Below are 53,493 nucleotides of genomic sequence, written 5' to 3' on the forward strand. Positions count from 1 at the left end.
TTCATCCATGCTGGCCTCCCTACCAGTGGACAGCTTGAATCACAGATCAGCGCGCCTGGGAATCCCCATCGATTCATTCAACTACAGAAAGACTCTAGAAGGTGATGACGTGGGATTGGATCAACCCATACCCCGCTCGCCCTGAGCGAAATCGAAGGGCATGCGTAGCGCGTGGGCTTCGACTTCGCTCAGCCCGAACGGGGGGCGAGGTTCAAGCAGCCTAACGTCGCCACGCGCTAAAATAACCGCCCGCCATTGGGCACGGGCGTGGTCGGCCGCACGAGCACCACCTTGCCTTCGGTATCGGGGAAACCCAGCGTCAGCACCTCGGACATGACCGGCCCAATTTGCCGGGGCGGGAAATTCACTACGGCGGCCACTTGCATGCCCGGCAAATCCGCCAGCGCATAATGGTCGGTAATCTGCGCTGAGGAGCGCTTGATCCCGATCACCGGGCCGAAATCGATGATGAGCTTATAGGCTGGCTTGCGTGCTTCCGGGAAAGGTAGCGCCTCGATGATCGTGCCGATCCGGACGTCGACCTTCAAAAAATCGCCAAAGCCAATCACTGGCGACGCTTCAGCGGCCAGATCGTGGTTGGCGTGCATCAGAAATCGAAATCCACATCGTCATAATGGGCGGGCGGGGCGATGCCCTCCATCCGTTCCGACAGCATCGGGCGAAAGCTTGGTCGGCTTTTGAAACCACGATACCAGCGCGCGGTCTGTTCGTGCCCCTTCCAGTCAATCCCGCCGAGATAATCGGCGACTGAAATCTGTGCCGCCGCTGCCAGATCGGCGAGCCCCATCGTCGCGCCGCCCAGCCAGGTGCGATGATCGAGCAGGAAATCGGTATAATCGAGATGACCGACCGCCGCCTTCATCGCTTCGCGCAGTGCCTTGGCATCGGGGGCGGCGCGGTGGACGATCCGCTTTTCCATCCGCTCCTGAAGCAAGGGCGCGGTGATATCACGGTAAAATTGCGTATCGAACCAGGCGACCAGCCGCCGCGTTTCGGCGCGGTTGGTCGCGGTGCCATTGATCATTGCTGCCTTATCGACGGTTTCCTCAAGATATTCGCAAATCGCCATCGAATCGATCAGCACCAGCGACCGGTTGGGCTCGACCATGACCGGGGTCTGCCCGGCCGGGTTCATGTCGAGAAATTCATCGCGGCGGGTCCAGGGCGATTCGCGCACCAGATCATAGCCCACCCCCTTCTCGCCGAGCAGGAGCCGGACCTTGCGCGAAAACGGGCAGAGCGGGAATTGATAGAGTTGCCACATAGCCAGCGACTCTTAACGCCCGTGCCCGCCGCGTAAAGCGCTTGCGCGGTGAACCGCGCCGCTAGTCCGCTGCCACGGCTTCCATGCTGTCATCAAGCGGATAGCTTAGCCGCATCAGCATTTCCTTCGGCACGACCTGCCAGAAATGGCCGACCACGCGGTCCCAATCGTCAAGCAAGGCCGCTGACCATTTGCTGTCGGTCTTGTCCTGATGGGCCCGGATCAGCCCCAGCAAAACCGATTCCCAATGCCGTGAGGCAATGGGCTGCCAGACGATGCTTTCGGGGTTGGCGCGCGCTGGGAAATGGCGATCGGGATCATAGACAAACGCCATCCCGCCCGACATGCCTGCGCCAAAATTGGTGCCCACCTCACCCAGCACGACAGCGATGCCGCCGGTCATATATTCGCAGCCATTGGCGCCGCAGCCCTCGACCACGACAGTCGCCCCCGAATTGCGCACCGCAAAGCGCTCGCCGGCCTGGCCCGCTGCGTAGAGCTGGCCCGATGTCGCGCCATAAAGCACGGTATTGCCGATGATGGTGTTATGCTGGCTGATCAGCGTGGAACTCACCACCGGGCGCACCGCGATGATCCCGCCCGACAGCCCTTTGCCGACATAATCATTGGCGTCGCCGAACACCTCCAGTGTGATCCCCTTGCACAAAAAGGCGCCAAGCGATTGCCCCGCCGACCCGCGCAGCCGGACATGGACATGGCCGTCAGCAAGTTTCGACATGCCAAAGGTACGGGTGATCTCGCTCGACAACCTTGTGCCAACGGCGCGGTGGGTGTTGCGCACCGAATAGGTCAGCTGCATCTTTTCCCCGCGAGAGAATACCGCTGCTGCATCGCGGATCATCTGCGCGTCCAGGCTGTCGGGCACTTCGTTGCGCCAGGTCTTCAGGCTGAAGCGGCGCTGATCGTCATCGGCATCGACCTTGGCGAGAATCGGGTTCAGGTCGAGATCGTCGAGATGCTCGGCACCGCGGCTGACTTGGCGGAGCAATTCGGTGCGACCGATCACTTCATCCAGGCTGCGCAGGCCAAGCTTGGCGAGGATGTCGCGCACTTCCTCCGCAATGAAGGTCATCAGGTTGATGACCTTTTCCGGCGACCCGCCAAACTTTTCGCGCAAGCGTTCGTCTTGCGTGCAAACACCGACTGGACAGGTGTTTGAATGGCATTGGCGCACCATGATGCAGCCCATCGCGACCAGGCTGAGCGTACCGATGCCGAATTCCTCGGCGCCAAGGATGGCGGCGATCACAATGTCGCGCCCCGTGCGCAGGCCGCCATCGGTGCGCAGCTTGATGCGGTGGCGCAGGCCATTCAGGGTCAGCACTTGATTGACCTCGGACAAGCCCATTTCCCAGGGCGTCCCGGCATATTTGATGCTGGTTTGCGGCGACGCTCCCGTGCCGCCGACATTGCCGGAAACCAAAATCACATCGGCATGCGCCTTGGCGACGCCTGCCGCGACGGTGCCAATGCCTGCCGAGGAGACCAGCTTGACGCACACTCGTGCGCGCGGATTAATCTGTTTCAGATCATAGATCAGCTGCGCCAGATCCTCGATCGAGTAGATGTCATGATGTGGTGGCGGGCTGATCAGCGACACGCCTGGTGTGGCGTGGCGCAATTTGGCGATGAATTCAGTGACCTTGAAGCCGGGCAGTTGCCCGCCCTCGCCGGGCTTTGCCCCTTGCGCCACCTTGATCTCGATCTCGTCGCAGGCGTTCAGATATTCCGCCGTCACGCCGAACCGCCCACTGGCAATCTGCTTGATCACCGAATTGGCGTTATCGCCATTGTCATAGGGGGTGTAGCGCGACGAATCCTCGCCACCTTCGCCCGATACCGCCTTGGCGCCGATCCGGTTCATTGCGATGGCGAGCGTTTCATGGGCTTCGGGGCTGAGCGCGCCCAGGGACATGCCGGGCGTGACGAAGCGTTTGCGGATTTCGGTGATCGCTTCCACCTGGTCGACCGGAATGCCCTCGGCCGGATAGTTGAACTGCAGCAGATCGCGCAGATAAACTGGCGGCAGATCAGCCACACCGCGCGAAAACTGCAGATAGGTCGAATAGCTGTCGGTGGCGACCGCAGTTTGCAGCAAATGCATCAGCGGTGCCGAATAAGCGTGCGTCTCGCTGCCCAGCCGCTGGCGGTAAAAGCCGCCGATCGGCAAGGTGGAAACAGGGCTGTCATAGGCCGCATCATGCCGCAGCATCGCGCTGAGATGCAGCGACGCATAGCCTTCGCCCGATATCTTGGCGGGCATGCCGGGGAACAGGTCATTGACCAGGCTGCGCGACAGCCCGACTGCCTCAAAATTATAGCCGCCACGATAGCTGGAGATCACCGCGATCCCCATTTTCGACATGATCTTCAGAATGCCTTCCTCGATCGCGGTCTGATGCCGCATCAGGCAGTCCTCGATCGTGCGATCGCCGAACAGCCCGCGCGCATGGCGATCCGCGATTGCGGCCTCGGCCAGATAGGCGTTCACTGTCGTTGCGCCGACGCCGATCAGCACGGCGTAATAATGCGTGTCGAGGCATTCCGAGGTACGGATGTTGACGCTGGCATAGGAGCGCAACCCCCGGCGGACGAGATGCGTATGCACCGCCGCTGCGGCAAGGACGCCAGCGATGGCGACACGGTCCGGCCCGGCATTTTCGTCAGACAGAAACAGATCGCTGCGCCCTTCACGCACGGCCTGTTCGGCCTGGGTGCGGATTCGCTGGATCGCCGCGCGCAGCGATTCCGGGCCGCCATTTGGTTCAAAGGTGCAATCAATCTCGGCGGCCTGCGTGCCAAAATGCGCCTTTAATCGGTCCCAATTGGCGCAGGTCAGCACGGGCGAATCGAGCACCAGCACCGGGCTTTTTGCACCGGCCAGATCAAGGATATTGGCAAGATTGCCGAAGCGCGTCTTCAGCGTCATCACCTGGCGTTCGCGCAGGGGATCGATCGGCGGGTTGGTCACCTGGCTGAAATTCTGGCGGAAAAACTGGCTGATCAGGCGCGGCTTGTCCGAAATCACCGCCAGCGGCGTATCGTCGCCCATGGAGCCGATGGCTTCCTTGGCCCCATCGACCATCGGCGACAGGATCAGTTCCATATCCTCGATCGTCTGCCCCGCGGCGATCTGGCGACGGATCAGCTCGGCGCGATCATAGCGGCGCACCGGTTCGCCCGGAGGCAGCGGCAAATCGTCAAGCCCGATAAATTCGCCGATCATGCCGGCATAATCGGCCTCGCCGGCAATCCGATCCTTGATCTCGCGATCCTTGAATACCGCGCCGGATTCCAAATCGATGGCGATCATCTGGCCGGGGCCAAGCCGACCCTTTTCGATAATCGTCGTCTCCGGCACCACCACCATGCCGCTTTCCGAACCGACAATCAGCAGCCCGTCATTGGTGCGGGTATAGCGCAGCGGACGCAGCGCGTTGCGGTCCATACCCGCCACTGCCCAACGGCCATCGGTCATGGCCAGCGCAGCCGGGCCATCCCAGGGCTCCATCACGCTGGCCAGATATTCATACATGGCGAGGTGGGCGGGCGGCATACCACTATCGGCTTGCCACGCTTCGGGCACCAGCATCAGCTTGGCGGTCGGCGCATCGCGCCCCGATCGGCAGATCGCCTCAAAAGTCGCATCGAGTGCAGCGGTATCGCTCGCCCCCGCCGGGATCACCGGCTTGATGTCCTCTGAATGCTCGCCGAACGCCAGGCTCGCCATCTTGATCTCGTGGCTCAGCATCCAGTTCTTGTTGCCACGGATGGTGTTGATTTCGCCATTATGCGCCAGGCAGCGGAACGGTTGCGCCAGCCACCATTGCGGGAAAGTGTTGGTCGAATAGCGTTGGTGGAAGATCGCCACCCGGCTTTCAAAGCGCAGATCGCGCAGATCGGGATAGAAGACCGACAGGCTCTCTGCCAAGAACAGCCCCTTATAGATGATTGAGCGGCAGCTGAGCGAGCAGATGTAAAAGCCCTGTATCTGCGCAGCGATCACCCGCTTTTCGATCCGGCGGCGGATCAGATAAAGATTCTTCTCAAATTCCTCGATGCTGGCCGTGTCGGGCATTGGCCCGGCGATCATGATCTGTTCGATTTCGGGCCGCGTCGCCTGCGCCTTTTGCCCGATCACCGACACATCGACCGGCACCTGCCGCCAGCCATAAATGGTATAGCCTTCATCGATGATCGCGCTTTCGACGATCGTCCGGCAGGCTTCCTGCGCCGACAAATCGGTGCGTGGCAGAAAGATCATCCCCACCGCCAGCCGATTGGGCATGGGCCGGTGGCCCGACATCGCGACCGCATCGTCAAAAAATGCGGTTGGCAGGTCGATATGCAGACCCGCGCCATCGCCGGTCTTGCCATCGGCATCGACAGCGCCACGGTGCCACACCGCCTTCAGCGCATCGATTGCCGATTGCACGACGCGGCGATTAGGCTTGCCATCGGTGGCAGCAACCAGACCAACACCGCAGGCATCGGATTCCATATCGGGGCGATACATGCCCTCTGCGGCAAGGCGCGCGCGTTCCTGTTCGGTTGCCATCACGCTGCCTTCCTTTCTGCTGCGGCCTTTGCCTTCAGCCATGCATGCATCCGCTCGCTCACGTCGCGGGCATCACGGATCGCCCAGACGACCAGGCTCGCCCCGCGGACAATGTCGCCGGCGGCGAACACGCCATCCAAATTGGTCATCATCGACTTGGCTTCGGTGCGGACCGTGCCCCAGCGCGTGACGCCAAGCTGCGGCGCACCGAACAGCATGGGCAGCGCTTCGGGATCAAAGCCCAGCGCCTTGATCACCAGATCAGCCGCCAGCACTAATTCGCTGCCCGGTTCGGGCTCGGGCGAGCGTCGGCCACCAGCGTCGGGGGCGCCCAGCCGCATCCGGCTCGCCCGGACCTCCGTCACCTCAGCATCGCCTCCAAAGGCCAGAGGCGCGGACAGCCAGACAAACTCGACGCCTTCTTCCTCGGCATTGCCGACTTCGCGTTGCGACCCCGGCATATTGGCGCGGTCGCGGCGATAAAGGCATTTGACTGACGCAGCACCCTGGCGGACGGCCGTGCGCACGCAATCCATTGCGGTATCGCCACCGCCGATGACGACAACATGCTTGCCCGCAGCGTTGAGTTGGCCATCGTCAAAGGTCGGAACAGCATCGCCAAAGCCTTTGCGGTTCGACGCGATCAGATAATCAAGTGCTTCGACCACCCCGTCGCGTTCAACGCCCGCCGCCGTGATCGCCCGCGCTTTGTAGACGCCGGTCGCGATCAGCACTGCATCATGGCGCGCACGCAGATCGTCGAGGCTGGCATCGCGGCCAACCTCAAAACCCTGATGAAAGACGATGCCCGCCGCCGCCAGTCGCTCCACCCGGCGCATCACAACGGGCTTTTCCAGTTTGAATCCAGGGATGCCATAGGTCAGCAGCCCGCCGGCGCGATCATGCCGATCATAGATATGCACGTCATAGCCCAGCACGCGCAGATATTCGGCCGCGCTCAGCCCCGCCGGCCCCGCGCCGATGATCCCCACCGATTGGCCGCGTGCTTTGCCAATGGCGATCGGCTCGACCCAGCCATTGTCCCACGCCGTATCGGTAATGTATTTTTCGACCGAGCCGATCGTGACCGCGCCGTGGCCGGAAAATTCGATGACGCAATTGCCCTCGCACAGCCGGTCCTGCGGGCAAATCCGGCCACATATCTCGGGCATGGTCGATGTCGCATTGCTCAGCTCATAGGCTTCCCGCAGCCGTCCTTCAGCCGTCAGCCGCAGCCAATCGGGGATGTGATTGTTGAGCGGGCAATGCACCGCGCAATAGGGCACACCGCATTGCGAGCAACGCCCGGCCTGTTCTTCGCCCTGGCTGGTAGCATAGCGATCAGCGATTTCGGCGAAGTCTTCGGCCCGCAACGCGGCTGCGCGCTTGGCCGGATAGGCCTGCCCGGTCCCCACAAATTGCAGCATCGTCTCGTCAGCCATCGTCAATCCCCAGTGAGGGCAATCTTTTACGGCAGAAAAACGGACGAGTCACGCATCTTTGTAGATTTAGGACAGTTTATATTACCTAAATGGTCATGAAACAAGGCGGGTTGATATAAGGGCCAGTCGGGCTGAGGCAATATACGCCCGTATCGGCCCTACTTTACCAGCAGCCAGATCAGCGCAGCGCTACCCGCCACGATCCGGTACCAGGCGAAGGGCGCAAAGCCATGGGTGCTGACAATCCCGACAAACCAGCGCACCACCAGCAACGCGACGATAAACGCAACGACAAAGCCGATCGCAATGCCAGTGATGCCGATGCTGTTGGCGGCCGTCAGCTCCTCATGATGCTTGATCAGCTCCAGCGTGGTCGCCCCCAGCATCGTCGGGATGGCGAGAAAGAAGCTGAACTCAGCGGCCGTGCGCCGATCAACGCCCAGCGCGCGCGCGCCCATGATCGTCGCGCCTGATCGGCTGACCCCCGGGATCATCGCCAGGCATTGCACCAGGCCAACGCCAATCGAAGTGCGTATCGGCAGATCAGCGATGCCTGTTACGGCGCCTGCCTTCACGACCCGCTCAATCACCAAAATCGCCACCCCGCCCAGAATCAACGCCACCGCCACGACGACAGGTTGCAATAACAAGGCTTCGATCTGCTTGAGGAACAGCAGCCCGATCACCACGGCGGGCACGAAAGCGATCAGCAGATTGCGGACAAAGCGGATCGATACGGGGTTGAGTTTCACCAGCCCGAGCATCACCGCCCAGAACGTCCGCCAATACAGCACCACCACCGCCAGAATTGCGCCGAGCTGGATGACGATATTGAACAATTGCCAGCGCTGATCATCATAACCCAGCAACGCGCCGGCCAGAATCAGGTGCCCGGTTGAGGATACCGGCAGGAATTCAGTGATCCCCTCGACAATGCCGAGCAGGATGATGGTGATGAGATCGGTCACGAGGCTCCCTTGCGCTGATGTCGGCTTGGCCTCGCGGCCAATTCACCTCTTTGCCCGGATCAGGCGGCGGCGTCGCTTGAAAAGCGTCCATTGCGGCGATAGCGGACCAGCCAAGTCGGCGCGACGCTGGCCAGCGGCGTCGGCACGATCCCAAAGCCGCTGAACTGCTCAGCGTCCGGTGCGACGACATTGTCGCTCTGCAGCATCCGCCATTGGTCCTGGGTGATCGGCGCGCCAGGCAGAAACCCCAACATCGCGATTAGCCCACCAATCGAATCGGGCAGCTCGATGATCGCCGGATGCCGGCCGATCGCGTCGGCAATCCAGCGGATCAGCGCGCCCATCGAGAGGACGTCCGGGCCGCCCAGTTCGATCATCTTGCCGCCAAAGCGCGCTGGATCGGCCAGGCTCGCGGCAATCGCGCGCGCCACATCATCGACATAGACCGGCTGAAATCGGGTGGCGGCGCGAAGCACCGGCACAACAGGCGCGCTAGCAATCATCCCGGCAAAGCGATTGACGAACTGGTCTTCGCGCCCGAACACAATCGAAGGGCGCAGGATCGTCGCCGCGGGAAACGCCGCCCGAACGGCATCATCGCCTTCGCCCTTGGTGCGGCCGTATTGCGATGCCGATCGGGAATCAGCGCCAATGGCAGAAACATGCACCAAGGAAGTGGCGCCCACCGTGGCGGCGGCGACGGCGACATTGCGCGCGCCCTCAGCCTGAATGGCCTGGAAATCGCCCTTCAGGATGCCGACCAGATTGACGACGGCATCGCTGCCCTGCAGCGCGCGCGCCAGCGATTCAGGTTTGCGGATATCCGTCGCGACGAACTGCGTCTGGCCAAGGCCACCAAGCGGCCGCAGAAATTCAGCGCCGCGTGGATCGCGCTGGGCAATCCGCACCCGCGCGCCCTGCTGAAGCAAATGCTGTGCGGCATATCGGCCAAGAAAGCCGCCGCCGCCAATCAGCGTGACAAGTTTATCCTGCATTGCCGTTTCATTCCTTGCCTGGCTTGGGCGCGCTTGCTCCATGCCGCCCGGACACCGAAACGGCAAGACCGTCCGAAAGTCTGTACCGCATGATTGACAAGCTCCTCCCCCCTCCCTAGAGCCCCGCGCCTACCTGATAGATAAGTCTCTGGGGCCCAGATGGCGGAATTGGTAGACGCACCAGCTTCAGGTGCTGGCGCTCGCAAGGGCGTGGAGGTTCGAGTCCTCTTCTGGGCACCACCTATTTTTCGACCAGACTCCCCGGCAAAAGGGCATGGCAGCGCCCGATCTGGTTAGAGCCCCATCTCGGTCAGCCCGGGATGATCCGCCGGGCGCGGGCCGAGCGGCCATCGGAACAGCCGGTCTCCTACTGCAATCGCGACATCGTTGACCGATGCTTCGCGCCGGACCATCAGCCCGGTTGCATCAAATGCCCATTGCTCATTGCCATGGCTGCGCCACCACTGGTTGTTGGTGTCATGCCATTCATAGACAAAGCGCACCGCGATCCGGTTATCGGTAAACGCCCACACTTCCTTGACCAGCCGGTAATCGACCTCAACGGCCCATTTGCGCGTCAGGAAATCGATGATCGCGTCGCGGCCAGTGAAAAAATCGGATCGCGTCCGCCAGCGGCTGTCTTCGCTATAGGCGAGCGCGACGCGTGCAGGATCGCGGCTGTTCCACGCATCTTCGGCAAGGCGCGCCTTTTGCGCGGCGGTTTGCGCGGTGAAGGGCGGCAGGGGCGGACGGGACATAGCGATTCTCCAAAGCAATGGCAGCGTGGTAATCAGTTCGGCTGCGCGATAGAATGGCGACAATTCGCAAGATATTATTGCCGAAAGAGGAATGAATGGACCGGCTGCAAGCCATGAAAATCTTCGTCACGGCGGCCGATGTCGGTGGATTCGCTGGCGCTGCGCGTCAGCTCCATATGAGCCCGCCAGCGGTGACGCGTGCGATCGCGATGCTTGAGGATCATGTTGGCGCCCGGCTCTTTGTCCGCACCACCCGGATGATCAAGCTAACCGAGGCGGGCCAGCGCTATCTTGCCGATTGTCGGCGCATCTTGGCCGAAATCGCTGATGCTGAAGCCGCGGCGGCGGGGCGCTATGCAACGCCCAGCGGATCATTGGTAGTGACGGCGTCGATGCTGTTCGGGGAGATGTATGTACTCCCGATTCTGCTCGACTATCTCGATTTCTATCCCGCCGTCATTGGCCACGCGCTGTTCGTCGATCGCGTGACTAATATTGTCGAGGAGGGGATCGATGTCGCGGTCCGGATCGGCAATTTGCCCGATTCAAGCCTGAGTGCGATCCGGGTGGGATCGGTTCGGCGCGTGATTTGCGGGACCCCGGCCTATTTCGACAGCCATGGGCGCCCCACCCAGCCGGGCGACCTGGCCAGTCACCGGATCGTCGCGGCCACGGCGTCGGCATCCGCGCTGGAATGGCGCTTTGGCGGCCCGGGCGGCCGGTCAGTCAAGGTCGAGCCACGCTTGCGCTGCCAGACCAACGAAGGGGCGATCGCCGCCGTGCAGGCGGGATGGGGTCTGTCGCGCTTGCTCAGTTATCAAATCGCCCCCGCGCTGGCGGCGGGCACGCTGCAAACCGTGCTTGCGGCGGATGAGGAACCGCCGCTGCCGATCCATATCGTCCATCATCAAGGCCGCCGCGCGTCAGCGACGGTGCGCAGCTTTGTCGATCTTGCCGTCGATCGGCTCCGCGCCAATCCGTTGATCAACTAATCTCATTATTCCGCCACGGTGAATGGTTCTGGCCAGATTCCGTAATTCTCCGCACTGAACGGAACGATTAGAACGGCTCCGATACGGTCAGGAGCCAGCCCATGCATGTTGAGACCCCAAGCGACATTTTCTTCAGCCCAGCGGTGAAGGCGATCCAGACCGAGCGCGGATCGCGCGACGGCTATGCCAAGATGGCGGCGCGCGGCGGCTTCCGCACCGAAATCGACGCCGATCTTGCCGCCTGGCTGGAGTCGCGCGACAGTGCCTATCTCGGCACCGCCAGTGCCGATGGCCAGCCTTATATCCAGCATCGCGGTGGGCCGCCGGGTTTCCTGGCGGTGCTTGATCGCCACCGTTTTGCCTTTGCCGACTATAAGGGCAATCAGCAGTTCATCTCGACGGGTAACCTGGCTGAGAATGACCGGGCGACGATGTTCTTGATGGATTATGCCAATCAGCGTCGGATCAAGATCTGGGGGAGCGCGACGACCACCCGCGATCCGGCGATCATCGCGCAGCTGATGCCCGAAGGCTATAAGGCGCGCCCTGAACAGGCCATCATCTTTACGGTCGAGGTGTGGGATGTGAATTGCCCACAGCATATCCCGCGCAAGCTGGCGGTTGCCGATGTCGCGACCCTGGTGAGCGAATTGCAGGCGCGGATTGCCGACCTCGAAGCCGCCCTGGCCGCCAAAAACAGCTAGAATTCGTGACCCGTGCGGTCGCGTTTGGTGGCCAGATAGCGTTCATTATGCGGATTGGCGGGCAGCTTGTGCGGGACGCGTTCGATGACAGTAATGCCGGCCGCTTCGAGTTGGGCGACCTTTTGTGGATTATTCGTCAGCAGGCGCACTGATCGCTGGCCGAGCAGCGCCAGCATGCGCGCCGCCACCGCGAAATCGCGGGAATCCACCGCAAAGCCCAACCGCGTATTGGCGTCTACCGTATCAAACCCCTGATCCTGCAGCGCATAAGCGCGCAGCTTGTTGATCAAGCCAATCCCCCGGCCTTCCTGGCGCAGATACAGTAATATCCCCCAGCCGCTGGCGGCAATCGCAGCGATTGCCGCGTCAAGTTGCGGCCCGCAATCACATTTCAGGCTGCCCAGGACATCGCCGGTCAGGCATTCGCTATGCAGTCGTACCAGCGGCAGCGCGCCATTGGGGGCGCCGATCAGCAATGCGATATGCTCGCCGGGCATTTCCGGGGTGCGAAAGGCGACAATCTCTGCCGATTCGGCACCAGCAACGGGCAAGTGCGCGCGCGCGGCGATCGTCAGTCGGACGGCATCTTCATGGTCGTTGATATCAGCCGGGGAGATTTCCTGATCGGCACTGCCGCCGGCAATCGCAAAAAACGCGGGCAGCACGCCGGCCAAGGTCGCCAACCGCAGCGCCGCCGCCGCCGCCGGCCGGTTATCGATTGATAGGGCGCGATAGGGGCCCTTAAGCGGGGTCAGCAGATCAAATTGCGGATCGGCAAGCGCGGTGGCGGCATCAAAATCCAGCCAAGGAACGCGTTCGACCATTACCGGGCATTCCGGTGCCGCAGCCGGTGCCTGGTTGGCGAGTTTGAGCGTCGCGGCACGCCCTGACGAGATCAGCACCGGGGCGATGCCCCGCGGATCGAATGCCGCCAGTCGCGCAGCATCGCCGGTCTCGATCGCCAGCAGGGCGAGAACACCGCTGTCGGACCGGATCGCAATCGGCCAGCCGCGACGCAGCGAATCGATCGCCTGCGCCACGCTCCGTGCGCTCACAGCGCGAATTCCGTCATGATCGGGATATGGTCCGATGGTTTCAGCCAGCTGCGCGCTTCTTCGAAAACATGGTGCCCCGTGGCGGCGCTCGCCACATCCTTGCTCGCCCACATATGATCAAGCCGCCGACCACGATCAGATGCCGCCCAATCCTTCGCGCGGTAACTCCACCAGGTATAAAGCCGCGCCGGTGGCGGCACGAATTGCCGCCCCAGATCAATCCAGTCGCCCGCCGCCTGCAGATCAGCCAGTGCCGTGACTTCGATTGGCGTGTGGCTGACGACGTCGAGCAATTGTTTGTGGCTCCACACATCGGACTCGAGCGGCGCAATATTGAAATCGCCTACCAGCAAGGTCGGCCCCGTGCACGATTCCGACCAGCGCGTCATCCGCTCCAGAAAATCCAGCTTCTGGCCGAATTTCGGGTTGAGATCGCGGTCAGGCACGTCACCACCGGCGGGCACATAGACATTTTCCAGCCGAAGCCCGTTGGCCAGCCGCACACCGATATGACGCGCTTCACGATTCGCCTGCCAGTCAAACCGTTCGTCCGCCGCCAACGGGTGTTTGCTGATGATCGCCACGCCGTGGTGCATGCGCTGACCATGCAGCGCGATATGGCGATAGCCGAGCGCGTGAAACACGCTTTCGGGAAAGTCACCATCCATCACCTTGGTTTCCTGCAGGCACAGGATGTCGGGCATCGCCTCACGCAGGAATCGGGTGACGATGTCGATTCGGAATCGCACCGAATTGATGTTCCAGGAAGCTATCTTGATCGTGTCGGCCATGCGGCGATGTAGCCTCGCATTATTGGCTTCGCTAGCCCGCTCTGGTGTTGGCCTTGAAGTGTTTCCGCCGGACAAGGAAAGGCCCTCGCTCCGGGGGCATGGAACGAGGGCCGACCTAGCGTTCGTCACGCAGGCAGAATGAGATAGGGAGCCGGGTAACAGGGGGGAAATCCCGGCTTGATCTCATTCGCCATTCCCCTCTAGCGTGGCAAAGCTGTCGCCAATATGAATGAAAATCGGGCTGTCAGAAATTCAGTTGCGGCCCCCTATGGCGGTCGGATCGCGCCAGCGAAAGGCGTTGTCGGCGACAGCGCCGTTGAACACTTGGCGCGACAGCCGGATCGTGGTGCGGTTATTCTGCGCATCCAATGCTATCCAGCCTTGCAACATCAGCCCGCCTGGCGCGGCGGGGTTGCGCTGAAAAAACAGGGTGATCTGGCCATATTCGGGATGGCGCGGATCGCGCGCCTCGACTGAAATCGTGCGCGGATCGCCGCCTCGCAGCACTTTGGCAAAGCGCGTTGCGTCCTTGCTCGGATCAAGCAACACGCCCAGCGGCGAATTTCCAATCGGCCAACGCTGCTTCTGTCGGACGGAATAATCCAGAAACCACAGGGCCTTGCCGTCGCCCACGATCAGGATTGGCACACCCTTTTCATATTGGAAACGGATCTTGCCGGGCTTTTTCAAGGTCAGCACGCCCCCCAGGGTTTTGCCGTTGCGATCGGTCTGGGCGAAATCCGCGGTCATGCTGTCGACGGCGCGCAAATGATCCTGCACCTGCGCCAGCTCCCCGGTTGCAGGCGCGGCAATGGCAGCCGGGACCGCCAGCAGCAAGGGCAGCGCAAAAAGGGGCTTTAGGGTCACGTCATCAATCTCCGGCAATCAGCCTGGCGGCAATCTGTGGCTGCCATCGGCCATCAGCGTTGAACTGGTCGTGAACCATCTGGGTTCCGCATTGGCAGATCGGCATTGGCCAGCGTCCTATAGTGGACGCCCTTCCTGATCCATCAGCACTTCGCGCCGCCCGACATGATCGGGCCTGGAAACCAGCCCGTCCTTCTCCATCCGCTCGATCAGCCGTGCCGCACTGTTATAGCCGATGCGCAGCTGGCGCTGCAGCCAGGAGGTGGATGCCTTCTGGCTCTCGGCGACCAGCTGGCGGGCGTTGCGATACTGCTGATCCTCAGCCGAATCCTCGCCATCGGGCGCCCCATCAAGCGCGAAACCGTCTTCGGGCTCTTCGGTCACCGATTGGATATAATCGGGCTGGCCCTGGCCGCGCCAATGATTGGCGACCGCCTGGACTTCGTCATCGGTCACGAACGGGCCGTGGACGCGCGCAATTTGTTTACCGCCGGGCATATACAACATGTCGCCGCGCCCCAGCAGCTGCTCGGCGCCCTGTTCGCCCAGGATGGTCCGCGAATCGATCTTTGAGGTGACATGGAAGCTGATTCGCGTCGGCAGATTGGCCTTGATCACGCCGGTGATGACATCGACCGAGGGGCGCTGCGTCGCCATGATCAGGTGAATGCCTGCCGCGCGTGCCTTTTGTGCGAGCCGCTGGATCAGGAACTCGACTTCCTTGCCCGCGGTCATCATCAGATCGGCGAGTTCGTCGACGATGATCACGATCTGCGGCAGCGGCTGGAAATCGAGCTGCTCTTCCTCATAAATGGGCTGGCCGGTCGCTGGGTCATAACCGGTCTGGACCTTGCGACCGAGCGGTTGCCCCTTGGCCTTGGCGGCGCGCACCTTGTCATTGAACGAGGCGAGGCTGCGGACATTGACCGAGGCGAGCATCCGGTAGCGATCCTCCATCTGCTCGACCGCCCATTTCAGCGCGCGCACCGCCTTGCCCGGTTCGGTGACGACGGGGGCGAGCAGGTGCGGAATATCGGCATACATTGATAGTTCGAGCATCTTGGGATCGATCATGATCATCCGGCACTGATCGGGGGTCAGCCGATACAGCAGCGACAGGATCATGCAGTTAAGCCCGACCGATTTGCCCGATCCGGTCGTTCCCGCCACCAGCAAATGGGGCATCGGCGCGAGATCGGCGATGACGGGATCGCCGGCGATATTCTTGCCCAGAATGATCGGCAGCTGCGCTGATTGATCCTCAAAACTCTGGCTGCCGACCAGCTCGTGGAGATTGACCGTTTCGCGCTTGGCATTGGGCAGTTCGATGCCGATCACGCTGCGCCCGGGGATCGTCGCGACGCGCGCCGAAATGGCCGACATGTTGCGGGCGATATCGTCGGCAAGCTGGATCACGCGGCTGGCCTTGATGCCGCTCGCCGGTTCAAGCTCATACATGGTAACGACCGGGCCGGGGCGCACCTCGACGATGTTACCCTTCACATGGAAATCATCGAGCACCGATTCGAGTAGCCGGGCATTGCGCTCCAGCGCGGCCTTGTCGATCACGGTGTTGCCGGTCTTGGGCGCAGGTTTGAGCAGATCGAGCGGTGGCAGCCGGTAATTGTCGCGCAGATCAAGCGAGGCCTGTTTGGCGCGCGGCTTGGCGGTTGACGGGGCAACGGCGCGATCGGCGATCACCGGGCCGGGCCGGGTTTCCGGTGCCGCCACCGCGCGCGGCATCGGCTTGCGGACGGGCATGACCGGTTCATCGACGCGCAAATCGGCAACGGGTGCATCGTCGCGGGGCGAAGGCAGACGGAACTGCCATTGGCGATCGCGCAAATCGACATCATAGCTGAGCGCATAAACAACAATCCCGCCAAGCCCCGCCAGCAGGCCAACGCCGCGTCCGGTCCACAAGACGGCGGTCGGATCGCCAATCTGCGCGATTCCCCAGCGCAGCAGATTGGCAAGCCCCAGCCCGATCGCACCGCCATAACCAGCCGGCAGCGCATTCACGGCGCTGGCCGACACAAAGGAGAGCGCGGTGGCCATCAATGAAGCGCCAGCCGCGCCTTTCAGCAGCGTCCAGCCCCAGCGCCCGAGCGGAATATCGCGCCACAGTCGCGCTGCAAATACCAACCCAAAGGGCAGCATCAGCAGCACGGGCCAGCCGAGCAGTGCCAACAGCGCATCCGCCAGCATCGCGCCAGCCGCGCCCAGCAGATTACGCGCCGGTCCCGCCGCCGCGGTGCTCAGCGACGGATCGCCCGGATGATAGCTGATCAGGCTGCCGGCGATCATCACCACCATCACCAGAATCAGTATCGCGCCAATCAACGTCCCGCTGCGCCGGGCACCATGTCGCACGGTTTCGCGCCAAAGGGGCGATTGCGCCTGGCTCGCCATTTGCGTTTTCCTCAACCAATGTACGCTTGATGTTCCACAATCGCGCGCCGCGAGTCCGGCGTCAAGCGTATCCCACTGATACCGCTATAGGGCGGGGTGGCGCGCCGGGGAATTGGCAGCATGGATTGTCGCCGCTAGGAGGGGGGCCATGGATCAAGCAGATGTGATTATTTTGGGCGGGGGCCTGGTCGGCTGCAGCCTTGGGCTGGCGCTGGCGGCGCACGGCATCACCACGATCATTGTCGATCCGGCGGATCCAGCGGTGACGCTGGCCGCCAGTTTTGACGGCCGCGCCTCGGCAATTGCCAGTGCCAGCCACCGGATGCTTGATGCGATTGGTGTGGGCGCATTGCTCGCTGGCAAGGGCTGCCCGATCGAATCGATCCGGGTCAGCGACGGGCTTGCCCCCGGCGCGCTCGATTTCGCCCCGGCTGAAGCGGATGGCGCGCTCGGCACCATGTATGAAAACCGGCTGCTCCGCTTGGCCCTGCACCAGGCGGCAACGGCGCACCCGGCGATTGATCTGCGGATGCGCACCCGCGCCGTCACCGTCGATCGCGATTCGACGGGCGTGCGAATGACGCTTGAGTCGGGTGCCGAGATCGCCGCGCCGCTGATGATCGCCGCTGAGGGGCGCAATTCGCCGACCCGAACCGCAGCGGGCATCAAGATCGCACACTGGCAATATCACCACAACGCGATCATCACCGCCTTTGATCACGCCCGCCCGCATGACAATTGCGCGTTCGAGATTTTCTATCCCGCGGGGCCCTTTGCGATCCTGCCATTGCTGCCGGTCGATGGGCGCAACCGCTCGGCGCTGGTGTGGACGGTCAGCGAGCGCGACGCGCCGGGCATGCTCAAGCTTGGCGATCGTGGTTTTCTGGCTGAAGCGGAAAAGCGCATGGGCGGGTTTCTCGGGCCCCTCAGCAATCTCGCCCCGCGGTCCACCTATCCGCTCGGTTTTCACCACGCCGCCCAGATCACCGCCGAACGGCTCGCGCTGGTCGGGGATGCAGCGCACGGCATCCATCCAATCGCCGGGCAGGGGCTCAACCTCGGCTTTCGCGATGTCGCGACGCTGACCGAGGTGCTGGTTGACGGCAAACGGCTGGGGATGGACCTTGGCGATCCGCAATTGCTCGCGCGCTATGAACGTTGGCGCGGGCTCGACACGTTGATGGTGGCGATGGCGACCGACACGCTCAACCGGCTGTTCGGCGTGCCCGGCAAGGCCGCCAGCGCGGTCCGCCGATTTGGCCTGAGCGCGGTGCAAGCGATCCCGCCCCTGAAAGCACGCTTCATGGCCGAAGCGCGGGGCGAAAGCGGCGATTTGCCCAAGCTCCTGCAGGGCGAGATGGTTTAGGAAACGAGTCGCAACTGTCGCCGATCGCGAGCGTGAACAAACCCATGATCCGTCAGCGATGGATTAGCGCTCAAGATTGCCATCCGATCAGCCACCGCAACATGGGTCATATAGACGACCCGAGTCAGGGAACGAGCAGGGTCACACTGGAATTTAATTATGTATTTATCGTAAAGACAAACAACTAAGGTGCCATGGTCTGGATGCGTTTCCCGACTAATCTCGGTAATTCCAATGGCACTGCGGCATCCAGACTGACCATGGCGAGCCAAAATGTCATATATTTGGCGCTTAGTGCCTGCATTGATAGAGCAGTCTCGCCATCTATTGGTCACGAGCGCAAAAGATACGGCCATTATTTAGTTCTCCCTACCACTATTTGATCAACTAACGTGATCAATTGATCAACGAGGTCAGACAACGCTTCTGCAGCATAGCTCGCGTTATCGACTGCTGGCTCAGCAGATACCTTTCGTTCATCCGGCCAAAATCCCAATTCAGGACTTCTATGTTCAGTAACTGTCTTGCCAAGCGCAATCAATAGCCGCCTCATATCTTCTTCAGCGCTATTAGCCTGTTCGATCAGGCGTGAGAGTAGGAGATACAACTCCGGTGGAACAGCCTTCGTAGTGAGCTGAGCGAGAATCAAAGAGAAGACGGTTGTCACTTTAATCGGTCTCGGCAGATCGACGTCAATTTCACCACGATCAAGTGCCTGGGCAACATCAAGTACAGCCACCTGATATTGTCGCAGTGACTCAAGCAGGTCTATCGACAGGGCTCGAAGCCGAAGCAGCAGGGCATCAATCTCGTTAGTTTCCTTTTGCTTCTCTGAAAGGCGCTCGCGTGCGCGTTCCTCGCGATCGAATCGGCCTTGAATCAAAACAAACGCGCCGCCACCCACGGCCAATAAGCCGCTGACTAAGCTCTGCCAGTGATCCAATAAGGCAATGAAAGATGCACCCATCGCTCGAGCTTATCGACCGAACCTCTATCCGCCTAGCTCCCAATCTTAGGCAATGCTCGCGCTTCCTCGACCAGCATAACTGGCACGCCATTTCGCACGGGATAGGCAAGGCCCGCTGCATCCGAAATCAGCTCCTGCGCGGCCTGATCATACCGCAGCGCCGTGCGTGTCATCGGGCAGACGAGGATCGACAACAGCCACGGATCGATAGCGGCCAAATCGCTCATCGGATCGCTCATTGCAGCGTCACCGAATCCTCGCCGTCATGCCGACCGAAAAACTGCATCAGCTGAACGATCAGCTCGGCGCGGTCCTCCAGGCTGGCTGATTCGAGCAGCGCCTGTTTGGCCGCGACATCGAACGGGGCGATCTGGGCAACGCCATTGACGAGCGATTCGTCGTCCAGTCGGCCAACGGCCTCCCAATCGACTGCATAGCCCTGCAAATCGGCAAAGCGCCGCGCTTCCATCTCCAACGCGGCCCGGCCCGACAGCGACAGGATTTCCTGCGCATCGGGCATCGGCATCAATGCCGCCTCAACCTGGCGAAACGGCGTGGCGACATCGAGCTCGCGGACGATGCGGAACAGCGACAGCCCTTCGAGCACCAGATTATAGCGCCCGTCATCGAGCATCTCGAACTGCCCGATCTTGCCGACACAGCCAATCTCGAACAGGGGCGGCGGATTGCCCTCTGCCCGCGGCTGCACCATGCCGATCCGCCGATCACGGGCCATGGCGTCGCTCATCAACGCTTTGTAGCGTTCCTCAAAGATATGCAGCGGCAAATGCATGCGCGGGAACAGCAGCGCGCCGGGCAGCGGAAACACCGACAAGCGGGTGGTGGTGCGGGCGATCGTCATCCGAACAAAATCGCCGACAGCCGGCGCCGCTGCGCTGACACCCAGGGATCCTCCAGCCCAACCACTTCGAACAGTTTGAGCAGCCGTTGCCGGGCTGCCCCCTCCTGCCAGTCGCGATCGTCTGCGATCATCGCCAGCAGGCTATCGGCGGCGGCATCGCGGTCCCCAATCGCCATCTGCCCACCGGCCAGTTCATAGCGCGCCGCCATATCGGCGGGATTGGCAGCAACCTTTGCCGCCAGCCCGACCAGATCATCAACCGGCTTGGCTTCGCGCGCTAACGCAATCGCCGCCTTGGCGCGCGATATCTCGGGCAGCTTGGCAACATCGTCCGGCAAGGCCGCAATCGCTTCCTCGGCCGCATCAGTCTGGCCGATGGCAACCAGCGCCCGAATCCGCCCGGCCAGAACCGCGGCATGATCGGGCGCGAGCTCGATCAGTTGATCGAAGATCGATAGCGCGCGCTCGCCATCGCCCTCGGCCAGCACCTGTTCGGCCATGGCGATCAGCGGTTCAATCTCCGCCTCGGCCGCTGCCTCTTCATTTGTGATCGGCAATTGCCGCAGCAATTGATCGATCATGGTGCGCAGCGCTGATTCGGTCCGCGCCGGGGTCATGTCGGCGACCAGCTGTCCTTGGAACATCGCATAGACCGTCGGGATCGACCGGATCTGGAACTGGGCGGCGATGAACTGGTTCTTGTCGGTATCGATCTTGGCCAGCACCACGCCCTTGTCGGCATAAGCGGCGGCGACCTTGTCGAGCAGCGGCGTCAGCGCTTTACAGGGCCCGCACCATTCCGCCCAGAAATCGATGATGACCAATTTGGTCATCGACGGCTCGACAACATCGCGGCGGAATGCCTCGATTGCCTCGCGCTCGGCGGTGCTCATGCCCAGAGTAGCCACGTCTTGCTCCTGTGCCGTATCGGCTGAAAAGATGATCAGGCCTTATGTGGGGGGTTGGCGGTTGAAGCCAAGCCTTTTTGATGGGCGCAACCAATTGCGATCTGCGGGCTTGCCATCCCCGTAGACCGATGCTAGCAGCCCGCCCTCACCCGGTCCGCGTACGTAGCGGACCTAGGCGCCAGAGCGGGCGTAGCTCAGGGGTAGAGCACGACCTTGCCAAGGTCGGGGTCGAGGGTTCGAATCCCTTCGCCCGCTCCAGCGTGCCTCCCAGCTAAGGCTGGGCGGAGCCATCATCGACGATATTGCAGCGCTAAAGCTTTGCAATCCCCAACGCCGCCGCTTCGCTCTGCAACCGTGCCGCCGCCGCTGGGTTCGCCGCGATGGCGTCGGCCAGGGCGCGCGATGCCTTGGCTTCTTCGCCCAAGGTCTTGCGGCTGCGCATCAGCATCACCCAGCCATCAAGATTGCCGGGATTGGCGCGCAGCTTGCCCTCCAGTTGGCTGACCATCTGCTGCGCCATTGAATCCTGCTGGCTTGGCGTCAGGGCGGCAGCAGCGCGAATCTGCTCGGCTGACGGTCCCGGAATGGCCGCCCCGCCAATCAGGCCGCTGGGCATGGCGGGATGGTTGCTCGTCGGTGCCAATGCCGCCAGTTTTTCGGTCACGTCGATCTTGTTGATCTTGGCCACCTGCGTGATCGTCCGGCGGAGATCATTTTCCCATGTCGCACCGGGCGGCGTATCCTTCAGCAGCGCCAGCCAATCGTCGATTGCCCCTTGATGCTCGCCGCGAAGATCGCGCGCAACGGCGGTGAAATAGCGGCTGCGCGGATCCTTGGGATCGATCGTCAGCGCTTTGCGAAACGCCGTCAATGCCGCTGAGGGCATTGGATCACGCGGACTCGCCATCACGCGTGCCTCGCCCAGCGCTGACCAGATATCGGCGCGATCGGGCGCTGCGACGCTGCCTTTTTCCAGCGCGACAATGGCTTCATCAAACCGGCCTTTGGCGAACAGCGCATCACCAAGGGTAGCCCAGTTATTGGCGTCACCAGGCGATGCCTGGGCGCGCGCCTGCAGCAATTCTATGTCATTGCCCTGAGTCGGAATCGAGCCGGCTTTGGCGATTGGGGGCGCTGCTGATTCGGTACTTTTTTGCCGCATTACCGAATAACCGACGGCCAAAATCAGGGCCAAACCGGCCGCGAGAAGCACCCATTGTCCTCTTACTACGGGATTATTTTTCGTAACCATCACTCACCCATTGCGCGTGCCCATCAGGGGTGACGCGACGTAGCTTGCATGGTAGTGAATGGCCAGTTGCGGTAAAGCGCATTTCTGCTGTGGCCTGGGAGCGGGGGCTCCACTGGGTCGCTAAATGGGGGACATAGACAATGGCGGATCGCGTTAGAGTCGCGATAATTGGCTCGGGTCCCGCCGGGTTAAGTGCTGCTGCGCGTGCCGCACAGCTCGGCCTGTCGCACGTGCTGATCGAAAAGACCGATCACCTTTCTGATACGATTTATAAGTATCAGAAGGGCAAACATGTGATGGCCACGCCTGCCAAGCTGGTGCTGCGGTCTGATCTCGATTTTGATGCTGGTAAGCGCGAAGTCATCCTGAAAACCTGGGACGAACAGGCCGTCAGCAATAAGGTCAACGTCCGCTATCGCAGCGAAGTAAAGGCAATCACCGGCGACCGGGGCGATTTCGCGCTGGCGCTCACCGATGGCACGGTGATCAACGCCGAATGCGTGGTGCTAGCGATTGGCACCCAGGGCAATCCCAATTTGATGCGCTGCCCGGGCGCGGCATTGCCGCATGTCCAATATCAGCTCGATGACCCCGGCGAATATGTCGATGAACATATCACCGTGATTGGCTCGGGCGATGCGGGGATCGAAAACGCGCTGGGTCTGGCCGCGGACAAGGCCCAGGGCAATGTCGTCACCATCCTCAATCGGTCGGCTGATTTTGCCCGCGCCAAAAGCGCCAATGTCAAATTGCTCAACGAGGCGTCTGATCAGGGGCGGGTGATCGTCCGGCTGAACACGACGCCGGGCGAAGTGCGCGAAGGCGAATTGCTGCTGGAAACGCGCGACGGCACCGAAACGATTCAGTGCGACCGGATCATCGCGCGCATGGGATCAGCCGCGCCGCGCGCCTTTATCGAATCCTGCGGCATCGAATTCACCAGCGCTGATCGCGAAGCCTTCCCGAAATTGTCGCCTGAATTCGAATCGACCAAGGCTGGCATCTTCGTGATTGGCGCGCTGGCTGGGTATCCGCTGATCAAGCACTGCATGAATCAGGGCTATGACGTCATCGAGTTCATCAACGGCAATACGACGTTGAAGCCCGCCGATGAGCCCTTGCTGGAAGCCAAGTTCGAAGCGTTCAAGAAATCACGCCGGTCAGTCGATGAATGGCTTGAACTGCTGCGTACCAACATCACGATTTTGAACGACCTGTCGCCGCTGCAGATGCGCGAATTCGTGCTTGATTCCGAAGTGCGGCCCTACAAGGCCGGGGAAATCATCATCAAGCGCAACGAGCCGGGATCGTCGCTGCTGTGTATCGCGCAGGGATCAGTGCTGGTTGAGGTCAACCCAGCCGATCCGTCGATCACCATTCCGATCCCGCAAGGATCGATTTTTGGGGAAGTCGGCCTGATTTCGGGCCGTCGCCGGGGTGCCACGGTGCGCGCGGGCACGGATTGTACGATCGTCGAAGTGTCGCGCACCGCGGCGCTGAAGCTGATGGCGTCGGTGCCCGCGGCCAAGCGCGCGGTTACCCGCATCTCGGTTGAGCGGCAATTGTTGCAGATGTTCAAATCGGGGCTGCTGGCCAGCGATCTGGTCGAGGTGCTCGACACGCATGAGATCGTCAATGTCCGCGCCGGTGAAGCGATTATCACTGAAGGCGACACCAGCGACGATGTGTTCGTGATCCGGATCGGCAGCATGATCGTCGAGAAGAATGTCGCGGGCAAACCGGTATTTCTGTCCTATCAGCCGGCCAGCACCTATGTCGGTGCCTTGTCGTTGATTCATGGCGGGCGGCGTACCAAGACAGTGCGCGCGGCGGTCAAATCCGAAGTCATCAAGCTGCAAGGGGCGGCGTTTGCGCGGCTGCTTGCGGCCAAACCCGCGCTCATGGACAAGGTCCGCACCGACATGGCCGGGACGGAAAATGTCCACGCCTTTGTCGAAAGCCGCAAAGACAGCCATTCGGCGGTGTTCAACGTCCATTCCGAAACCGCGCGTTTTTTGGTCGACAATGGCATCGGCGAGGCGACCGACGTTTTGCTCATCGATGAGAAGCTGTGCGTTGGCTGCGACAATTGCGAAAAAGCCTGTGCGGATAGCCATGAAGGTCTGTCGCGACTCGATCGTGAAGCCGGCAAAACCTATGCCCACCTCCATGTGCCGACCAGCTGTCGGCACTGCGAGCACCCCCATTGCATGGCCGATTGCCCCCCCAATGCGATTCAGCGTGGTTCGAACGGCGAGGTCTTTATCGAAGACAGCTGTATCGGCTGCGGTAATTGCCAGCGCAATTGCCCCTATGGCGTGATCCGTATGGAGGCACGGCCGCCCGTCAAGCCGGGCCTGCTGAGCTGGATGATGTTTGGCAAAGGCCCTGGACCAGGCGAGCCATCGAAAAAATGGCGCTACAAACATGCCACGCCTGGCGTCGACGTGCCAAAAAAAGCCGTAAAATGTGACATGTGCTCGTCAATCAAGGGCGGACCAGCCTGTGTGCGCGCCTGCCCGACGGGCGCGGCGATCCGGATTGCGCCGGAAAGCTTCCTGACCATTGCCGGGTTGCAAGAGGAGGACCGGTCATAGCTAGTCGCGCTGCCGCCCGCGGTCCGCGGCACCAACAGGGCACTACTGAGCATGAAGGATTCCTGCGCTATGCAGGCTTCCGATGGCTCAAATTGTCGCTGGTGCTGTCGGCTACCGCGCTGCTCACTTATCTGTTCATCGACATTCGGCCGCGGCCCAATGGCGGTAGCTGGTATGGCTATACGCTTGGCACGATCGGGCTGTTGCTGATCCTGTGGCTGACGATGCTTGGCATTCGCAAACGCGCGATGACGAGTGGCCGCTGGTCGCTTAAGGCGTGGACCAGCGCGCATGTCTATCTTGGGCTTAGTCTGATCGTCATCGCGACGCTACACACGGGTTTTCAGCTGGGTTGGAACGTTCACACGCTGGCCTATGCGCTGATGATGGTGGTGATCCTGTCGGGTATCTGGGGGGTGAGTGCCTATGCGACCATCCCGTCAGCGCTGAGCAACAATCGCCAGTCGATGACCGAGGGGCAGATGCTGGAATCGATCCGCGCGGTCGATCGGCAGCTCCATGATGCCGCCCAGCCGCTCGATGCCCAGCTGTCGCGCGTGGTACTCGGCTCGCTTGAGCAGGATCCGTTTGGCGGCGGGCTGTGGGTGCGCCTGACCGGTCATGACCGGCGCTGCGCCACCCAGCGCGCCTATCGCACGGTACGCAAAATTTCGGCCGATCAGAGTGATGGCAGAGACCCAGCGATCAAGCGAGTCGATGAGCTGCTCGATCGCAAACAGGCGGCGCTTGGCCAAATGCGGCGGCATTTGCGGCTGAAAGCGCTGCTCGAACTGTGGCTCTATATCCATGTGCCCGTGACCTTCATCCTGATCGCCGCGCTCACTGCGCATGTCGTCAGCGTCTTTTTCTACTGGTGATTTCGGCATGAAACCTTTCCTGATCCGGCGCATCAGCACGACCGCCGATGGCCGTGAAATCATTCGCGATGCCCAGGCGGCCCGCGATGTCGTAACGGTCGGTCGCGCGGCAACCAATGACATCGCCCTGCCTGATCTGGGCGTCGATCCCGAACATCTGTATATCCAGCACAGCAGCGACGGGCGGGTGCAGGTGACGGCGACAGGATCGTCGGGATTCCTGGTTGGCCGCCGGCGCAGCAAAGAGGCGGTGGTTGACCCCGATCAGGGCGGCGATATCGCGGTGGGCGGCCACCGTATCGCGATGTCACGCGACATTGGCGGTGCCATTGTCCTGACCGTCCAGCGCGTGGCAGCAATTTCCAAGGCCGCCGAAGAACGCGACGAGACCAAGGCATTTTCGTTGCGCGGGCTGGTACCGGCCAAGCGCAGCACCGCCTGGGTGCTCGCTTTGTCGGTCCTGTTCGCCTTTCTGGCTATCCCGGTTTGGGCGGCGTTTCAGAAACAGCATCAACCAGCGCGCACCATCTATGCAGCTGCCAGCGACACCACCTGGACAAGCGGCCCGCTCAGCCAGGCGCATCACGCGTTGGAGGGCAATTGCGAGGCCTGCCACAAAAAGGCGTTCGTGTCGGTTCGCGATGAAACCTGCCAGTCCTGTCACAAGGACGTTCATGACCATGCCCTGCCAGGCAGACTGGCGAAGGCACGCGAGAATCCCGGTTTCGGGGGCAGGATTCTGGCCAGTGTCGCCAAGACATTTGGCAAGGAAGGCCCCGGTTCGTGCGTTGCCTGCCACACCGAACATGAAGGCGCCGGGCCAATGCCCGCCACGGCCCAGGCATTTTGCAGCGATTGCCACAGCACGCTTAACCAGCGGCTGACCGACACCAAATTGCCCAATGCCGGTGATTTCGGCACCCAGCATCCGCAGTTCCGGCCGTTGATCGCGATGGTGCCCGGCGAGAAGCCAGTGATGGCGCGCGCCTCGCTGGATAGCATGCCGATGGACGATAGCGGGCTGAAATTCACGCATAAGCTGCATCTCGACACCCGCGGCGGGGTGGCGGCGATGGCGCGCAGCCTGAAGTCGAGCAAGGGCTATGGCGACTCGCTGGTCTGTGCTGATTGTCACACCCCCACTGCCGATCGGGTGCGGTTTCAGCCGGTCGACATGGAGAAGAATTGCGAGGCCTGCCACAGCCTGGCCTTTGACAATATCGGCGGGACGGTGCGGACGCTGCGGCACGGTGACACGGCCCAGATGACGGCCGATTTGCGCGCCTTTTATCGATCGACCAGCCCGGCGCGGCCGATCAACCTGGGCGGAATGGAACGGCGGCGTCCCGGCACCTATGCGCAGGGCCAAGTGTATAATGCCTATTTCGGCGCGGTTGGCGCGCGGGGATCGACGGGAGACAAGGCAGTTCGGGCGGTCTTCTCGCCGGGCGGTGCATGTTATGACTGCCATTTGGTCAAGCCACCGGGGGCGGGATCGCCCGATTGGTCAGTCGTGCCGGTCAACCAGCCCCTTCGCTATATGATGCACGGCTGGTTCGATCATAACGCCCATTCGACCGAAACCTGCGCGAGCTGCCATACCAAGGCGGCAAGCTCTGCCAAGGCGACCGACTTGCTGGTCCCGGATTTGAAATCCTGCCGGAGTTGCCATGGCGGCGAAGCATCGGCAGCCAAGGTGCCGTCAAGCTGCGCGATGTGCCATGGCTATCACGGCAAAGAGGATGCGCCGTGGAAACCGAAACAAGGCGGCGCGGCGGCAAGCCCGATGCTGATCCGACCGCGACCGGGTGATACCGCGTCGCTCAATTAGGGATTGCCCGAAGTGTTGATCGCCCAGATTACCGATCTGCACATCGGCTTTGTGCCGAACACGCCAGATGAACCCAATCGCCAGCGGCTGGATCAGGTGTTGACGACGCTGATCGATGGGCCCAACCGACCCGATTTGCTGATGGTCACGGGCGACATTACCGATCGCGGTGATGAGGAAAGCTATGCGCGGTTGGCCGCGATTCTGGCGCGCTGCCCGTTCCCGGTCTATCCCTGCATGGGCAATCATGATGACCGGCGGCATTTCAGCCGGTATTTCCCCCAGGTGGCGTTTCGCGATGGCTTTGTGCACTATTGCATTAAGCTGAACGGCCTGCGGCTGATCGTGCTCGATACGCTTGAGCCTGGCCGCCATGGCGGCGCGTTTTGCCCGACGCGGGCGCGCTGGTTGCGGACCCAGCTTGACGCAGATCGCACCACGCCGACGGTGATTGTGATGCATCATCCCCCGATAGACGCGGGCATCGCCTGGATGTCTGGCGGCGCGGATGAGCCCTGGGTCAGCCGTTTCCGTGCGGCGATTGCCGGGCACGATCAGATTCGGGCGATCTGGTGCGGCCATCTCCACCGGCCGATCGCCGCCTCCTGGCACGGGATGACGGTGACGGTCTGCCCGGCCAGCGCGGCGCAACTCGCGCTTGATCTGCGTCCGATCGATCCGGAGACGCCCGATGACCGGCCGATGATCGTTGCCGATCCGCCCGGCTATGCGCTGCACCGCTGGCATGACGGCCAATTGGTCAGCCTGTTCGACACCGCCGAGCCGCATGGCACATTGGCGCGGTTCGACGCCAATTTGCAGCCGCTGGTCCGCCATCTGGCCGAGGAACGCGGCGGGTAATTGGGCTCGCGCGGGGAGATTTTACGTTGCTCCGTTTGTGCAAAGGAGCCCCTGGGCCTGATCACGGTATCGAAAGTTAGAATTTCGGCAGCTTCCCGAACGGGTGTGCTTTTATCCTCTGCTTTCGACTGTCGGCCTGTGATAGGTAGTGTGTCGTCGAACGGGGGATTTCATGGCCACAGCCGCTGCAGCATTGATCGCCCGGGCGAGGCGCGACATTCAGCATCATTTCTTTTCAGAAGATGCGGTTCGTGCAGATCGAGCCGTGGCGTTCACGCCCTCCAATTCCATTGAGGCCCGGCAATTTAAAAGGATGCTGGAGCGCGGGACCATTAGGCGAGAAGGCGCTGATCGGTATTGGATTGACGTCGTTGCTTATGACGTTGACCTGCAGCAGCGCCATCGTCGGGTCAGGATTGTCCTCATCCTCTTGGTCATTGTGCTGGCGGGGGCGCTGATCGCCCTCGAAGTTAGCGGTGGCCACGCCATCACGCGGTAGCAACGCGAGCCACTATATAGGTCGATCCTAAACTCCAGGACGCTAGCACGATCCGGTTCTGGGGTCGCAGCGCCGCATCTAAACGTTCAACTCAGGGGCGCATGCCGCCCGGCGGATAGCGCCCCACTCCCGGCCATTCGGCATGCGTAGTCCCGAGCATCGTTCTGAAAATATGATCCGTTTGCCCTGAGTAGCCATTGAGCTTGTCGAAGTGATCAGGTGAAACATGCCCCGCATGTTTCAGGATCGTCCGGGGGACGATCCGACCTGCTGCTCCTCGACAAGCTCAGCCCTACTCAGGACAAACGGGGTGGCGATTCAAACTTCAAGCACGTTGCTCTATCAGTGGCCCGGAGAACCCGCCGTGGAAGGCGGACGTTCAAAGTCATCCCGCCCCCGCCGTCACCGCACTGGGGGCTTGCCTGGTTGGAGAATGCCGCCGGCCATCCTGCCTTCGGGGTCGAGCGCCGCTGACATCAAAACCTCGCCGTTGGCGAACACCAGATTATAGGCGTCATCGCCCCTGGGGCCGCGCCCGCGAAACGTCACCGACTTCAGCTCGCCCAGTGATTTGAACAAGGGATGGGTCAGGGGTAAGTCGCCTCGGACGACGTCGGCGAACTGTGGAGAGAGCTTGCCATAGTCGGGCGAGCCGCTCGCCAGACCGGCGACAAGACGCCGCAAGGCAGTTTCGGTGCCAGCGGTCGGCACCATGCCAGCAGCGACTTTAAACCCCGGCTGGAGAATGCCGCCGACCATCCTGCCATCGGCGTCGAGTGCCGCCGACATGAATACCTCGCCATTGGCGAACACCAGATTATAGGCGTCGTCGCCCAACGGGCCACGCTCGCGGAAGGTGATCGACTTCAGCTCGCCCAGCGATTTGAACAGGGGGTGCGTCACGGGCAGGTCCTTACGGACAACGTCGGCGAACCGCGGCGCGAGCTTATCATAGTCGGGCGAGCCGCTTGCCAGACCGGCGACAAGACGCCGCAAGGCCGCCTCCGTGCCGGCAGTCGGCACCGAGCTTTGGGCCGTTGGTGATACAGATGTGACTCTTGCTGACGGGGTTGCCTGGCCCTCAATGGCGCCAGATGATTGAACCACTATGAGTAGGGCTGCTGCTGCAACGAAGATCATTAGCATTGCTCCTGAGACCACAAAAACAAGGTGCCGCCGGGTCATCCACGCGGTCTCGTTTCGCGGGGCGGCAATGGCGCCACCTTCATCGGGCCCAGCATGAGCTGGCGAAAGGTCCGACGAGCTGGGTCCCAGCCGACCGCACTGGTCCACCGACTCGACCAGTTTGGCCGCTTCTAGCGAAGAAGACAGGCCCAGCTTGGCGCGGGCCATTTTTAACCGCTTCTCCACAGCGTGCGGCGAGATACCAAGATCGATGGCCATTTGCTTCGCCGTCTGATGGTTCAGGCAGCGCTTGAGGCATTCCCGCTCGGCTATCGTCAGGCGCAGAATCGCTGCGCGCGTGCTCTCGTCTATTGCGTCCATCCTCATGGCAGCTAAGGTAATGGTTTAAGAGCCGATACCAACTCCCGCTGTCTGGTACCCTATCCCTCGATCCTATTCGGGGGTGCCCGTAAGGCCAGGATTAGCTGATGGTACGACCTGAGGCCGGCAAGCCTCAGGTTGCAGCCTCGCATGGCTGCAATGGGCGGGGCGGCCGTCCAACGTGGCGCACATCAGCCTACGCAGGAAAGGCAGCGCGGTTTAACGGGCTATCCCGGCGGGTGATGCGGCGGGGGACAGCGCGCGCCGACCCCCCTTATTTCCCCGGCAGTTTTAGCGGTGGCCGCCAGGCGGACATATCGACATCGTCGCTAACCTTATACGGCGTGCCCCGGCTGGTAAGGAACAGCTTTTCCATTTCGCTGCGGGTGAAGGGGCGCGCGCCCAATCGTCCGAAGACGGCGATCTGACCGCCGGTTTCATCAACAGCGCGATCCCGTTCCAGGCCCTTTGACAGCGCCAGCGCGGGCGTTGGCGTCTTTGCCCAGGCGATCAGCTCGGGCTTGGGCTGGGGCGAGAAGCCGTAGAAATTGGGCTGGCTTGCCGGCGACGTCAGTTGCAGCACCTTCAGTCCGTTACGGCCATCAGCGACATAGGCAAACATCGATGCATTGGTGTTGCCCACGGTTACGTCCTGCGCATCGTTCAGCGCGCCGTCCAAGGTAACCCTTTGGTAGATGACCGGGCGGGTCGGCGCGGTGACATTGGCAATCACCAATCCGTCGCTGCCAGCAGCGATATAGGCATAGGTCCGTGCGACGAAGACCCGGCGTGCATTGGCCAGCGGGATCGTGCCGGACGGTACTGGTACTGGATTACGCAGCTGGGTGACATCGAACAGTTTCACCCCCTCTGCATCGGTTACCCAAAGATAACGGAACTGGATTGTGCTTGCCCGCGCGTCAGTCATCGGCCGCACCGCTGCCAGCTTCGGGTGGAGCGGATCGCTGAGATCGACCACCACCAGCCCAACATCCGCCGTGATATAGGCTATTTCGCCGGCCAGGATGATATGCCGCGCACCCTTTAGGACACCATTGTCGTTCCAGGTGACCGCCCGCTTCAGGAAGTTGTTGCGGAACTCGCCATCCGCCATCGTATCGACATTGACGAGGATCAGGCCCTCTTCGGAATCGGTGACGGCGGCATAGCTGTAAATCGGCAGGAACGGTTGCTCCTGATTGATCTTGCGCAGTTCAGGCGTGCTGCGCAGCGGGTTGATCGCCTGGCCCGTTGGCAAGGCCATACACGTCGCGTTCTTTGAGGTGACCTGCGTGTCATGGCCAAGCGGGGAGAAGGGCCCGGTCATGATGCGTTCGGAAAAGCCCTTATTGGCAACCGACGCCACGTCATACACCCGGAACCCGCCGCGCCCTTCGGCAACATACATATATTCGCCGCGCAATTGCAGGCAGTTCACGGCCCCGGCCGTTCCCTGCACAATGTTCCGGAATTCCTCCATCGGCCGCGTTTCGCCGGACAATTTCTTGTCGAACGTCTTGCCGCGCACCCAGTTCTTCAGTTCGCGCTTGTTGCGATTGACGTGCATATCCCAATAATCCGGATAGGCATATTGCTGCAGATAGGACCCGATCACTGCCTGGGGCTCGTCCCATTCAGTCACGCGCACCGCTTCGAAACCGCCCTGCAGCCCCGTCCAGGCATTCAAGCCAACAAGGTTGGCAGCATTGGCGCCAAGCAGCATCACCTGCGCCATGATCGCGTTGTTATCATCGCTCTTCGAGATGTGGCAGTCGCTGCAGGTCTTGGTTTCGGTCGTCCGAACCGTGTGCGGGAAATGCGGCGCAAAGGCTTGCGAAGAGAAGCCAATGCCGCTGATCGGCGGCTGCTGGATATAAATCCGTTCGCGGCTGACATTGGTGGACGACAGCACGAGCGCAGAAGTGCTCCGGATCGGCGTGGTTACACCGCCCCGGTTCGACATCCCCTTGCCGAGATGGAACAGATCATCGCGGGCAACTTGCGGGTTATAGGTCGCAAAGTTGCGCGTTTCCTCACCTTCGAAATGGTGGCTGTTGGATTTCCAATTGGCCTCAATCGGCAAATGGCAGCCGCCACAGCTGGTCGTCCAGCTCAGATGGCAGGTGAAGCAGGTAACCGAATCCTCGCCATGCGCGCGATCGGCGGGCAGAATGCCAGGGCCAAAGGCGAAATTGCCGTCTTCGCCGCCCAGCTTGCTCATCAGCTTGGCGCGCGCTGCCTTGGCATTGAAATAGGGGCTGGCGGGATCGACGCTGTCCTTGACCAGATGCACGTCCCATTCGAGCTTGGGGTCGACCAGCGAGCGCTGAATCAGCTTGCGGCGTCCGCCTTCGGTTGGGACCCATTCGAACCGGCGCTGGCCATCAGGATTGCGCAATAGCGACAAATCACTGCCGCTCGGCCGCGCCGCAGGGCCCGAGGTGCGCAGCGTTGGATAGGCGTCTGCCGTGCCGTGGCAATCCTTGCAGCCGATCTCCACCGCATTGGCGACTTCGCCATAGATCAGGCCATTGCCATGGCTGTCCTGGGCGAAGTGGCAATCGGCGCATTGCAGGCCCTTTTCGGCATGGATATCCATGAGATGGACGGCCTTGCCGGGGTTGGTGCCGGGGGGCACGAATTTTGGTTCCCCCTTTTTGCGCCATTTCTCAGGATCGTCATTGGCGACGATCTTGCCATCGGCATCGAGCAGATTGCCCTCGCGGTCGCGCTTGAAGATGCCGCGGAAATTCCAGCCATGGCTGTGATAATCAGCGAACTGCGTGTCCTTCAGCGTCGGGTTGAGATCATAGACATTGCGCAGGAAATCAGGGTCGCCCCATTTGCCGCGCGTGGCCGCAGCCTCCGGATTGCGATCGTTGATCTCGCGGACTTCGGCGGCGGTCGGGTATTTCTGCTGCTTGGGCCACATCGACGGCGCGTCGGATTCATAATCCCACATCGTGTAGCCGAGATAGCTGTTCAGGAAGATATTGGGCTGGTGCATGTGGCAGCTCATGCACTGCGATGTCGGGATCGAGCGCGTAAAGCTGTGGCGGATCGGATGCCCGCTTTCCTTGGTGCCCGCCCGGCCGCCAGCGTGATCGCCCCCAGGGGCGCTGGCATGGTCGCCCGGCTGGACCAACCCGCCATGGCCGCCAGTATCATGGCCGCCAGCGTCATGGCCGTCGCTCTTTGCCCCAGCGCCCTTGGTAGCGCCATGGCCCTTGGCCTCGCCATGGCCGGGGGTCGCGCCATGGTCGCCGCTTCCCGCCATTTTGGCAGCGATGGTCGGGTCTACGCTCGCGCTTTGTCCGTCACGGCCAAATTGTGCATAGATCAGGCTGTGGCGCGGTTCGCGATCATTGGCATAGATGACATGGCACCCCGTGCAGCCCGATCCGCGATAATCGCCGGGCTGTTCATTGGTGCCCATGAACCACATCAGCGGATCGTTGAGGCGAGTCTTGTGGATATTGAGCACCGGGATGGCGACGCGCAAGCCGGTTGCCGGCCCCCGGTTCGACTGCTTCAGATCGGGCCGGCCGGGTTCCTCCAGCCGCTGAATCTGGCCAAGCGAATTCGGCAGGCCGACTTCGGCGAAATTGGTGTTGATGTTGCGCCCGCCGCGTTCGAAGACGCGGAACACGTCACCCGGCGGCGTCACCTGCCAGCTGGGCAGGGGATACAGCGCCGCCAGCGCGCCGCGCTTGGCTTCAGCATCGGACACGGTGCCTGGGGGCGATCCCGGCGAGACAATCTTGGCCGGCTCGCCCTCCTCGGTATAGGCTTCGCCGAAGATGTAGTTTTTGAACGGGACAACACCGTTATTATAGGCCGCCCCGCCCCAGAGCATGGCGCCTGAGGCCATGAGCGAGCGCTCGGCGGCTTCGATCGTTTCGATATGGCAAGCGCCACAGGCTTCGCGCGCGACGCGGTAGTCGCCGGGATTGACGAAGCGGATATATTCGGGCGCTTCCTTGTTGAGCAGCGTATAGCTGCGCTTGGGGTTGGCTGAGCTGGGATAATTCCAGCTATGCGGCAAGCGCGGCAAGACATGGGCCTGATCGCGCGCGGTGACATAGGACGCATCGCTAAAACCATGGCTGGGATCGCCGATGATCGTCGCATTGCCGCCATGGCAATCGGTACAACCCAATTGCACGGCCGGGCTGGCGTGCATTGAGGGTTCGTCCGTGCGAGTGTGGCAGGAATAGCAGCCTTCGGATTTACTGGCGACCATTGCCGCCGTCTGGCTCATCGGCGCAGGCGGGGTATCAAGATAAACGCGTGCCACCGGCTTTTCGGCATCATTGGCGTAAAGAATTGCGGCCGGCAGCATCAGCGCTGCCATCACTAGCGACAGCCAGCCTGCGGTCCGGGCGGATAGAGCAGCGCGTATTGGCATCAATAGCTCACGATGATGTTGGCCAGAATCGAGAAATACGCTCGATTCCGATTGTTATTGGTGAACAGGTCGCGAAAGCCGCTGCCCGGCAGGAGGACAGCACCGGACAAGCGACCGACGATATTTTGGTTTGCCTTGGGCCGCCAGATGATCGCTGATGACAGGTCATAGCCGATCGACTTGGGGATGCTGCCTTCAACGCGCAGCGTTTGCAGCACCTCAGTGGTGGCGAACCACAGATGATTGGCGTTGACCGACACGCGCAGCGTTGGCTTCAGATCGAAATCAATCCCGACGCCCACCAGCGCAGTGCCCGGATTGTTGAAATTGGACTGGCCCTGTTCCTTGGACGACCGCAGCGAATTGAGAATGCCGTTGCGACCATTAATCGCCACCGCGCGGCCGCCACCGGCGAAGGGAATCGTCTGCCTGATCCAGTAGCTGGTATCGGCGCCGGCAAAAATCGGGTTTTCAAAGATCGCGTCAAAGCCGGTTTCGACATTGTCAAAGGGCTTGTTGTCCCCGCTGGCGTACAGGCCCGACGCGCGGATACGGATCCAGTCGCGGTCATAGCTGAGTTCGGCGGCACCGAAATAGCTTCTGATCTGGGCTGGTTTGCCGGTGAAGAAATTGTTCCGGTCCTGGCCGAGCGCACCATAGACCGATGTCGTCAGATTGAGCCGCCCGATCCGGCCATCGGCATTATAGCCAAGATAGACCACATCATAATCGCGCCCGCGCAAATTGCCGAGCAGCGCAGGCCGCACCGGGAAGCCATTGGTATCCACTTCAATCCGGCCGCCTTCGCGGTTAAGATTGTAGACGGCCGTGATCTGGCTGGTCAGCCCCGGCAGCAGGAAATCCTGGCGATAGACATTGGCGACGAAGACAAAATCATCGCGCGGGCGTTTGACGACGCTGTTCAGCCCTGAATTGGTATCTTTTTCCAGCCGCCAGAACGCCGCCAGATTGAACTGAAATCGGTTATTGTCCCGATTGCCGAAAAACCGGACGCCGAGCTGCTGATCGTTGAACAAAAAGCCGCGGAAGTCGGTTTGAAAGGGCTGGATGCCGACACGGATCGATTCAAAATCATAGCGATCCGACGTGTTGCGCAGGTGATAATCAACGAAAAGTTCCTGCACCCCGACAAAGGCATCGGTGCGGACCGTGCCCTTGCTCGGTTCGACGAACAGCACGCGCCGTTCAGGCACCGTGACATGATTGAGGTTGAACGCCAGCGCGACTCGATATTCGATTTCGGGCGGCTTGAACGCGGTCGATCCCTTGACCAGTGATGCCCCGACAATGAAGGTTTGCGAGAACACATAGCTGGTGTCCCCGCCGAAAATGTCGAGGCTGCCAGGCCGCGCGGTCGTCTGCACGCCAACCGGAATCGGGAAGGTGCGCGGTTCGATCACTGAATCACTGACCGCGCTGAGCGTGAAAAACCAGTCATCGCCGTGCAGCGGGAGCCATTTATTCTTCTCAAGGTTGATCGGGCGATCACCCTTTAGCGTGTTCTGATGATAGGGATCGAACCAGCGCTCCTTCACGACGCCCAGTGATTCAATCAGCCGCCAGCGATCGGGCAGCGGAATCTGGTCGGTCGGAAAAGCTTCTGGGCGGGGCGCGCGGACGGCACCGGGATTATTCTGGGTAATCGGGTAGGGCAGCGCCTTTTCAAAGCCGGGCCGTTTGCGGCCGTCGATCAATTCGGCGGGGTCGCGTTCCGAATCATGCTTTGCTTCTTGCGCCTTCTCTTCGGGCACCACCCGCACTGCCGTCACCGATTGTTCGGCCTGCAGCTCCAGCGGGATGTTGATCGTCACCGCCGCTCCCTGAGGAGCGGTAGCGGTGATCATTGGGAAGAAGAGCATGACTGCCATTTACAGCCCCTGACACACATTTTGTTCAGCGGTATCGAGGAACGGGGCAAACGGGCAGCCGACATAGCGCAGCCGAACTTGCCGGTTGCCAACGGGAATCAAGATCTGATCAGCGCGCATGGAAATCGGGGCATTGCCGAACCCACCAAGGCGAACGCCCGCATTGTGCAGGCCAAGGAACGAAATCATGTCGTCCTGATCGATGCCGTCACCCGAAATACCGATCGCGCCGATCATCCGTGTCCCGCGATAGATGGGCATTGCCCCGGGGAAAATCTGAAGACCGTTTTGAAGCCGGTTCTGGCCCGGCGCCGCATCGGGAATGAAGGTGCAACGCGCTGGTGTGTCGGTGGAGAGCGCCCCGGTGACAAAACCGAGATGCTGCCCCAGATTGGTCAGCACCAGGGCTGATTGCAGCCCGGTCGACAAGGGGTTGAACTGGGCAATATCGCGCGACAGCGGCCCTTTTGGGCGACCGACTTCGCCATCGGGGAAATAGGGCCGGGCGAGGACGCCGATTGTGCGGTCACCATAGGCGATCTGCCCCGAAAGCGCGTTCTGATTGCCGAGAAAGCTGAGGAACGCTGGCGCATATTGACGCACATCGGCGCTTGGATCAGCCGATAGTTCGGTCCCGGCGCGCGGATGCGAGAAAAAGGCAACGGTGCGGGCCTTTTGCAAGGACACATCAGTGCCGAACACGGGCGCATCGGGCCCGCGCACCACGCCAAGAATCTGGCCGCGGCTATCGACCAGCGAGATCGTTACCTGCGCCCGGCTGTCGAGTGGCATGCGGATCTGCGCGCGGGCACGGGTCATGATCCGGAAAGCTTCTTCCAGGATCGCATTCGATTCAGCCAATGTCAGTGCCTGGCCAACATCCGCTGCATCCGTTCCAGCGCGCACCGGGAAGCGACTTGTCCCCGATCCATTGGTGAGGATGAACGCATCGCGATTGGCAAATTCGGCCGGGGTGGCGGCGCGAATGCCTGATGCTTCGGTGCCATAGGCCGTGCCGGCAATGATCGCCGGGGTTGGAACGCCGAAATAGCCGATGACGCTAACGAGATTACCGAGCGCCGGTGCTGTCGCGGCAAAGCTTGGCGTCTGGCTGGCGGTCATCAAGGCGGGGTAATCGATATCGGTATAGCGCAGCTGTGTGCCGTCGACCGAAATCCGGTTGGCCCGGATGGTTTCGGGGGCTTCGAAGCCAACCGTGCCCGCCAGAGCAATCGCTTCCTCGGGATCATTGTCGATATCAGTGATGTTGGCGTCAAAGCCATAGACGCCGTCCGCCATCACCCCGATTGCGCCAACGACGACCCCGTTCTTGTAGAGCGGGAAGCCACCTGGATCGGCCGACAGGCCGAGCGGCGACCGTTTCGGGCCGATCAACGCGCTGGTGCCCGGCGTGCCGAAGCGGGCGACCAAATCAGAACAGGGCAACGAACTGAACTGCACGCCGAACAGCGGCCCGCTTTCAAGTCCAACGGCTCCTGGGGCCGGCGGGAAATGCTCCTGGACGATCTGGCTTGCGGTGCGCGTGGAAAATGCGTTGCCCCCGCTCGATAGATAAGCGCCCGTCACCGCCTTGGCGATGGCGCCGCCTTCGGCCGGCACTGTCAGATTCTGTGCGTCCTTGCTGTCGCCATTGCCGGCCGGGCTGGTCAAGGCGGTTGCGCGCGCGCCGGTCATCCGAAACACCGCCAAGATGTTGCCCACCCGGTCGCTGACGGCGATCACGGCGGGCAGGTTGCGCGCGCGTGCTTCAGCAGCAGCGCGGGCGATGACGGTCTGGACGTCGGCGATACTCAGTGCTTCGGCTGCAGGCACGGCATAAAAGGTCGATGGCGTCGGGGATGCCGATGGCGACGGGGTCGGCGGCAGTACGGCAGTGCTGGATCCGCCGCCCCCGCTGCATGACCCGATGATCAGGGCGGTGCTTGCAATCAGGCTAGTGGCAAAGCGGGCACGCATCAGCGCAGGCTCCTGATGCTGCGAACGGCGCTGGCCAGCGCGGTGCGGAAGGCGGGTGGGCGATAGCCATTGGGTTCGCGCACGGCAGCATAAGCCTGGTTGATATCGGCGCGGATGCCTGCGGCGGCGCCAATCGTAATCCGGCCCTGTTTGACGAGCGCGCTGAGCAGCGAATCAATCGCCATCACTGCCTGCACTGATCCTTCATAGTCAGTGAAACGCGGCGCTGATGCTGGCCCGGCAATCGAATCAACGATCGCAAAGGCCGTGTCGCTGGAGCCGGTTTGTGCCGACAAGGCGTTGGCAAGCGCGGTTGCCGTTGCGGCCAGCCGGGTGGCAGCGGTTGCCGATTGGCTGCGGTTGGTTGCCATGGCGAGGTGGAAGGCGCGGACATCGGTATCAAATCGCTTCGCCAATACAGGCGAGGTCACCCGCGCGGCGGCAGACAACAGAATCATGTTTTCGTCGTTAAAGGGCGGCATGCCCGCCGGTATTGGTCGACCGGGATTGGCCTCCCAGGTCTTTACACGGTCTTCCTGATCAAAGATGCGCCGGTGGCAGCTATGGCAATCCAGGAAGTAGAATTCAGGGAACGCGCCCTCATTGCCCAGACCCGGATCGGCATAGAGCGTCAGCGCCCGGTTGACGGCCATTGCCTGGCCAACCATCCAAAGCCGAAGATTGTCGGTGCGGCCCTTGCGCGCGGCATAATCGGCATCTTCGCTATGATGCTGTTGCAGCGTGGAAAACAGGTCGAGTTCGAAGCTGATCCGGGGGTGGCCGGCCGCCATAATCCGGTGGGTGACAAACTGGCCGGGGCGCTTGCTGCCATAATGGCAATCCAGACACAGACCGGCGCGGACACTGGCTTTTTCAAGCGGGATCATGCCGCGCGCGACATTGTCGGCATGGTTCGCGCCAACTGCATAATGCGATGCAATCCAGCCAAGGGCAGGGCCGTGACAAGCTTCGCAGCTCACGCCATCCTTGGTGAGGAAGCGCGCGCCGGTGGCGCCATTGGTGGGCGTGGCGTGGCAGCCGAGACAGGCCGGTGCGCTGGTCGGTTCGCCCATCCCCAGCGTCGCGGTGATCTGGCGCGCCCGGTCGCCCAGCAGCACCGAAAACGCACGGCTATGCGCGCCGCCCTGGCTGGCGGGGTTCTGCCATTGCATCAATTCGTCCTGGCGGACCACGGCGCCATCGGCTTCCATCCGGCCGTGGCAGGTCGATCCGGCACAGCTGGCGACCCCTTCAAAGCTCGCGCCCTGCCCGGCCGAGGCGGCGCCAGCGCGCGACCCGGTGGCGTCGATCGACAGCGCGAGAATCGCACATACCAGCACAAGCACTGGCGCAAGCTGCCTGGCCAAGCGCCTGGCGCCGATGGGTTCCCCCGAAATCATGCAGCGTTCCCCCCTTCATCGCCGGACTGAATGTCTCGACGCCGTCCCTCGGACGCGTGCAACCGAGCGCCTAATGTTGCCCCAATATTGCCCGGTCGAACAGTAAATTTTATCCCGTCTCTTCGATGATTTAGCGGTTTTCCGCCAATTTCATCGCCGTCGGATGACCAGATTCCTGATCTCGGTCATATCCTCCATCGCGAATCTGATTCCCTCACGACCCAGCCCTGAATCCTTCACCCCCCCATAGGGCATGTTGTCGACGCGGTAGCTGGGTACGTCGCCAATCACAACGCCGCCGACATCCAGCCTGTCCCATGCCTGCAAGGCTTTGAACAGGTCGCGGGTGAAAATGCCAGCTTGCAGCCCGAATTTGCTGTCGTTGACCTCGTCGAGCGCGGCATCGAAATCAGTGAAGCTGCTGAGCATCGCGACCGGGCCAAACGCTTCCTCTCGGTAGACCGTGGCATCGCGGCTGACATTTTCAAGCAACGTCGCCTCCAGCATCGCGCCGGTCCGCTTGCCGCCGCACAACAGCCGCGCGCCGCCCGCTACGGCGTCCTGCACCCAGCCATCCAGCCGGCTTGCCTCGCCTTCTGAAATCATCGGGCCGATAAAGGTCGTGCGGTCCTTTGGATCGCCCGCCACCAGCGTTGCCGCCCGCGCCACCAGCATGTCGCGCAACCGATCATAGATATCGGCATGGATGATAATCCGCTGCACGCCGATGCAGCTTTGCCCCGATTGGTAAAAGGCGCCGAAGATGATCCGTTCAACCGTATCGTCGAGATCGGCATCATGATCGACGATCACCGCCGCGTTGCCGCCGAGTTCGAGCACGACCTTTTTCTTGCCGGCCTTGGCTTTCAGATCCCAGCCGACACCGGGCGATCCGGTAAAGCTTAAGAGCTTCAGCCGATCATCCTCGGTAAACAGGTCAGCGCCATCGCGGTGGGCTGGCAAGATCGAAAAGGCGCCCTCGGGCAAATCAGTCTCGGCCAAAATCTCGCCCATGATGATCGCGCCCAAAGGTGTGCGACTCGCCGGTTTCATCACGAACGGGCAGCCAACCGCGATGGCGGGCGCAATCTTGTGCGCAGCCAGGTTGAGCGGGAAGTTGAACGGCGAAATAAAGCTGCACGGGCCGATCGGCACGCGCTTCCACATCCCCTGATAGCCGCGTGCGCGCGGCGAGATATCTAGCGGCTGCACCTCGCCTGTCATCCTGACCGATTCTTCAGCGGCAATGCGGAAAGTGTCGATCAAGCGGGTGACTTCGCCCTCGGCATCCTTGATCGGCTTGCCGGCCTCGACACACAGCGCATAGGCCAGCTCGTCGAAGCGCTGCTTGAAGCGATCGACGCAGTGCTGGAGCACCGCCTGGCGTTCATAGGCCGCGAGCCGTGCCATTGGCTCGGCCGCACGCACCGTCCCGGCGATGCCTTCGTTGATCGTCGCCGCATCGGCTTGCGCCACCCGAAACGCGACCTCGCCGGTGAACTTGTCGGTCACCGCGAGATCGGTGTTGGGCTGCGCCGCCTTGTTGTTCAAATAGAGCGGATAGACAGACTGGAGCTGAGTCATCGGGTAAGCCTCTCCCCCGCCCGGTGCCGGGCGGGGATTATGGGATCAGACGGCGGCACTGAGCTGCTTGATGTCCTTGTTCAAGATTTGGTCGTTTTCCGAATAGTCGACCGGGCAATCAATCAGATGCACCCCCGGCGTGTCGAGGCAATGCGCGAGCAAAGCGGGCAGTCCTTCGGCATTGTCGACCCGGTGACCGATCGCGCCATAGCTTTCGGCATATTTGACGAAATCGGGGTTGCCATAGGTAAGCCCGAAATCCTCAAAGCCCATATTGGCCTGTTTCCAGCGGATCATGCCATAGCTGTTGTCGTTGAGGATCAGCACGGTGATGTTAAGCTTCAGGCGGACGGCGGTTTCCATCTCCTGGCTGTTCATCATGAAGCCGCCATCGCCGCAAATCGCCATCACCTTGCGATCCGGATAGACCATTGCCGATGCCATGGCAGAGGGCAGCCCCGCGCCCATTGTCGCCAGTGCATTGTCGAGCAGCACGGTGTTCGCCTGGCGCGCGGCGTAGTTGCGCGCGAACCAGATTTTATAGACGCCATTATCGAGGCAGATAATGCCATTGGCGGGCATTGCTTCGCGGATCTTGCGGACCAGATAGGGCGGGAAGATCGGGAAGCGGGCATCGCCATCGAGCGAGGCGGTATGCGCCACTTCGGCCGCGCGCGCCTTGGTCATGAAATCGAAATTCCATGCGCCTTGCGGCATGATGTCTTCCTTGATCTGCCAGACCGCATTGGCGATGTCGCCGATCACCTCGATTGAGGGGAAATAGACCGGATCGACCGAGGCGGTGTTGGTGCTGATATGAATCACCTCAGTGCCGCCCTGGCGCATGAAGAAAGGCGGCTTTTCGATCACGTCATGGCCGACATTGATGATCAGGTCGCTATGCTCGATCGAGCGGTGGACGAAATCGCCCGATGACAGTGCCGCGCAGCCCAGGAATTTGGGGTGGGTTTCGTCGATCACGCCCTTGCCGAGCTGCGTTGTCACAAACGGGATGCCGGTCTTTTCGATGAACTGCATCAGCATCCGGCTGGTCATCGTCCGGTTTGCGCCGGCACCAATCACCAGCACAGGCGATTTCGCCGCCTCGATCCGCGCGACGGCGGCGCGGACGGATTTGGGATCAGCGGTCGGGCGGCGGACAAGGCTGCGCTTCAGCGGCAGGCTCTCGGTCTTTTCGTCGGCGATATCTTCAGGAAATTCGATATGCGTCGCGCCGGGCTTTTCTTCCTCAGCCAGGCGGAACGCCTCGCGCACGCGGCTCGGGATGTTGTCGGACGAGGCGAGCTGATGGGTATATTTGGTGATCGGGCGCATCATGTCGACCACGTCGAGGATCTGGAAGCGGCCCTGCTTGCTCGATTTGATCGGCTTTTGGCCGGTGACCATCAGGATCGGCATCCCACCCAGATTGGCATAAGCAGCGGCGGTGACGAGGTTGGTTGCCCCCGGCCCAAGCGTCGCCAGGCAGACGCCGGTTTTACCGGTATGGCGGCCATAGGTCGCGGCCATGAAGCCAGCGCCCTGTTCATGGCGGGTGAGGATGAGCTTGACCGAGGTTGATCGCGACAAGCTGTCTAGAAAATCGAGATTTTCCTCGCCGGGCACGCCGAACACATATTCAACGCCTTCTTCTTCCAGGCATTTGACGAACAGATCGGACGCTTTCATGTGTTCTTCCCCCCTTCAAACTCTGCCCGGGCCCCCAGCTTGATCGTGGCTTGCAGGCGCCCGGCGCGCCCCCGTTGCCACAAATTCAGCCGTCCCGCACCCCGATTTGACGCCGTTTTTGGCCAATGGGCGACCAAGGCGTTGCGTAAACGGAATAACTTATTTGTTTTTAGTAGGTTAGTTAAAGGTTGCTGACCAAGATACCCAAAAGAGCGTTCCCCCCTAGCCAAGACCGGAAATCTAAGGAAATAAGCCGCCCAGGCCAAGGCAATATAGAGCGACTCGGCAGCAGCAACGTTGCGCCAAAGTTCGTGCAAGTATTTGTCTTTGTTTGGATTAGGGGAGTGATAATGGCTACAACGGATCATGTTGATCTTTCCGTCTTCATGGAAGGCGTAAAGAAACGTAATGTAGGACAGCCAGAATTTATCCAGGCCGTGCAGGAAGTCGCACAGGACATTTACGAATTTATCGCCGACAAAGAAGCCTATCACCATTATCAGATTCTTCGCCGGATCGCAGAACCGGATCGGATCATTTCGTTCCGCGTATGCTGGGAAGATGACAATAATAACATCCGAGTACAGCGCGGCTGGCGCGTACAGAATAACAATTCAATCGGCCCCTATAAGGGCGGTATTCGCTTTCATCCGTCTGTCACGGAAAGCGTTCTCAAGTTTCTTGCCTTTGAACAGACCTTTAAGAATGCATTGACTGGTCTGCCAATGGGCGGCGGCAAGGGCGGGTCCAACTTCAACCCCAAAGGCAAGAGCGATCATGAAGTGATGCGCTTTTGCCAGAGCTTCATGACCGAGCTCTATCGCCATGTCGGCGCTGATGTCGACGTGCCAGCGGGCGATATCGGCGTTGGTGCGCGCGAAATCGGGTATATGTTTGGCCAGTATAAGCGGATCACCAACCAGTTTACCGGGGTGTTGACCGGTAAGGGGCTGGAATTTGGCGGTTCGCTGATCCGTACTGAGGCAACCGGCTATGGTGCGGTGTATTTCCTGCAATCCATGCTGAAGGCCAAGGGCAAGGACCTGGAGGGGATGACCGCGGTCATTTCCGGATCGGGCAATGTCGCAACCCATGCGGCGGAAAAGGTCACCCAGTTGGGCGGCAAGGTGCTGACGCTGAGCGACAGCGAAGGCTTTATCCATGATCCCGATGGCATCAGCCAGGACCGGATTGACTGGGTAAAGGCGCACAAGACCAAACGGCGCGGGCGGATTTCCGATTATGTGAAGGAATATCCCGGCGCGACCTTCCACGCCGGCAAGACCCCCTGGGGTGTGGTCTGCAATGTGGCCTTGCCCTGCGCCACGCAGAATGAGCTGCTGGGCGATGATGCCCGCACCCTGGTGGCCAATGGCTGTATCGCGGTCGCCGAGGGCGCGAATATGCCGACCACGCTGGAAGGCGTTCATGTGTTCAAGGATGCCCGAATCATGTTTGCGCCGGGCAAGGCCGCCAATGCCGGCGGTGTTGCCGTTTCAGGCCTGGAGATGAGCCAGAATAGCGAACGACGCGCCTGGAAGGTTGCCGATCTGCAGCAGCAATTGTTCGACATCATGGAAGGTATCCATGAACGCTGCGTCGAACATGGCAGCACGAGCGACGGCTATATCGATTACGTTAAGGGCGCGAATATTGCCGGCTTCAAAAAGGTCGCCGACGCCATGCTCGCCTTTGGGGTCGTTTGATTTGTCGGCGGGGACAAGCGCGTCGCTTTGTCCCCGCTGCGGTGCCGCTCGGCGGTGGCGGGCCACCCGGGGTGGTCGGTCGCGGATCGAGACGCGGGCATTTTTGGGAGGAAGGGTTGAGCGCATGGCTGCCATGAATCTTTATCGGCACCGGAAACGTCCGTTTTAGAGACACTCGCCGGGCAGTGTTTCTGTTGGGTTGCTGGAACGTCGGATGACGCGTAGTAATACCTAGTGAATTCAAGACTATATTAGCCGTCTCAGATACCGATAAGTGTTTGACTTATTGGAAAAATGCGACGGTACAAGGGTGGGCTTAACGATGAAATCAGCTAAGCAATCATCGGCAAACCCGGTGATATCGGGCGTGAGTTTTCGCCACTGCGCTAGCTTCACGCTGCCTTTTTTGCTGGCTTACCCTGCAGCAGCCCAGTCGATTGCCGATCCCAGCGTCCGAGTCGGTTCCGCGGTTGTTTCGGGCGTTGGCACCAATAGCGTCCAGGTTACCCAGCGGACCGACAAGGCCGTCATCGATTGGCGGGCATTTTCGATCGATAATGGATCGACCGTCACTTTCTCGCAGCTAAACTCAAGCTCGATTGCGCTGAATCGCGTCACGGGGCTCACTGAATCGCGGATCGATGGTTCGCTGATCGCCAATGGCCAGGTTTGGTTGCTCAACCCCAATGGCGTGCTGATCGGCGGCGGCGGCCGCGTATCGACCAATGGCTTCCTCGCCACCACCCATGCGATCAGCAACGATGATTTCATGGCCGGCAATTATGCTTTTGATGGCACCAACGCCAAAGGCGCGGTCGTCAATTTGGGCGAGATTACGTCGGCCACGGGCGGCTATGCCGTGCTGGCGGGCAATAAGGTTGGCAATGCCGGGCTTGTCCAGGCGCGGCTCGGCGCCGTCGCGCTGGGCGCGGGCAAGGGCTTTGTGCTCGATCTCGCTGGCGACAAACTGCTCTCCTTCTCGGTCACCCAGCCGCTTGATGTGGTGCCGGCCGATGGGCCGCTGATCAATAACACCGGCACGCTGTCGGCGGCGGGCGGACGCGTTCTGTTGACGGCGCGCGCGGCGGCCGATGTTGTCGGTGGCGTCATCAACACCGGCGGTATTATCGACGCGACCAGCGTGTCGGAAAAAGATGGCCAGATCATTCTCGATGGCGGCCCGGTCGGCACGGTCAATGCCACCGGTCTCCTCAACGCCAGCGGCACGGGCGCGGGCGAAAAGGGCGGCCTGATCCAGATCGCTGGCGAAAATGTCGTGGTCGGTTCGGGCGCGCAAGTGCTGGCAACCGGCGACGCTGGCGGCGGCCAGATCTATGTCGGCGGCGGCTGGCAGGGGGCGACCATCAACGGGAGGCCGAGTTCGGTGCGGGCGGGGCTTGCGTCCACTGCCACGCTTGATGCGAGCGCGACGGGCAATGGCGATGGCGGCACGGTGGTGCTGTGGTCGGACGTCAACAACGTCGCCTCCATCACCCAAGCCCATGGTAGCATCTTTGCCCGCGGCGGCGCGCAGGGTGGCAATGGCGGGCGGATTGAGACGTCAGGTCGGTATCTGAACACCGATGGCGTGCAAGGGTCGGCAGGGGCACCGCTTGGGCTGGCCGGGATGTGGCTGTTCGATCCGTATAATATTACGATCGGCGCAGCTGGGAACGTTAACTCGTACGCCTTAGCCGGTGGAGATTTCACGGCGATCGCCGATGATTCAACGATTGCCGCCAGTGTTATCAATAACCTTCTTAACACGACCAACGTTTCGATCACGACCGGCGTCATGGGTAACCAGGCTGGCAACATCACCGTCGATGCCATCATCGAAAATACCGGGGGCGGCACTCGGACGCTGACGCTCGATGCGGCCAACGCGATTACGGTCAACGCGAAAATCAGAGGGTCCACCAACAACGCTCTGAACGTCATTCTTAACGCTGCAGGCACGCCAGGGTCTGGCGGGGGCGTGACGTTGGCCGACAATGTCAACACCTTTGGTGGTAACTTTACAATTAATACGCCGGGGACGGTTACGCAATCGGCGGCGTTTTCGGCAAACGCGCTCAATCTGCTCGGCGGCGGCAGCTTCACGCTCAATAGCGCCAACAGCTTTGCCTCACTGACTGCGACTGCTAGCGCGGTTTCACTGCGCAACACCGCCACCGCAACGAGCTTTGGGGCGATCACGACGGGTGCGTTCACGTTCAACACCGGCGGCACGGTCACGCAGACGGCGGCGCTGGTCGCGACGACGGCGAACCTGCTGGGGACCGGCGGTAGCTACACGCTGACCGACACCGGCAACAGCATCGCCACGCTGACCAGCACGACCGGCACGGGCACGATCACGTACAGCCAGACCGGCGCGCTAAGCGTCGGCCCCGTGACGACATCGGGCGCGCTGAGTGCCACCAGCGGCGGCGATCTGTCGGTTGGCGGTGCGGTGAGCTTTGGTGACGGCGCATCGTCGCTGGTCTCGACGGCAGGCAATGTCGCGGTGGGCGCGGCGATCAACCGGACCGGCACCAACGCGGCTTCGCTGGCGCTGACCGCCAATGCGGCCGCCAGGGGTGTGACGATCACTTCGGGGACGGGCTCGATCGGCGCGAGCTCGACCGACGCGTTTGGCGTGACGGTCTCGGCGACTTCGGCCAGCTCGACCGGCATCTCGGTTGGCGGCACGGTCAACACGCGCGGTGGCGCGCTGACGCTCAATACCGGCGGCGCGGTATCCTCGGCATCGACAGGCACGTTGTTCGGTGCTGCCACGTCGATCACGGGCAGCAGCATCACGCTTGGCGGTGCTGTCACCACGACGGGGGCGACGTCGCTGACCGCGACGACCGGCAACATCGCGCTGAACGCGGCGCTGAACGCGGGCAGCCAGGCGCTGACGCTGGCGACCTCAGCCTCGGGTACCGCCAGCCAGACAGCGGCATTCACCGCCGGCGCGCTGACGCTGCAGGGCGGCGGCACGTTCACGCTGGATACCGCGACCAACAGCTTCGCGTCGCTGGCGACGGGGACGGGCGGCACGACGTCGATCAGCCTGCTCAAGGGCAGCAGCGCGACGAGCTTCGGCGCGATCACGACGGGTGCGTTCACGTTCAACACCGGCGGCACGGTCACGCAGACCGCGGCGCTGGTCGCGACCTCGGCGAATCTGCTGGGGACGGGCGGCACCTATACGCTGACCGGCTCGGGCAACATGATCGGCACGCTGACGGGGAATACCGGCTCGATCAATCTGTTGAACGCCAGCGCGGCGACGCTGTTCGTTGGCCCGGTGACGACGGCGACGACGCTGGTTGTCTCCACCGTTGGCGATCTGACAGTCACCGGTGCGGTGAACTTTGGCGATGGCGCATCGTCGCTGGTATCGACGACGGCAAATCTCACTGTCGACGCGGCGATCAACCGGACCAGCGGAACGGCGGCGGCGTCGTTGGCGCTGTCGGCGACGGCGGCGAACAAGGGCGTGACGACCCGTGCCGCTGGAACAATCGGCGCGGCCTCGAACAGTCCATTTGCGGTGTCGATCTCGGGCGGTTCGGGCGCGGGTGGCGGCATGTCGCTCGAAGGCACGATCAACACGCTGGGCGGCGGATCGATGGCGCAAGGCGGCGCGCTGACGCTGACGACATCGGGTACCGCCACGATGGATGCGGCGTTTACCGCGAACGCGCTGACGCTGAACGGCACCGGCGGCACGTATAACCTCACTGGCGGCAACAGCTTCACGTCGGTCACAACGGGCGGGGTCACTGTCGGCAGCATCAGCCTGCGCAATATTGCTGCGACGTCCACCGTCAACGCGATCAACACGACAGGGGCATTCTCGGTCAATGCCTCTGACACAGCATCAAGCCTGACCGTTGCGGCGGCGGTATCGGCGGCGAATACGTCGTTCACGGCGGGGACGGGTGGCATTCGGCTCGATGCCGGGGTCAACACCAACGGCAACACGCTGACGCTCAACACCACGGGCACGTCTTCGCAAGGCACGAACGGCGCGTTTACGACGGCGGGGCTGTCGCTGCAGGGCACGGGTGGCACCCACACGCTCACCAATAGCGGCAACGTGCTGTCATCGCTCACCGCGAGCACCGGTTCGGTGAATGTGGTGAACAGCGCGGGCGCGACGAGCTTTGGGACGGTCACCACGACCGGGGCGTTTGCGTTCAACACTGGGGCGGCAGGTGTCGTCACCCAGACCGGCGTGCTGACCGCTGCCTCGGCTGATCTCCAGGGCGGTGCCAGCTATACGCTCAACAGCGCCAATAGCATCGGCAGCGTCACCGCGAACACGGGCACGCTGAGCCTCACCAACAACCGGACGACGAGCACGCTGGGTGCGGTGACCACCACCGGCGCGCTGACCTTGTCAACGACGGGGACGATCAGCCAGCTGGCCTCGACCGCACTGACGGCAACCGCGCTGACGCTGAACGGCACGGGCAACTATAGCCTCGCCAACACCGGCAACAGCTTCACCACGCTGGCGGCCAACACCGGATCGATCAACCTCTACAACGCAGCGGCGGCAACCAGCTTTGGCACGGTCACCACGACCGGGGCGTTTGCGTTCAACACCGGGGCGGCAGGTGTCGTCACCCAGACCGGCGTGCTGACCGCAGCATCGGCTGATCTCCAGGGCGGCACCAGCTATACGCTCAACAGCGCCAACAGCATCGGCAGCGTGACCGCGAACACCGGCACGCTCAGCCTGACCAACAACCGCAGCACCAGCACGCTGGGCGCGGTGACCACGACGGGTGCGCTGACGCTCTCGACGACGGGGACGATCAGCCAGCTGGCCTCGACCGCGCTGACAGCAACCGCGCTGACGCTGAACGGCACGGGCGGCGCGTATACGCTGGCCAACAGCGGCAACAATTTTGCCACGCTGACGGGCTCAACGGGATCGATCACGCTAGCCGATATGACAGCGCTCAGCGTTGGCCCGGTGACGACAACCGGCGGGTTGAGCGTTACGAGTGGCGGTGCGCTGACCGTCGATGGGGCGGTGCTTGTCGGCGGTGCCTCGACATCGCTGCTGCGCTCGACCGCTGGCGATGTGACGGTGAACGCGACGGTGCGCAAATCGTCGGGCGCAACCTCTTCGATCCAACTGACGGCATCGAACCGGGTGAGCGTCAATACCGGCATCAGCTCGCTGGGTGGCGTTTTTGATACCGCGATTACGGCGGGCGCGGGCGGTATTGGGCTGAACGCATCGGTCAACACGGCTGGCGGCACGCTGACGCTCGACACGACAGGCATGTCGACTCAGACGGCGGCCTTGACGACCGGCACGTTGACGCTCAACGGCAGCGGCACGCATTCGCTGTCGGAAAACAATGTTTTCTCGACGTTGACGGCCAGCACGGGGTCGATCACGCTAGTCAACCGCGCGGCGACGACAACCTTCGGCACGATAACCGCGAACAGTCTGCAGTATAATGGTGCTGGCACATCACTGATGCTGAACGGCGCGGTGACGGTGAGCGGCCTGCTCAGCCTGACGACGCCAGGATCGGTAACGCAGAATACGGCTTTCTCGGCCGGGACGCTCGACCTGAACGGTGCCGGCACCAGCTATGTGCTGAATGCCGCGAACAATTTTGATTCCCTGACCGGGACCACGGGCTCGATCTCGGTGAGTAACAACCGGGCGATGACCAGCATCGGCCAGGTCACGACCAGCGGTGCGCTCACCGTCAATGCAACGGCCAGCGGCTCGACCCTGACGGTTGCGGATATGGTATCGGCGCGGGCAACATCGCTGAGTGCCGGCACGGGCGGCATTGCGCTTAACGCCGGCGTCAACACCAACGGCAACACGCTGACCCTTACCACCACGGGCACCGGTTCGCAGGGCGCGAACGGCGCCTTCACCGCGGCTGGTCTGTCGTTGCAGGGTACGGGGACGTACCAGCTGACCAACGGGAGCAACAGCTTCACCACGCTCACCGCCAACACCGGTGCAATCGATCTCGCCAATAGCGGCACGTCCACGACCACGGGTGTCGTCACCACGGCAAACGGGATCCAGCTGATGAGTGCTGGCAATCTGACGATCGGTGGCGCACTGACCTTCGGCGCATCGTCCTCGCTGAGTTCGCAGAATAACATCACGGTCAGCGCGGCGGTCAGCAGATCGTCGAGCACCGGCGCGCTAGCCCTGAATGCGCTAAATCGACTGACGGTGGCGAGCACCATCAGCACGGTGTCGGGCGCGTTGAACGTCATGCTGACGGCGGGTGCGGGCGGCATGGCGCTGAACGGCGCGATTGCGACCAATGGCGGTTCGCTGGCGCTCAGCAATGGGGGGAATGTTACCCAGTCGACGGCCTTCACGGCCGGCGCGCTGAGCTTGAATGGCAGCGGTGGCGCCTATACGCTCACCAATGCGGGCAACAGCTTCACGTCGCTGTCGGGCACGACCAGTTCGATCTCGCTGGTCAAAGGAACCACAACGGCGACCAGCATCGGCGCTGTTACGACGGATACCGCCTTCTCGTTCACCAGCGGCGGCAATATCTCGATTGACAGCCCGGTTTCGGTTGGCACCACCTTTACGCTCAGCACCACCGGATCAGTAACGCAAACAGCGGCGTTCAGCGCGAATGCGCTGGTCCTGAACGGCGCAAGCGGCAGCTACACGCTGACCGAAAGTAACAACAATTTTGCCTCGCTTTCAGGCACGACGGGGTCGATCTCGGTGGTCGATGCAGCGGCTGTCTCGGTCGGTCCTGTGACGACGTCGGGCGGGTTGAGTGTCGTCAGCATGGGCGCGCTGACCGTTGGCGCTGCCGTGCAGGTGGGCGCGGGATCGACGGCCTTGCTGCGGTCGATGGCGGGTGACGTCACGGTCAACGCGACGCTTCGCAAGGCATCGGGCGCAAGTTCGTCAGTGCAACTGACCGCGGCGAACCGGGTGGACGTCAACACCGGCATCAGTTCGCTGGGTGGCGTGTTCGACACCGGGATCACGGCGGGCAATGGCGGCATTGGCCTGAATGCCTCGGTCAATACGGCTGGCGGCGCGCTGACGCTGAATACCACCGGCACATCGACCCAGACAACGACCTTCACGACGGGCACGCTGACGCTGAACGGCATGGGCGGCACCCATCTGCTATCGTCCAGCAACGTCTTTTCGACGCTGACGGGCAGCACCGGGTCGATCACGCTGGTCAACAGTGCGACGACGACGAGCTTCGGCGCGACGACGACGGCGGGCAATCTCCAATATACTGGCGTGGGCAATCTGTCGCTTGCTGGCACGGTGACCGTGGGTGGATCGCTGATCCTGACCACGCCCGGATTGGTGACGCAGACGGCGGCCTTCTCCGCAGGTGCGCTTGATCTGAATGGGTCGGGCACCAACTATACCCTCAACATTACGACCAACAGCTTTGGGTCGCTGACCGGGACGACGGGGTCAATCTCGCTGGCCAACAGCGCGACGACGAGCAGCATCGGTCCGGTGACCACGTCTGGGCTGCTAAGCTTGACGAGCACTGGCGACATGACGCTAGCTGGCGCGTTGAGCGTAGCGACAACCTTGAGCTTCGATACGCCCGGCACGGTCAGTCAGGGCGCGGCGTTCTCGGCGAACGCGCTGGCGCTTAACGGCAGCGGCGGTACCTATACGCTCGCCAATGCGGGCAACAGCTTTGCCTCACTCACTGCAACTACCGGCACCATCAATCTCGCCAATAGCGGGACGACAAGCGTCGGCGCGACCAGCACGACGGGGGCGCTAACCCTGGTCAGCGCAGGGACGCTGACCGTTGCTGCCGGTGGGGTTAATTTTGGCGGCGTGTCACAACTGCGGTCGACAGGGGGCAATGTCGCTGTCAATGCCGCCGTGAACCGGACGGGCGCGAGCACCGCATCGCTGGCGTTGACGTCGGATGCGGGCGCTGTGGCGATTAGCCAGGCGACAGGGTCGATCGGTTCGACGGCGAGCAACGCCTTTGACGTGACCGTGAACGCTGGTTCGACGGGCATTTCGCTCGGCGGCGCGGTTAACACACGCGGCGGTGCGTTGACGCTGACCACGACGGGCAACGCGACCCAGTCGTCAGCGTTTGTTGCCGATGCCTTGACGCTAAACGGCAGCGGCGGCGCCTTTACGCTGATCAACACGGGCAACAGCTTCAATACGCTGGCGGCCAACACGGGTTCGATCAACCTCTACAACGCAGCGGCGGCGACCAGCTTCGGGACGGTCACCACGACCGGGGCGTTTGCGTTCAACACCGGGGCGGCAGGTGTTGTCACCCAGACCGGCATACTGACCGCAGCATCGGCGGACTTCCAGGGCGGCACCAGTTATACGCTCCACAGCGCCAACAGCATCGGCAGCGTCACCGCCAATACCGGCACGCTCAGCCTGACCAATAACCGCAGCACGAGCACACTGGGCGCGGTGACCACCACCG

At 61.8% G+C, this 53,493-nt stretch carries 34 protein-coding genes and 2 tRNA genes; 12 read left to right on the forward strand and 24 right to left on the reverse strand.

Features of this window, described 5'->3' with window-relative positions; translation table 11 throughout:
• Positions 1–236: 236 nt before the first annotated feature.
• The 6 genes from B7Y43_RS15970 to B7Y43_RS15995 all read right to left on the reverse strand — a co-directional run bounded on the left by B7Y43_RS15970 (position 237) and on the right by B7Y43_RS15995 (position 9,269).
• Positions 237–608, reverse strand: coding sequence for a tRNA-binding protein (locus B7Y43_RS15970; protein WP_374132670.1), 372 nt, complete (start codon positions 606–608; stop codon positions 237–239).
• Positions 608–1,285, reverse strand: coding sequence for a glutathione S-transferase family protein (locus B7Y43_RS15975; protein WP_374132671.1), 678 nt, complete (start codon positions 1,283–1,285; stop codon positions 608–610). The genes B7Y43_RS15970 and B7Y43_RS15975 overlap by 1 nt, the downstream gene beginning before the upstream one ends.
• 61 nt (positions 1,286–1,346) lie before the next feature.
• A complete protein-coding gene (gene gltB, locus B7Y43_RS15980; protein WP_374132672.1) occupies positions 1,347–5,864 on the reverse strand; it encodes a glutamate synthase large subunit in 4,518 nt (1,505 codons plus the stop codon).
• Positions 5,864–7,306 carry an NAD(P)-dependent oxidoreductase gene (locus B7Y43_RS15985; protein WP_374132673.1) on the reverse strand — a complete coding sequence of 481 codons (1,443 nt, stop codon included), beginning with the start codon at positions 7,304–7,306 and terminating at the stop codon, positions 5,864–5,866. The genes gltB and B7Y43_RS15985 overlap by 1 nt, the downstream gene beginning before the upstream one ends.
• A 158-nt stretch (positions 7,307–7,464) precedes the next feature.
• On the reverse strand, positions 7,465–8,274 hold the full coding sequence (locus B7Y43_RS15990) for an undecaprenyl-diphosphate phosphatase (RefSeq protein WP_374132674.1): 810 nt from the start codon (positions 8,272–8,274) through the stop codon (positions 7,465–7,467).
• 59 nt (positions 8,275–8,333) lie between these two features.
• A complete protein-coding gene (locus tag B7Y43_RS15995) occupies positions 8,334–9,269 on the reverse strand; it encodes a complex I NDUFA9 subunit family protein (protein WP_374132675.1) in 936 nt (311 codons plus the stop codon).
• A 153-nt stretch (positions 9,270–9,422) separates the two neighbouring features.
• Here B7Y43_RS15995 and B7Y43_RS16000 point away from each other — a divergent pair.
• Positions 9,423–9,509, forward strand: a tRNA-Leu gene (locus tag B7Y43_RS16000).
• Between the two features lie 53 nt (positions 9,510–9,562).
• On the opposite strand, the gene B7Y43_RS16005 is transcribed toward B7Y43_RS16000, so the two are convergent.
• Positions 9,563–10,027, reverse strand: coding sequence for a nuclear transport factor 2 family protein (locus tag B7Y43_RS16005; protein WP_374132676.1), 465 nt, complete (start codon positions 10,025–10,027; stop codon positions 9,563–9,565).
• A gap of 95 nt (positions 10,028–10,122) precedes the next feature.
• Between B7Y43_RS16005 and B7Y43_RS16010 the strand changes: the two genes are divergently transcribed.
• Together B7Y43_RS16010 and B7Y43_RS16015 are read left to right on the forward strand one after the other, a co-directional pair.
• On the forward strand, positions 10,123–11,019 hold the full coding sequence (locus B7Y43_RS16010) for a LysR family transcriptional regulator (RefSeq protein WP_374132677.1): 897 nt from the start codon (positions 10,123–10,125) through the stop codon (positions 11,017–11,019).
• Positions 11,020–11,120: 101 nt separating this feature from the next.
• A complete protein-coding gene (locus B7Y43_RS16015; protein ID WP_374132678.1) occupies positions 11,121–11,723 on the forward strand; it encodes a pyridoxamine 5'-phosphate oxidase family protein in 603 nt (200 codons plus the stop codon).
• On the opposite strand, the gene ribA is transcribed toward B7Y43_RS16015, so the two are convergent.
• The 4 genes from ribA to B7Y43_RS16035 all read right to left on the reverse strand — a co-directional run bounded on the left by ribA (position 11,720) and on the right by B7Y43_RS16035 (position 16,848).
• Positions 11,720–12,778 carry a GTP cyclohydrolase II gene (ribA, locus tag B7Y43_RS16020; RefSeq protein WP_374132679.1) on the reverse strand — a complete coding sequence of 353 codons (1,059 nt, stop codon included), beginning with the start codon at positions 12,776–12,778 and terminating at the stop codon, positions 11,720–11,722. The genes B7Y43_RS16015 and ribA overlap by 4 nt on opposite strands.
• The gene (locus B7Y43_RS16025) at positions 12,775–13,569 is read right to left on the reverse strand and encodes an exodeoxyribonuclease III (RefSeq protein ID WP_374132680.1); all 795 of its coding nucleotides are present in this window, start codon (positions 13,567–13,569) and stop codon (positions 12,775–12,777) included. The genes ribA and B7Y43_RS16025 overlap by 4 nt, the downstream gene beginning before the upstream one ends.
• A gap of 252 nt (positions 13,570–13,821) precedes the next feature.
• Positions 13,822–14,436: an outer membrane lipoprotein carrier protein LolA gene (locus tag B7Y43_RS16030; protein ID WP_374132681.1), complete on the reverse strand. Its 615-nt coding sequence runs from the start codon at positions 14,434–14,436 to the stop codon at positions 13,822–13,824.
• Between the two features lie 117 nt (positions 14,437–14,553).
• Positions 14,554–16,848 (reverse strand): DNA translocase FtsK 4TM domain-containing protein, encoded by a 2,295-nt coding sequence (locus B7Y43_RS16035; protein ID WP_374132682.1) that lies wholly within the window; start codon positions 16,846–16,848, stop codon positions 14,554–14,556.
• Between the two features lie 148 nt (positions 16,849–16,996).
• Here B7Y43_RS16035 and B7Y43_RS16040 point away from each other — a divergent pair, with 148 nt between their 5' ends.
• Positions 16,997–18,214, forward strand: a complete 1,218-nt coding sequence (locus B7Y43_RS16040) for a UbiH/UbiF/VisC/COQ6 family ubiquinone biosynthesis hydroxylase (RefSeq protein WP_374132683.1) — start codon at positions 16,997–16,999, stop codon at positions 18,212–18,214.
• A gap of 355 nt (positions 18,215–18,569) precedes the next feature.
• Here B7Y43_RS16040 and B7Y43_RS16045 read toward each other — a convergent pair whose 3' ends face one another.
• Genes B7Y43_RS16045 through B7Y43_RS16060 form a run of 4 tightly spaced genes read right to left on the reverse strand, consistent with a single transcriptional unit; the run spans position 18,570 to position 20,936 of the window.
• Positions 18,570–19,181, reverse strand: a complete 612-nt coding sequence (locus B7Y43_RS16045) for a hypothetical protein (RefSeq protein WP_374132684.1) — start codon at positions 19,179–19,181, stop codon at positions 18,570–18,572.
• 32 nt (positions 19,182–19,213) lie between these two features.
• A complete protein-coding gene (locus tag B7Y43_RS16050) occupies positions 19,214–19,408 on the reverse strand; it encodes a Trm112 family protein (RefSeq protein ID WP_374132685.1) in 195 nt (64 codons plus the stop codon).
• A gap of 8 nt (positions 19,409–19,416) precedes the next feature.
• On the reverse strand, positions 19,417–20,043 hold the full coding sequence (locus tag B7Y43_RS16055; protein ID WP_374132686.1) for an LON peptidase substrate-binding domain-containing protein: 627 nt from the start codon (positions 20,041–20,043) through the stop codon (positions 19,417–19,419).
• Positions 20,040–20,936, reverse strand: coding sequence for a tetratricopeptide repeat protein (locus B7Y43_RS16060; protein WP_374132700.1), 897 nt, complete (start codon positions 20,934–20,936; stop codon positions 20,040–20,042). Before B7Y43_RS16060 ends, B7Y43_RS16055 begins: the two co-directional genes overlap by 4 nt.
• A 198-nt stretch (positions 20,937–21,134) precedes the next feature.
• Here B7Y43_RS16060 and B7Y43_RS16065 point away from each other — a divergent pair.
• Positions 21,135–21,209: transfer RNA gene (locus B7Y43_RS16065), tRNA-Gly, on the forward strand.
• A 52-nt stretch (positions 21,210–21,261) separates the two neighbouring features.
• Here B7Y43_RS16065 and B7Y43_RS16070 read toward each other — a convergent pair.
• Positions 21,262–22,113, reverse strand: coding sequence for a tetratricopeptide repeat protein (locus tag B7Y43_RS16070; RefSeq protein ID WP_374132687.1), 852 nt, complete (start codon positions 22,111–22,113; stop codon positions 21,262–21,264).
• A gap of 230 nt (positions 22,114–22,343) precedes the next feature.
• On the opposite strand from B7Y43_RS16070, the gene B7Y43_RS16075 reads away from it, so the two are divergent.
• The 5 genes from B7Y43_RS16075 to B7Y43_RS16095 all read left to right on the forward strand — a co-directional run bounded on the left by B7Y43_RS16075 (position 22,344) and on the right by B7Y43_RS16095 (position 28,869).
• Positions 22,344–24,800: an NAD(P)-binding domain-containing protein gene (locus B7Y43_RS16075; protein ID WP_374132688.1), complete on the forward strand. Its 2,457-nt coding sequence runs from the start codon at positions 22,344–22,346 to the stop codon at positions 24,798–24,800.
• Positions 24,797–25,678 carry a hypothetical protein gene (locus B7Y43_RS16080; RefSeq protein ID WP_374132701.1) on the forward strand — a complete coding sequence of 294 codons (882 nt, stop codon included), beginning with the start codon at positions 24,797–24,799 and terminating at the stop codon, positions 25,676–25,678. The genes B7Y43_RS16075 and B7Y43_RS16080 overlap by 4 nt, the downstream gene beginning before the upstream one ends.
• A gap of 7 nt (positions 25,679–25,685) precedes the next feature.
• Positions 25,686–27,509 (forward strand): cytochrome c3 family protein, encoded by a 1,824-nt coding sequence (locus B7Y43_RS16085; RefSeq protein WP_374132689.1) that lies wholly within the window; start codon positions 25,686–25,688, stop codon positions 27,507–27,509.
• A gap of 12 nt (positions 27,510–27,521) precedes the next feature.
• Positions 27,522–28,370, forward strand: a complete 849-nt coding sequence (locus B7Y43_RS16090; protein WP_374132690.1) for a phosphodiesterase — start codon at positions 27,522–27,524, stop codon at positions 28,368–28,370.
• 172 nt (positions 28,371–28,542) lie between these two features.
• The gene (locus B7Y43_RS16095; RefSeq protein ID WP_374132691.1) at positions 28,543–28,869 is read left to right on the forward strand and encodes a hypothetical protein; all 327 of its coding nucleotides are present in this window, start codon (positions 28,543–28,545) and stop codon (positions 28,867–28,869) included.
• 402 nt (positions 28,870–29,271) lie between these two features.
• On the opposite strand, the gene B7Y43_RS16100 is transcribed toward B7Y43_RS16095, so the two are convergent.
• The 8 genes from B7Y43_RS16100 to B7Y43_RS16135 form a co-directional block, all read right to left on the reverse strand.
• On the reverse strand, positions 29,272–30,273 hold the full coding sequence (locus B7Y43_RS16100; protein WP_374132692.1) for a helix-turn-helix transcriptional regulator: 1,002 nt from the start codon (positions 30,271–30,273) through the stop codon (positions 29,272–29,274).
• A 376-nt stretch (positions 30,274–30,649) separates the two neighbouring features.
• Positions 30,650–34,783 (reverse strand): hypothetical protein, encoded by a 4,134-nt coding sequence (locus B7Y43_RS16105; protein ID WP_374132693.1) that lies wholly within the window; start codon positions 34,781–34,783, stop codon positions 30,650–30,652.
• A complete protein-coding gene (locus B7Y43_RS16110) occupies positions 34,783–36,672 on the reverse strand; it encodes a hypothetical protein (RefSeq protein WP_374132694.1) in 1,890 nt (629 codons plus the stop codon). The genes B7Y43_RS16105 and B7Y43_RS16110 overlap by 1 nt, the downstream gene beginning before the upstream one ends.
• The gene (locus B7Y43_RS16115) at positions 36,673–38,649 is read right to left on the reverse strand and encodes a heme-binding protein (protein WP_374132695.1); all 1,977 of its coding nucleotides are present in this window, start codon (positions 38,647–38,649) and stop codon (positions 36,673–36,675) included.
• A complete protein-coding gene (locus B7Y43_RS16120; RefSeq protein ID WP_374132696.1) occupies positions 38,649–40,049 on the reverse strand; it encodes a multiheme c-type cytochrome in 1,401 nt (466 codons plus the stop codon). Before B7Y43_RS16120 ends, B7Y43_RS16115 begins: the two co-directional genes overlap by 1 nt.
• 150 nt (positions 40,050–40,199) lie before the next feature.
• Positions 40,200–41,633: an aldehyde dehydrogenase family protein gene (locus B7Y43_RS16125; RefSeq protein WP_374132697.1), complete on the reverse strand. Its 1,434-nt coding sequence runs from the start codon at positions 41,631–41,633 to the stop codon at positions 40,200–40,202.
• A gap of 45 nt (positions 41,634–41,678) precedes the next feature.
• The gene (locus B7Y43_RS16130) at positions 41,679–43,322 is read right to left on the reverse strand and encodes an acetolactate synthase large subunit (RefSeq protein WP_374132698.1); all 1,644 of its coding nucleotides are present in this window, start codon (positions 43,320–43,322) and stop codon (positions 41,679–41,681) included.
• Positions 43,319–43,819, reverse strand: a complete 501-nt coding sequence (locus tag B7Y43_RS16135) for a hypothetical protein (RefSeq protein ID WP_374132703.1) — start codon at positions 43,817–43,819, stop codon at positions 43,319–43,321. Before B7Y43_RS16135 ends, B7Y43_RS16130 begins: the two co-directional genes overlap by 4 nt.
• On the opposite strand from B7Y43_RS16135, the gene gdhA reads away from it, so the two are divergent.
• Complete coding sequence (gene gdhA, locus B7Y43_RS16140) at positions 43,709–45,028, forward strand: NADP-specific glutamate dehydrogenase (RefSeq protein WP_374132702.1); 1,320 nt, start codon at positions 43,709–43,711, stop codon at positions 45,026–45,028. The genes B7Y43_RS16135 and gdhA overlap by 111 nt on opposite strands.
• Before the next feature lie 322 nt (positions 45,029–45,350).
• Positions 45,351–53,493 (forward strand): filamentous hemagglutinin N-terminal domain-containing protein (locus tag B7Y43_RS16145; protein WP_374132699.1); only part of this gene is annotated, 8,143 nt, incomplete at its 3' end.

It is taken from the genome of Sphingomonas sp. 28-62-20, from assembly GCF_002281505.1.

Bases quoted from the DNA above. Each gene is read 5' to 3' on its own strand.
- B7Y43_RS15970 (WP_374132670.1), bottom strand. From the start codon at position 608: ATGCACGCCAACCACGATCTGGCCGCTGAAGCGTCGCCAGTGATTGGC.
- B7Y43_RS15975 (WP_374132671.1), bottom strand. From the start codon at position 1,285: ATGTGGCAACTCTATCAATTCCCGCTCTGCCCGTTTTCGCGCAAGGTC.
- gltB (WP_374132672.1), bottom strand. From the start codon at position 5,864: ATGGCAACCGAACAGGAACGCGCGCGCCTTGCCGCAGAGGGCATGTAT.
- B7Y43_RS15985 (WP_374132673.1), bottom strand. From the start codon at position 7,306: ATGGCTGACGAGACGATGCTGCAATTTGTGGGGACCGGGCAGGCCTAT.
- B7Y43_RS15995 (WP_374132675.1), bottom strand. From the start codon at position 9,269: ATGCAGGATAAACTTGTCACGCTGATTGGCGGCGGCGGCTTTCTTGGC.
- B7Y43_RS16005 (WP_374132676.1), bottom strand. From the start codon at position 10,027: ATGTCCCGTCCGCCCCTGCCGCCCTTCACCGCGCAAACCGCCGCGCAA.
- B7Y43_RS16010 (WP_374132677.1), top strand. From the start codon at position 10,123: ATGGACCGGCTGCAAGCCATGAAAATCTTCGTCACGGCGGCCGATGTC.
- B7Y43_RS16015 (WP_374132678.1), top strand. From the start codon at position 11,121: ATGCATGTTGAGACCCCAAGCGACATTTTCTTCAGCCCAGCGGTGAAG.
- B7Y43_RS16025 (WP_374132680.1), bottom strand. From the start codon at position 13,569: ATGGCCGACACGATCAAGATAGCTTCCTGGAACATCAATTCGGTGCGA.
- B7Y43_RS16035 (WP_374132682.1), bottom strand. From the start codon at position 16,848: ATGGCGAGCCAGGCGCAATCGCCCCTTTGGCGCGAAACCGTGCGACAT.
- B7Y43_RS16040 (WP_374132683.1), top strand. From the start codon at position 16,997: ATGGATCAAGCAGATGTGATTATTTTGGGCGGGGGCCTGGTCGGCTGC.
- B7Y43_RS16045 (WP_374132684.1), bottom strand. From the start codon at position 19,181: ATGGGTGCATCTTTCATTGCCTTATTGGATCACTGGCAGAGCTTAGTC.
- B7Y43_RS16050 (WP_374132685.1), bottom strand. From the start codon at position 19,408: ATGAGCGATTTGGCCGCTATCGATCCGTGGCTGTTGTCGATCCTCGTC.
- B7Y43_RS16055 (WP_374132686.1), bottom strand. From the start codon at position 20,043: ATGACGATCGCCCGCACCACCACCCGCTTGTCGGTGTTTCCGCTGCCC.
- B7Y43_RS16060 (WP_374132700.1), bottom strand. From the start codon at position 20,936: ATGAGCACCGCCGAGCGCGAGGCAATCGAGGCATTCCGCCGCGATGTT.
- B7Y43_RS16070 (WP_374132687.1), bottom strand. From the start codon at position 22,113: ATGCGGCAAAAAAGTACCGAATCAGCAGCGCCCCCAATCGCCAAAGCC.
- B7Y43_RS16075 (WP_374132688.1), top strand. From the start codon at position 22,344: ATGGCGGATCGCGTTAGAGTCGCGATAATTGGCTCGGGTCCCGCCGGG.
- B7Y43_RS16085 (WP_374132689.1), top strand. From the start codon at position 25,686: ATGAAACCTTTCCTGATCCGGCGCATCAGCACGACCGCCGATGGCCGT.
- B7Y43_RS16095 (WP_374132691.1), top strand. From the start codon at position 28,543: ATGGCCACAGCCGCTGCAGCATTGATCGCCCGGGCGAGGCGCGACATT.
- B7Y43_RS16100 (WP_374132692.1), bottom strand. From the start codon at position 30,273: ATGGCCATCGATCTTGGTATCTCGCCGCACGCTGTGGAGAAGCGGTTA.
- B7Y43_RS16105 (WP_374132693.1), bottom strand. From the start codon at position 34,783: ATGCCAATACGCGCTGCTCTATCCGCCCGGACCGCAGGCTGGCTGTCG.
- B7Y43_RS16110 (WP_374132694.1), bottom strand. From the start codon at position 36,672: ATGGCAGTCATGCTCTTCTTCCCAATGATCACCGCTACCGCTCCTCAG.
- B7Y43_RS16115 (WP_374132695.1), bottom strand. From the start codon at position 38,649: ATGCGTGCCCGCTTTGCCACTAGCCTGATTGCAAGCACCGCCCTGATC.
- B7Y43_RS16120 (WP_374132696.1), bottom strand. From the start codon at position 40,049: ATGATTTCGGGGGAACCCATCGGCGCCAGGCGCTTGGCCAGGCAGCTT.
- B7Y43_RS16125 (WP_374132697.1), bottom strand. From the start codon at position 41,633: ATGACTCAGCTCCAGTCTGTCTATCCGCTCTATTTGAACAACAAGGCG.
- B7Y43_RS16130 (WP_374132698.1), bottom strand. From the start codon at position 43,322: ATGAAAGCGTCCGATCTGTTCGTCAAATGCCTGGAAGAAGAAGGCGTT.
- gdhA (WP_374132702.1), top strand. From the start codon at position 43,709: ATGGAAGGCGTAAAGAAACGTAATGTAGGACAGCCAGAATTTATCCAG.
- B7Y43_RS16135 (WP_374132703.1), bottom strand. From the start codon at position 43,819: ATGGTGATAGGCTTCTTTGTCGGCGATAAATTCGTAAATGTCCTGTGC.